This is a genomic window from Pedobacter hiemivivus, from assembly GCF_004331685.1.
Lineage (GTDB): Bacteria > Bacteroidota > Bacteroidia > Sphingobacteriales > Sphingobacteriaceae > Pedobacter > Pedobacter hiemivivus.
On the sequence record NZ_SJSM01000007.1, the window covers coordinates 1 to 57,671 of the forward strand.

Consider the following 57,671-nt stretch of genomic DNA (forward strand, 5'->3'; position numbering starts at 1 on the left):
TTTAAGAATTGTACGCAAAGAGATCTTGCTTTTACCAGATTAGCCTTATGGTACAATCATGTGGAAGATAGTGGAATTGAAGCTTTTAAAACCGTGGCAAGATCTATTCAAACACATCGCTTCTCCATCGTCAACTTCTTTGTCAACAGGAGTACAAATGCTTCTGCAGAATCGTTCAATGCTAAGGTGAAAGCTTTCAGAGCAACTTCCAGAGGGGTCAGAGATGTTAAATTTTTCCTATTCAGACTATCTAAAATCTATGCTTAAATTTCCTTCCCCCCAAGAATTCCGCTTGATCCATTCATACTGTGAATTTGGTGCGACTTATTGATCAGTTGCCTTTTTTTTCTTCTTATCTAACTTCTTCCGTTTCTTTTTTTCGTTGAATACCATTTGATCCCAAGTTTCCTGGATTTCGATTTCTCCCGGACAAAATGCTGCTTTTAATATCGCGGATGGGCTTAGCTCTTTATTGTTGATTACCGCTTTCCCTGCGAATGTTTTTTCAGAATAATATAAGCCCAAGGCAATTACACACAGCGCACCGGGAGTACCTTTAAAATTCAATTGTCGTACAGGAATTGTAAAGGGCTGGCCATTGAGTTCAATTTCAAAGGACTGTATTTTCTGACCTTCATACCTTTCATTATTCAGGTCAAATAGTGTTACGCTAAAAGCAACGGTGCAGTACTTGGCTTTTGTCGGAAATTTTAAATCTTTGGGAATCTGCATCTCTGGCAGATCTATGGTTACCTGTTGTTCAGTAAGGCTGACCATGGGTTGTGCAAACAAATAGTTTTTTACGGGCGATTCCCCGTTAAATTCAAAACCATTGAGACGACTAAAGTAGTCCTGACTGAAGTCGAAGACATTATCTTTACCGGTAGAAGCTTTCTGGAGGATCTGATTGCATTCGCCCGTAAACCGTGAGATCATTCCTCCGTCGTAGAAGCTTATAAGATCATGTGCACCAGCTCTTAGGTATGATGCCAATGTACTTGCCCGTCCAAAAACAAAAGCGGCATCAAATGTTGCTTGTGTCATGTCTATTTGCGCCTTTTTAGACTTGCCTTGTACAACTTGTTTTTTGCCTTGTTTTTTAAATATGACATCCCCGGCAGCTCCGCGGATGAATTTACCATCAAATATGGCCATAATTATAATGAGTTAAGAGAGTGATTATAAAAGGTTCTGGAACGGCTAGATATAACTGTATAGTAAATCTATATATTATTTATGTCAAATCCAAGTATTTATATAAAAAAAATGGAGTTAACATGGACTCACCATGGACTTACTATGGACTTACTATTTAATATAACCCTTAAATTGTCCATAAATCTCCATTGCGGAGAGCAGGGGAATGTAGATGAAATAGATATGTATTGGTGTGAAGGAGATGGGAATAAGGTGTGACGGAACCTTAATCTTGTGAAGAAGTATCTTATATGCCTTTGGAGCACTGAAGATCAGGCAATGTGCGGCATAATATTTTCAATTATTGGCTTTGAAATCAACAAAAAACCATATATTTGCGCCCTCGAAAGGGAGATTTGAGCGGTAGATTGGAAGTTGATCTTCCGCAGTAAACTTCCTCCGCAACACGGGGGATTTTTTGTATATAGATATTAATAATTATTGATTCAGAAAGATGAACATTACACAGGAAAAAATTAACGACTTAAACGCGGTTGTAAAAATTAAGATTGCGCCTGAAGATTATACTGAAAAGGTTGATAAAGCTATAAAAGAACAAGCTAAAAAAGCGACGCTTCCAGGTTTCCGTAAAGGAATGGTTCCTGCAGGTCACATCAAAAAGATGTACGGCAGAAGTATTCTTGTAGAAGAAATCAATAATTTGTTAAGTGAGACATTAAACAAACACCTTACAGACAATAAAGTAGAAATCCTTGGTCAGCCTTTACCTGTAATGGATGATTCTAAAGAATTTAAATGGGATAACACGGATGAGTTTGAATTTGATTATGAATTAGGACTTGCTCCGGCAATTGATGTAACGATCACTTCTAAAGATAAGTTTACTCAATATAACGTTAAAGCTGATGCTGAAACGCTTGCTGCACGTATCAAAAATATCCGCAGAAGCTATGGCAAAATGACAAACCCTGAAGTTTCGGCAGAAGATGACGTTCTTTATGCAGAATTAGTACAACTTTCGGCAGATGGTTCAGTTTTTGAAGGTGGAATTACACAAACAGGATCTATTCGTTTAGATCAGGTTGTAGATAAAAAGATTTTAAAATCTTTAATCGGTTTGAAAAAGGATGATGTTGTAGAACTTGATATTCAGAAAGCTTTTGATAAAAATGAGGTAATCATTGCCAAAATTTTAAACATCAGCGAAGAAGATGCTAAAGATTTACAATCTAAATTCCAGGTAACGGTTAAAAATGTAAACCGTTTAGAGGAAGCTGATTTGAACCAGGAGTTCTTTGATAAAATATTTGGTGAAGGTGTAGTGACTGACGAGGCTGGTTTTACCGCTAAAATCACTGAGGAAATTGAAAGTATGTTTAAACAGGATGCGGATCGCAAACTGCAAAACGACATCTACACTAAACTGATTGAAAGCGTAAATATTGAATTACCTGATGCATTTTTACGTAAGTGGTTAAAAGCTACTAACGAAAAATTAACTGAGGAGGAATTGGCTGAAGGTTATGATGATTTTGCTAAAAACCTGAAATGGACTTTGATCGAGAATAAATTGATTAAAGACAATAGCATCGAAATTAAATATGAAGATGTTTTCCAGACAGCTAAACAACGTTTAGATGCGCAGTTCAGAATGTATAGCCCAAGTCCAATGCCAGAAGATCAATTGGCACAGTATACGGCTACTTTCTTGAAAGAGAAAGACAATGCAAACCGTATTTTTGATGAGGTGAAAGCGCTTAAAGTTTTCGAATACATTCAATCAGTAGCTACTTTAGACCAAAAGGATATAGCTTATAATAAATTTATAGAGTTAAAATAAGCGCCGTTTTTGTACGGTAAAGTTTTAATTTTTAATAGAATAACGAATAAGGCGGCTTTATTTAAGGCCGCCTTATTTATATAAAAGGAAACTCAAATTTTACAATACCACAATAAATTACCAATTTAGTTTTATTAGTATTGATGAATAAAGAATTACAGGAGATAACAATTACAAATCATGAAGATAGATAAAGACGAATTTAGAAAATACGCAGTTAAACATCACCGCATTAATGGTTTAAATGTTGATCGTTTTATTGGTGCTACCAACAATTCACCAAAGAGCATGACTCCTTATATTATTGAGGAACGTCAGCTGAATGTTGCCCAAATGGACGTGTTTTCGCGTTTGATGATGGATCGTATCATCTTTTTAGGTGATGCCATTTATGATGGGAATGCAAATATTATTCAGGCACAATTGTTGTTTTTACAATCTACCGATAACAACAGAGATATCCAGATTTATATCAACTCACCTGGTGGTTCGGTATATGCAGGTTTAGGTATTTATGATACCATGCAGTATATCACACCTGATGTGGCTACAATCTGTACAGGTATGGCGGCATCTATGGGTGCAGTATTACTGGTTGCAGGTGCTAAAGGCAAACGTGCTGCATTGCCTCACTCACGCGTGATGATTCACCAACCTTCGGGTGGCGCGCAAGGTGTAGCTTCGGATATGGAGATCAACCTGAGAGAGATGCTTAAATTGAAAAAAGAGTTATACGATATTATTGCAAGCCACTCTGGACAATCGTATGAGTGGGTAGAAAAAGCTTCCGACCGTGATTACTGGATGAAAGCTGATGAAGCAAAAGGCTTCGGAATGATTGATGAAGTGCTAGGTGCTAGCAACAAAGACTAAAAGATGGCAAAACAAAGTAAAGAATCCCGTTGTTCTTTTTGTGGCTCAGGTAAGCAGGATACTTTAATGCTTATTGAAGGACTGGATGCATTTATCTGCGATAAATGTGTGACCCAGGCCAATCAGCTACTGGTACAAGAACTAGGGAGTAAAAAATCGAAACCTTTAGATACTTCGGTTACATTATTGAAACCACAGGAAATTAAGGCGCATATTGATCAATATGTTATTGGTCAGGATGATGCTAAAAAAGTACTTGCGGTAGCAGTGTATAATCACTATAAAAGGTTAGGTCAGAAGGTAGATAAAGCGGATGAAGTAGAAATTGAAAAGTCTAACATCATGCTTGTAGGGGAAACAGGTACCGGTAAAACCTTACTTGCTAAAACTATTGCTAAAATATTGCATGTGCCTTTTTGCATTTGCGATGCAACAGTACTTACTGAGGCTGGCTATGTTGGTGAAGATGTGGAGAGTATTCTTACCCGCTTATTGCAAGCTGCTGATTACGATGTGGCTTCTGCAGAGCGTGGAATTGTATACATTGATGAGGTAGATAAGGTTGCACGTAAAAGTGATAATCCTTCTATTACCCGTGATGTTTCAGGAGAAGGCGTGCAACAGGCCTTGTTGAAGATTTTAGAAGGTACTGTAGTGAATGTTCCACCTCAAGGTGGTCGTAAGCACCCAGATCAGAAAATGATCCCAGTAAACACCAATAATATCTTATTTATTTGCGGTGGTGCATTTGATGGTATTGAACGTAAAATTGCCAACAGATTGCGTACGCAGGCAGTAGGTTATAAGGTTAAAAAAGATGATGCCGAGCTTGATCTTAAAAACCTTTACAAATACATTACACCTCAGGATTTGAAATCATTTGGTTTAATCCCTGAGTTAATTGGTCGTGTACCTGTTTTAACTCACCTTAATCCCTTAGATAAACAAGCTTTGCGCAACATTCTTACTGAACCTAAGAACTCTTTGTTTCGTCAGTATGTTAAGTTGTTTGATCTGGAAAATGTGAAACTTTCATTTGATAATGATGTTTTAGATTTTATAGTTGATAAGGCTATGGAATATAAATTGGGCGCAAGGGGACTACGTTCTATTTGCGAAGCCATTATGTTGGATGCCATGTTTGATATCCCTTCGGATACGAGTGTCAAGGAATTGAACATTACACTCGATTATGCGGTGGAAAAATTTGAAAAGGCCGACTTTAAAAAGTTAAAAGCTGCTTAGAAATTTAAATCCCCGGTTTACCGGGGATTTTTTTTTATATTGTTATTTAGAAAGGAGAATATATGAACGAAGAAAAAGATGTAAAGAAAGAAGAGCTACCTTCGGAAAAGAAGAAAAGAGTAAAAGAGGTAGAGTCTCCAGTAAGGAAAGGTTTGAAATCCAAAGAAGAAATTGTAAGGAATTGGTTGCCCAGATATACTGGAAGACCCTTGGAGGAATTTGGCCAATACATATTGCTAACAAACTTTAGTAAATATGTGCAAATGTTTTCTGAATGGCATGATAATGCGTCAATAATGGGCATAGATAAGCCAATGCAGAGTGTAACAGCTAATGGGATCACTATTATAAATTTTGGAATGGGTAGTCCACTAGCCGCAACGATGATGGATCTACTTACCGCCATCCATCCTAAAGCGGTATTGTTTTTAGGTAAATGTGGTGGATTAAAGAAAAAGAACCAGCTAGGTGATCTGATTTTGCCAATAGCGGCTATAAGAGGCGAGGGGACGTCCAATGATTACTTACCAGCAGAAGTTCCGGCTTTACCTGCTTTTGCGCTACAGAAGGCTATTTCGACCACTATACGTGATCACTCAAGAGATTACTGGACGGGAACTTGTTATACCACTAACCGTAGGGTTTGGGAACACGATAAAAGCTTTAAGAAATACCTTAAAAGTTTAAGGGCAATGGCTGTGGATATGGAAACAGCAACTATTTTTACGACTGGCTTTGCGAATAAAATTCCAACAGGTGCATTGCTATTGGTTTCAGACCAACCGATGATTCCTGAAGGTGTAAAAACAACGGAAAGCGATAGTAATGTGACTTCGATTTATGTAGAAACACACCTTAAAATAGGTATCGATTCGTTAAAACAGTTAATTAATAATGGACTTACGGTTAAACACCTACATTTCTAATCGTCGTTCGGACTTTTAGGGTAATCAAACTGGAGAAGCTTACCGGTATGGTGGCTTACCAGTGCCCAATCGTCAACCTCAAATTCTATCAATACTGTACCACAGGTTGGGATGTTATAGATATCCGCATCACTTAGGTAATTGACCAAATCCGTGAACCCAGGATTGTGTCCAAAAACAGCGATATAGTCATGCTTATTGTTAAAGTTATTGATCACTTTCAATAAAGTTTTGACATTCGCTTCGTAAATTGAAGGATCCTCTTTTATTTGTTCTGTAGATTTTTTCCAGGCTTGAGCAAAATGTTTGGCCGTGGTAATGGCTCTTAATGCCGGACTACTGACTAGCTGTTGTGGGACAAGGTTTTTTTGAAGCAGCCTTGCAGCCATTTCTGGTGCATTTCTATGACCTCTAGGATTTAAAGGTCTGTCAAAGTCTGCAAGATGGGCATTTCCCCATTCCGATTTACCATGTCTAACTAATAGGAGTTGTTTCATACAAGGACAAAGATTATGAGTTTATGAAATTAACAACTATATCAGTGTTAATGTTTTTCATACATTTAAAATGACCTAAAGGACATTTTTCTAAACCAAATTTGGAACATGGTCGGCAGGAAAGGTCTTCACCAACAATTAACGATTCAGATATTTTGTAAGGATGAACGCCAAGAAGATCAGGGGTTGTTCCACCCCAAATAGAGGCTAGTGGTCTGTCAAATGCTTCAGAAATATGCGTAAGGCCAGTGTCAAAGCCGATTACTTTATACGCTTTGGAAACCAAAAATACAGATTGATCCAAATTGGTAATCCCACAGGTATCATACACTTTATCGCCTATGGCTTGCTTAATTATAGTCGCATTCTCTTTTACATCATTTCCTCCCAATAAAACGATAGGAAGGTTTATTCCCTTACATATTTCTATAATTTTATCATTAGGGAGCCGTTTGGTGAAATGAGTTGCTCCAATCACAAAAGCAACAAACTTTTGCTGATGCGTTTCGGGTAAAAAATCTGATAAATCATAAGCTTTAGATACATAATAATCTATAGGCTTGTTGTCATTTTTTACACCAAGAAACTTTACAGTTTTTAGATACCGATCAACCAGATGTTCTTTTGATATGAATCTATTCCATTTGAATTTTAAAGCTAGCCATTTGCTTATCCTATCCTTTTTGTAAGTAGAAGAGGGTAGACCTGTTGCTAATTTGATGATAGTTGTACGTAAGTTGTTGTGTAAGTCTATGATCAAGTCAAAGTTTTCGGCTTTGATATCTTTAATGGTATCCGATAGCTTTGGTTTAAGCGTATGAAGCTTAGTTAAGTAAGGATTGTTTTGATAAATATATTTAAAACCTGGTTTGGTAATAAAATGGATTTCGCAGTTTGGTAATTGCTCTTTCAGGCATCTAACTACAGGAGTAGTGTAAATGATGTCGCCCATAGAGCTAAATCTTATGACTAGAATCTTTTTAGGTGTTTCCAAATTGCTTAATCTCTCATTAAGTGTTTTTTATCTTTTCAATAATGCCGGTTGATGAATACCCAGGCAGGAAAGTAAGTACTTTAACTTCGCCTCCGATAGCCAGCGTTTCTTTTGCCCCAACAATGTTGTCTAAGTTATAATCTCCGCCTTTAACTAATACATCAGGTTTAAGTGCTGTAATCAGTTCAAGTGGCGTATCCTCATTAAATAGGACTACTGCATCAACAAAGAACATAGAAGCGATAAGCTGTGTGCGACTAAATTCATTGTTGATCGGTCTGTTTTCCCCTTTTAGTTTGCATACAGATTGGTCTGTATTCAAGCCAATGATTAAGATGTCTCCTAAATTGGCAGCATCACTAAGATAGGCAATATGACCAGGATGAATTATATCAAAACAGCCATTGGTAAATACTACCTTCTTTCCTTGAGCTTTCCAACTTTGAGTTTTGGCGACAAGATCATCTTTAGAAAAAATCTTTTGCGTTAATACCTGTTTTGTATCCTTGTTCATATTACTCGTATAAATTATCTACTGCGTTACACAGGATATGTCCGATAAGAATGTGCATTTCTTGTATTCTGGCAGTATTGTTTTCAGGAATTACAATGTTTAAATCGCAAAGATCATTCATCAAACCACCATCTCTACCCGATAAGCCAAGGGTTTTACAGCCCATTTCTTTTGCGGCCTTTAATGCGTTTAATATGTTTGCACTATTGCCACTGGTGGATATCGCAATAAATAAATCCTCCGGACGTGCTAAAGCTTCTATCTGGCGTTTAAATACCATATCATAGCCATAATCATTACTGATTGCAGTTAATGCCGAGGTATCAACTGTAAGTGCAATTGCTGGCAATGCTTTACGTTCTTTTACAAATCTCCCTGTCAATTCAGCAGCAATATGTTGTGCATCTGCGGCACTTCCTCCGTTTCCAGCGATTAAAACTTTTGCACCTGATAACAAGGTTTCGGTAAGCATTGTACAACCTTCTTCAATTTGAGGAACAAGGTTTGAAATGACTTTATCAATGGTTAGCCTATGATGATTTAATTCCTCTAATACCATGAATGTTAATTGGTTTTTAAAGATGCAATGATTTCTTCTATGTTAGTAGTTGCACTACCAATATGTTTTATAACAATGGATGCCGCATGATTAGCAACCGTTGCAGCTTCTTGAATGTCAAATCCTAATGCGAGACAATAAGCTAGTGTTGCAATTACAGTGTCTCCGGCACCAGTTACATCATAAACTTCTGTCGCTGCAACAGGCAAGATTTTGCAATCGTCTTTAGTGATGATTGCAATTCCAGCTTCTGAAAGCGTTACAATCAGATAAGTAGCTTTTGTAGCATTTAAAATAACGTGAGCTGCTTTAACTAAATCCTCGTTTGTGTTGATTCTTTCTGCTTTGGCAGCTTCGGTTAATTCTTTGCGGTTAGGTTTTATAAGGTAGGCCCCCTCGTACTTGCTATAATCAAGTCCTTTTGGATCTACTAAAGTTTTTTTGCCTATGCTATTGCAGTAGTTGATAATTTTTAAAGAAAGACTATGCGTAAGTAAGCCCTTATTGTAATCAGATAAAATAACAATGTCTGCTTTTTGAATGAAAGGGACTAAATATGTAAAAAAGGATGCCTCCAATTCAGAAGAGATACTGTGCACATCTTCTCTGTCAATTCTAACGATGTGATGATTGCCAACAATAACACGGGTTTTTACCGTAGTTACTCTACTTTCGTCTTTTATAATTAATTGACTATCAATTCCCTTTGTAATTAAAAGATCTTTTACATCTTCCGCAAAAGTATCATTGCCAACAACTCCTCCCAGATAAACTTTAGCCCCCAGATCAATTAGATTGCTGGCAACATTAGCTGCACCACCAATAATTTTTGATTCTTTATTTGTATGTACAATTGGAACCGGAGCTTCTGGTGATAATCTGCTAGCCGAACCAAATAGGTAATGGTCTAGCATGAGATCGCCTATAACTAATATATCCGGTACGGTATTGTTATGATGGGCATTATATAGTTTTTCTGTTAGCATGCGTAATTATTAAAGTCAAAGGTAAGCATAATGACTTTTATAATGATGAAATATTGTTTATTCGGCTTTCAAAATGGGCTGTTATTTCTGTTAGAGAATAGCTGTTTAAACACTGTTTTGCAGTTAAACCACCTTTCCTGCCGATAAGTACACCATAATGCATGTCATGAAATCCTTCTTTTCTATGCGCATCTGGATTGATGGAAAGCAGTACGCCTTTTTCAAGCGCATAGCGATGCCAACGCCAGTCGAGGTCTAGTCTTAGCGGATTAGCATTGATCTCTATAACGACATTGTTTGCTGCACAGGCATCAATTACTTTAGCATAATTGATCGGGTAACCTTTTCTGCTCAATAACAATCTGCCAGTAGGGTGTCCCAAGATGGTGGTATAGGGGTTTTCAATCGCTGTAATTAGCCTTGAAGTCGCCTTTTCTTCATCCATTCTTAAAATACTGTGGACAGAGGCAACTACAAAGTCGAAGGTTTTAAGTATATCGTTACTATAATCCAGTGAGCCATCATATAAGATGTCACTTTCTATGCCTTTAAAAATACGGAAAGGAGCAAGTTTAGCATTTAAGGCATCAATTTCCTGATGCTGCGCATAAATGCGTTGTTCATTTAGCCCATTGGCATAAAAAGCAGATTTAGAGTGATCGCACATGCCCAAGTATTCCAATTTAAGGGTTTCTTTACAATACACAGCCATTTCTTCCAGCGTATGTACACCATCGCTCCAGGTAGAGTGGTTATGTAAGGTTCCTTTCAAATCCTCATCCGTAATTAACAGCGGTAACTTGTTTTCTTTGGCCAGTAAAATTTCGTCAAGACCTTCTCTTAACTCCGATGCTACAAAAGCTAATCCGGCTTTTGTATAGATAGCTTGTTCATCCTCAAAGGGGCCTTCACCAGCAAGTGCTAATACTGCATTTACATGCTGTTCATTGCCTGTAAGTTTAAACCAATTGAGGTAGAAATAGGTTTTTTGAACAACAGTAAGTTTGATTTTTAACCCCAATTCGCTGTGGCTTAGATAAGTTCCATCGGCTTGCAGCTCAAATGCCATCGCCTTAAATGCAGTTATCTTTTCCTGTATTTCCTCGGGGCTGTTGGCCCCAATAACCAGTTCAAGTTCTTCAATGATTTCTACACAACGACGATAATCACCCGCTATGCCAAGTAAAGGATCGCCAGTAACGGTGTTTAACCAAACCGCAAGGTCTGCATATAGTTTATTAACCAAAGCTTCAACATGAGCGTACAGGAATTTGCCATGTGCAGCCATTTTAAACTCAATGATCTTTTTTATTTCTTCCTGGGTTTTCAATCCAAAACCTTTGGCTTCGATTAACCTGTTTTCGTTACAGGCATAATAAAGTTCACCAATGTTTTCAATGCCAAGATCTTTCCAGATCACCACAATCTTTTTTGGCCCAATGCCTTTAATTCCTAACATTTCAACAATGCCTTCCGGTGTTTCGGCAAGGATTGCCTGTAGTTCGGCCATTGATCCTGTTTCCAACAATTCCCATACCTTGGCCGATATACTTTTACCGAGCCCATCAATCTGGGCTATTTCCTCCAGGGTTTTACCTTGAATGGCATAAGGCAATTTGTCAACCTTAAAAGCAGCATTGGCTACTGATTTAATTTTAAAAGGATTCTCATTGTGGAGTTCCATCAATTGAGAAAGCAGGCGTAAGGTACGGGCAATGGTCTTGTTTTCCATGGGATGCTAAATTAATAAAAAGCCATCGCTTTTTTGAAACGATGGCCTATGTTTTATTATAGAAGCTTATTCTACTGAACTTTAAAGTCGAAAGGCATTCTGGCTTGTATTCCAGATCTGGATATTACTGATTTTATTTGCTCATAGATGGAGTAATTGGCACCAAGTTCTTGCTTAGCATAATAGGTTTTAACCTTGTCGGTAGTATTATCCATTAGTGATTTGAAAGGATCCAGCATTTCAGGATATTCAATAACGCTGTAATCTTTTATTTTAGCCTTTTTAGCTGCAGAAACGACTGCATCATTAAAGCTGCCAATTCTGTCGGCCAAACCAATCCTAACGGCATCAGTACCTACCCAAACTCTTCCACCCGCAATACTGTCTATGTATGCTTTTGATTTTTTACGGCCATTGGCTACACGGATGGTAAAGGCATCATACACACGGTTTACATCGTTTTGTATAATTAGACGTTCACCGGCAGTCATTGGGCGGTCCGTGCTCATGATGTCTGCATATTTACCAGTTTTAACACCATCAAAGGTTATCCCTAGTTTTTCATTATAAAATTTCTGAAGATTTGGGATCACACCAAATACACCAATAGAGCCTGTAATTGTATTGGGTTGTACAAAAATTGAATCGGCGGCGCAGCCAATATAATAACCACCAGAGGCGGCAACATCACCAAAAGAAGCGATTACCGGTTTCACCTTTTTTGTCAATACAATTTCTCTCCAAATCACATCAGATGCTAAGGCACTGCCACCTGGAGAGTTTACTCTTAACACAATAGCTTTAATGCTACTGTCTAAACGGGCCTTTCTGATCACTCTTGAAATGCGTTCAGAACCGATTTTTGTATCGGAGCCCTCGCCACCCATAATATCGCCGTTGGCATAAATTACAGCCACTTTATTTTTTGCAGATTTGTCCGGCTCATCCGTTACATTCCTGGCATACTCATTAATGGTAACCGTTTTAAGATCCTTTTTTTTATCCGTTCCACTAAGTGATTTTAGCTCGTCAATAATTTCATCTTTATATTTCAGACCGTCAATCATTTTAAACGCAATTGCATCAGCAGGCTGTTGGATCTTATAATCGTCTGCAATTTGATGCAATGTAGCAGCGCTGATGTTTCTACTTTGGGAAATACCCTCCAGAAAAGTTTCGTACAAACCATTTAGATAAGCGGTTACCTGTTCCCGGTTTTTATCACTCATTTTATCTGTAAAGAAAGGCTCAACAGCGCTTTTATAATTTCCAACTCTAACAATTTGGGCTTCAATCCCTAATTTATCAAGCGCGCCTTTAAAGAACATGGTTTCAGATTTCAAGCCTTTAAATTCCAATGCGCCTTCTGGATTTAAGTAAATTTTATCGGCTACCGAGGCAAGGTAATAGGCGCCCTGGGTATACACTTCGCTATAAGCGATGACTTTCTTTTTACTCTTTTTAAAATCAATCAATGCATTTCTGATTTCAAGCATGGTTGCAAAACCAGCATGTGGTGCACTTACATTAATGTAGACACATTTGATGTTGTCGTCTGTTTTTGCCTCTTTCAGGGCATGAATCACATCATTAAAGCCAATACTCTTGTCTTCTTCAGAACCTACAACAGGCAATTTAGAAAGCGGATCTTCGGAGGTACGCTCTGTGATGGCCTGATCCAAGTTGAGGAATAGCACTGAATTGCTGGCTACATTGACTTTATCTTCCTTTAGAGAAGACTTTACAACACCAACAATTAGTACGATAAAGAAGATTAAAAACAGTGCCATTGAAATAACAACTCCAACGACTGTTGCGAAAACATACTTGAAAAATTCTCTCATGTGATAGGTAAATAGTTAATTTGTAAAGATAAATAAAGGTTGATATGTTTGCCTTTTTAATTGGGCCTTTGTATGGAATTGGATAGTGAAATTGTTTATTTGTTACTGGGAAGTAATTTGGGAGATCGGAATACACTCATAAATGATGCATTGAGGGAAATTGAGCGGTATATAGGCGCCATTTCTCAAAAATCATCGATCTACGAAACTGCAGCCTGGGGCAATGAAGATCAGCCGGTTTTCTTAAATATTGCAGTAGCGGTCAAAACCATACTAAGTCCACTGGAGGTACTTGAAAAAGCCCTGGAAATCGAGGCCGAGCTTGGTAGAGTAAGACTTCAAAAATGGGGTTCAAGACTGATCGATATTGATGTTATTTTTTACGGAGACAGGATTGTGGATATGGGAGAGAAGCTACAAGTCCCTCACCCTCAAATGCAGTATAGGAAATTTGTATTGGAACCATTGGCCGAAATCGCTCCTAAATACATCCATCCTGTACTTAAGTTAAGTGTATCGGAAATATTAGAAAGATTAAGTGATAATTTGTCGGTAACAAAAATATAATTTCGTTAGTTTTGTCTATGATGATCGACTTACAAAAAAATAATGAACCACTGGATCTTTCCTATTTGAGAGATATGTCTGGTGATAGTGCGGAATTTATCATAGAAATGATAGATATGTTTAAAGTCCAAACACCATTGTATATGGCTGATTTAGGGAAGGCAATTGAAGATCAGGATTGGCCAAGGGTATCTAATTGTGCGCATAAAATAAAGCCAACATTTTCTTATGTAGGTCGTGAGGATGCCAAAGATCACATGCAAATGATGGAAAACAATGCTAGAGACCTTAAACACATAGCGGAATTACCAGCAGCGTTTCAGGAGATCAGCTCTTTTGTAGAACTATTGTATGCACAACTTGATGAGGCTAAAGTAGATCTTCAAAACCAACTTTAGCCATTTTAATATTTATTTATCCGTTGTACCTCTAAAATGAACAAGGGATAGACCGATATACAAAACAAGTATAAGTGGGACAGCTGCAAACTTTAAAAAAGGAATAAGCAATACCGATAAAATAAGGAATAAATATTTGATTTTATTCTGTTCCCAGCTTGTTGAATTGAATTTTAGGGAGAAAATCTTTATTTCACTAACCAATAACCAGCTTAACAATACGATAAGCCCAACTAATAATGGCGCTGAGCCAATTAATGCAGGATAATCTTTTTGTATAAATGGCAGCGATACAATAAATAAGGTATTCATGGGGGTGTTTAAGCCAATGAAGTCCTCTGTTTGCCTGGTGTCAATATTAAATTTAGCTAACCTTAGTGCAGAAAATACAGTGATGATAAATCCAAAATAAGGTAAGTACTCGGAAGTGTAGTCACTTTGTTTCAACAATTGAAACATCACTATACCCGGTAAAAAACCAAAGCTTACCACATCAGCCAAGGAATCCAGCTCCTTACCAATGGCCGATTTTACGTTCAGTAAACGGGCTACAAAGCCATCAAAAAAATCGAATATACCCGAAAGCAGCACAAAGTATGCAGCAATTTCAAGAGATCCGTTAAAGGCATAAACAATACCTATGCAACCCGAAAATAGGTTAGCACAGGTAATGGCATTAGGAATATGTTTTTTTAGCACAATTAGCTATTCATTGAAATTAAGAACTCTTCATTAGATTTTGTACCCTTTATCTGAGCCTGAACAAACTCCATCGCTTCCTGAGCATTCATGTCTGCCAAGTGGTTACGTAAGATCCATACACGTTGTAACGTGTCTCTGTCGTGCAATAGATCGTCTCTACGAGTACTTGATGCTGTAATGTCGATAGCAGGGAAGATACGTTTGTTAGATAATTTACGATCCAACTGAAGCTCCATGTTACCAGTACCTTTAAATTCTTCGAAGATTACCTCATCCATTTTAGAACCTGTATCCGTTAATGCAGTTGCAAGTATGGTTAATGAACCACCTCTTTCAATGTTACGTGCAGCACCGAAGAAACGCTTAGGTTTGTGTAATGCATTGGCATCAACACCACCCGATAAGATTTTTCCAGAAGCAGGAGCAGTTGTATTGTACGCTCTTGCCAACCTGGTAATAGAATCTAAAAGGATAACCACATCATGTCCACATTCAACCAAGCGTTTTGCTTTTTCAAGCACAATGTTGGCAATTTTAACGTGACGTTCCGCTGGCTCATCAAAAGTAGAGGCAATTACCTCAGCTCTTACACTTCTAGCCATATCAGTAACCTCTTCCGGACGCTCATCGATCAATAAAATGATCAGATAAACCTCTGGGTGATTTTTAGCAATTGCATTGGCAACCTCTTTTAGTAAATTGGTTTTACCAGTTTTAGGCTGTGCTACAATTAGACCACGCTGACCTTTACCAATTGGGGTAAATAAGTCGATGATACGAGTCGAATAGTTATTTGTTTCGGTAAACAGGTTTAATCTTTCAGTCGGAAACAATGGCGTCAAATAATCAAACGGTACACGATCCCTTACATCAGCAGGTAACCGTCCGTTGATCGTTTCCACCCTAACCAATGGGAAGTATTTTTCACCTTCTTTGGGTGGACGGATACTACCTTTTACGGTATCACCTGTTTTTAAACCAAATAATTTTATCTGAGATTGTGATACATAGATATCATCTGGTGAAGAAAGGTAGTTGTAATCTGCAGATCTTAAAAAGCCATATCCATCAGGCATAATTTCTAATACACCTTCGTTAGTGATGGTGTTGTCGAAATCAAGGTTGGAGTAGCTGTTTTCGTTTTGTTTCTGCTGACCACCAGTATTACCTTGATTTTTAGGCCTGTTTTCTTGTGGTCTTTGTTTCTTATTATGGTCTGCATTTAAATTTGCAGGCGCATTGGTTTTAATCTCAGTTGGAGCCGCTGCTGCTGTGTTAACTTCTCCTGATGGAGCAGTTGCTGTTTCTACTGGAGATTCAGCAGGAGCTTGAAAAGGCCTGTCTTGTTTGTAACCTTCACGGGCAGCAGGTTGTGGATCAAATAACGAAGCCCTGTTAAAAGGTCTTTGTGTTTTTTCTTCCGTCTCCTTCGGTGATAAACGAACCCTTTTTCTTGCAGGCTTGTCACCTTGAGCATCTTTTTCATTTTGCTCAGCGGTCTCTATAGGGGTAACGTTTTCAACGTTCTCAATATTTTCAACAGTCTCCACGTTAACTGCGGGACTAGCTTTTGCTACATGTTCTTTTACCTGGCGTTCCTTTTTTACGGGTGCTGCAGCTGGCGTGTTTTCAACAGGCGCAGGAGAGGCATCTTGTGGAGCGGTTTCTTTAGCCGGACTATTCTTTGGGGCAGTATCTTTTACCGCCTTAGTTTTTGCTGGCTTTGCAGGTGCTGCTTTAGGAGCAGACTCGGCCTCTGCTTGTTGTTCTGTTATCTGGGCAATAATTTCAACAAGTTCAGCCTTACGCAATTCATCAGCATTTAGAATGCCTTGAGTTTTTGCTATCTCACGCAATTCTGCGGTGAGTTTTTCATTTAATTCTGTTTTATTAAACATTATATGGATGTGGAGAAATTTTTTAAGTAGTAATTTTCATAAGTATTTAAGTTCATCATTAATGAAACGATCAGGTGTTATTTCTTATTATTTTTTTGATTGGTAACACATGAAGGGATCAGTTGAACAACGCAGAAAATGCAAGTATAAAAGGTGTTATTGAACAAAATTTTAAGGGATTTTCTGGGATGATCAGATAAACTTTAGGGAATTATGTTGCAATTGTATGTATTTGAAATCTAATCTCCAAGAAAAAGTTGAAAATCTTTGTAATATTTTCAATTAAAAGTTTTGAAAAGGAGTCTAAAACCTCCCGAAAATTGACATCTTTGTATCCAAAATTTACCCCCAGATGAATAAGAAGCAACTATTTGAACAAATTAAAACCAAGAAATCTTTTTTATGTGTAGGCCTTGATCCAGTAATGGAGAATATCCCAAAACACTTGTTAAAATACGATAATCCGGTATTAGAGTTCAATAAACAAATTATTGATGCAACCAAAGATTTGTGCGTTGCCTATAAACCCAATACTGCTTTTTATGAATCTATGGGATTGAAAGGTTGGGAGACTTTAATCAGAACATGGGAATATATTGATAAAGATATCTTTACCATTGCCGATGCAAAAAGAGGTGATATAGGAAATACTTCGGCCATGTATGCCGATGCTTTCTTTAACCTGGAAAAATCAGGGATGAGCTTTGACTCCATTACAGTTGCCCCATATATGGGTAAAGATTCGGTGGGCCCATTTTTAAATTATACTGATAAATGGGTTATCCTTTTGGCTTTAACTTCCAATGCCGGACATAGTGATTTTCAATTGCACCATACGCCCGAAGGCAAGCTGTATGAAGAAGTGATCCGGATTTCTTCGCAATGGGCAAATAGCGAGCAACTGATGTATGTTGTTGGCGCGACCAGAGGAGCAGAGTTTGAAAACATCAGAAGATTGGCACCGGATAACTTTTTACTGGTACCAGGTGTTGGCGCACAAGGTGGAAGTCTGGCTGATGTTTGTCAGTACGGATTAAATAGTGAATGCGGATTACTTGTAAACTCTGCACGTGGCATCATCTACGCAAGTAATGGCGAAGATTTTGCGGAAAGAGCGAGAGAAGAAGCTTTAAAATTACAACAAGAAATGGCGCAGATTCTGGAGTCTGCAGGTTTAGTATGACCAAAAAAATAGATTTAAAGCTAATTCTCGCTTTAGCTGGAGTGGCTTTAATATGGGGTACTACTTATTTGGGTATCCGTATTGCTGTTCATACCATCCCCCCTTGGTTTGTTGCGGCGATCAGACAAACCATTGCTTCTGTTATCCTTTTGTTGATTCTGCTTCGTAAAAAAGAATTGACATGGAAGGGCTGGCCACATGCAAGGCGACAAATGTTGTTATCCTCATTAATGATTGTAATCGCAAATGGTATGACGACCGTTGCTGAGCAAACCATTCCTAGTGGACTTACATCCCTCTTAAATGCATTAACAACATTATTCGTATTTATTACCTGTGTAGCGATAGGTTTGCAAAAACCTTCCTTGAAAGGATTTTTAGGCGTGATCATCGGATTTCTGGGCGTAGCTTTTATATTCCGGAGTGGTTTAGGTGCATTGCTTGATCCTAACTATAAAACGGGGATCATGTTTTTGTGTTTCGCTATAACGGGTTGGACTATCGGTACCGTTTATATTAAAAAGAACAATCAACCATCAGATAATATTTTACTGGATCTTTTTTACCAATTTGTTTTTTCAGCAGTAGCTCAGTTTGTATTGGCGTTTATGTTTTCCGACAGTAGGGATGTTTCTCTATGGAGCATAAACAGTATGTTAGCCGTTACGTATTTAGCCATATTTGGCTCGGTTATGGCGTTTTTCTGCTACCATTATGCCTTAAAAAAAGTTAGTGCTACAGAAGTTTCCATGTTAACCTATTTCAACACCGTGATTGCCTTATTTCTTGGCTGGTTAATTTTGAATGAAATTATTACCATTGATATTTTAATTGCTACCGTATTGATTATCATCGGGGTTTTTATCACAAATTATAAAAGTAAAAAAGAATCATTGTAATTTGTGGATGAACTGACGCATTTGCGTTAAATTCTCGGAGATGGATTTTTCTGAACATTTTTTACACTTTATATGGCAGTTCAGACTGCTTAATTCGGCTAAGCTTTATTGTGAAGACGGGGAGGAACTACAGGTATTACATCCTGGCAGCTTAAATAAACACGCCGGCCCTGATTTTAGCGGGGCTAAACTAGTTATTGATGGCATTAAATGGGTTGGTGATGTAGAGATTCACCTCAAATCATCCGATTGGCTTGCGCATGGTCATCAAAACGATCAAGCTTACAATTCAGTCGTTCTTCATGTGGTTTACCAGCACGACAGTCCAATTTATCGGACAAATGGTAGTCTGGTGCCTGTGCTGGTGCTCAAGAATCTGTTTTCCGACCATTTACTCAGTAATTACACTGAACTCATCGCTCATGTAAACCCTTTTCCATGTCAAAAGCATATTGCTGATGTTGATCGGCTCATTGTAGATACATTTCTATCCAGAATAATGATAGAACGATTTGAACAAAAATCGGAAGAGGTATTTCAGAAACTCAGTAATAACCGCGGAGACTGGGAGCAGACATTTTACTATTTTCTGGCCAGAAACTTTGGTTTTAAAGTCAACGCAGTTCCATTTGAATTAATGGCTGATGCTTTACCATGGCCTATTTTTTCTAAACATAAAGACAATGCTTTGCAAATAACCGCACTGATATTTGGGCAGGCAGGATTGCTGGAACAACCATTTCTGGATGTCTATCCAACACAACTACAAAATGAATATCTTTTTTTGAAGAAAAAATATGGCTTAATCCCCGTTGATCCAGTTTTGTGGAAGTTTTTACGAATGCGGCCGCAGAATTTTCCTACGGTTAGACTGGCGCAGTTTGCAGCATTAATCCTAAAGACTAATCATTTATTTTCAAAAATATTAGAAGCAGGATCTGTGAAAGAAGTCCGTTTACTTTTTAACCATCTGCCCGTAAATGAATATTGGAAAACGCATTATCATTTTAATAAAAGTACCCGACAGGTCGTTGTTCAGCCAGGGACCCAGTCCATTGATAACATTATTATCAATACGATTTGCTTGTTTTTGTTCTCCTACGGGAAGTATACAGATCAACCAGAGTTGATGGATAGGGCCTTAGACTTTCTGGAAAATATCCCGGCAGAAAGGAATGCTATTGTAAATCAGTATGTAAGCGCTGGACTTAAGGTCGATCGTGCTTTTACCTCACAGGCTATACTTCAATTAAATAAATGCTATTGCAGTCAGAAAAAATGCCTAAATTGTGCTATAGGAATTAAAATCTTAAAGAAATAACATGTTCCAGCGGATCATTACTTTTTTTGAAAAACAGAGTTTTGGGGTATGTACCTATCTCGCCGAGCGGCTAAATATGTCCATCAGTAAGATCAGGTTGTTTTTTATTTACTCTTCTTTTTTGGCTGTAGGCTTTCCGATTGTGTTTTATATACTTGCTGCATTAGTGCTAGATGTACGGCATTATATTAAAAAAATCAGGATTCGCATCTGGGATGTTTAGTTAAACTTTCAGGATTTCAGCGATTTCATTAAAGCCTTTTTCCAGTGCCAGATCAGCTGGTAATTTGCCACCTTCCATTCTTATATCTACTTCTGCTTCGTGTTCAAGTAGCAATATGATCAAGTCTACATTACCTAATTGTGCGGCAGCATGAAGTGGTGTAAAACCTGCTTGTTGTGTTACATTTACATTTGCGCCAGCATTGATCAGCATCTTCGTAATGCTGATATTTCCAGAAGCTACGGCAGAGTGAATAGGGAAAACATTGTAACCATTATTGGCTGGAATGTTTACATCAGCACCTCTGGATATCAATAATTTAGTGATTTCTTCATTACCAAAATAAGTAGCGAGTCCCAGAGCCGTAAAACCATCTTTAGAAAAAGCATTTACCGTGGCAGGATTACGTTCTGTGATGAATGCAGTTTCTTCCAGCTTGCCCAAAGCACAGGCTTCGAACAGGTTAATTTGGTTAGCGAAATTAGCGATTAAGGCAGCAATTTCAGGCTTTTTGTAATAGCAGGCTAATAAAATAGGAGATATACCATGACTGGTCTCTTTAGTGGCAAGGGCAGGGGTTGCGGTCAAAAGATCAAAAATACCCTGTCTACTTCCCGTTTCGATTAATGTCTCTAAATCCGTCATTTCTAATGTTAAATTTCGGCTAAAAATGCTTAATTAATTTAATATAGGCAAATTGGGGCTAGATGTAAATAAAAAGTTTTTTCAGCAATGTTTATAATAACTTAGCACATACAACTATATGTTTTATATTTGTTAATTATTAAAATCAGCAATTAAAGATGTCGGTAAGGGGAAACCAGTTTAAGTCCAATTCATTTAAAAATGAGCCTGCGGAGAAGCAAAGCTCAAGACCATCCGCTACCAAACCGTTTAAAGAAAGAATAGAGATTTTGCCTCGTTTTAATTTTCAAGACGGTAGGTTGTTTAAAATTATCGGACTGGTATTCTTAATCTTGTCCCTCTATTTTCTTATAGCCTTTACGTCTTATTTGTTTACCTGGCAGGAAGATTATAGCTATGTAATAGACGCAAATGGAGGTTGGAGCAATCTTTTTAAAACATACGAAGAACTACAGCAGGTCAATATACCACCAGTTGTACAAAACTGGCTGGGTAAAATAGGCGCGTTATTGTCGCACCAGTTTATTTACGAATGGTTTGGACTAGCGTCTTTTCTATTTGTATTTGTGTTTTTTGTGATCGGTTACCGCCTGTTGTTTAAGGTTAAAATCTTTTCTATCGAAAAAACATTAGGATATAGCCTGTTCTTTTTGCTATTCCTATCCTTAACCTTCGGTTTTGGACATGCTTTTGTTTCCAATACACCTCATTTTATTGAAGGTGAGTTTGGTTATTGGACCAATAAATTATTGGCCGCACAAATTGGTGTTGCCGGAGTAGGGGGGCTTATTGCTTTTTTAGGCTTAAGTGTATTGATCATTGCCTATAATATTGACTTTAAAATTCCAGAGCGTAAGAAGAAGGAAGAAGCTATTATACCTGATGTGCCTGAGGATTTTGAACTGGAAAGTGAAGTCCGTTCGGAGCCTGTTGAGTTTAATGTGAATGACAGGTATGCGGGGCAGCCTAAACGAGAACAAAATATCGTGCTTACGCCATCCAGATTTGAAGAGCAGGAGGAAGAAGAGATCGTTCCACCAGTATTTACTCCAGCGGTAAATGTGATGGCGGCGCCGATAGCATTGAGTCCAACAATAGATACTACACCTATATTGGAAACTAACCCGATATTGGAAACTACTAAAGCCGAGCCTGAGCTAACCATAGAGAAAACAGAAGAGGAGAAAAAATCTGATGAACTGATAGAACAATTCGGTAATTACGATCCGACATTAGACTTATCCAGTTATAAATATCCGCACCTTGATTTGTTGGAAAATCATGGTTCTAACAAAATCTCCGTAAATTCTGAAGAGCTGGAGGCTAATAAGAATAAGATTGTTGAAACCCTTAATCACTACAATATAGAGATTGATAAGATTAAGGCAACCATTGGTCCAACAGTAACGCTTTATGAGATTATACCAGCTCCTGGTGTACGTATATCTAAAATCAAAAACCTGGAAGATGATATCGCGCTAAGTTTGGCAGCTTTGGGTATCCGTATCATTGCACCTATGCCTGGCAAGGGTACCATTGGTATCGAGGTGCCTAATATGCATCCCGAAATGGTTTCTATGCGTAGCATTCTGGCAACAGAAAAGTTCCAGCAAACAACGATGGACCTTCCTATTGCTTTAGGTAAAACCATTTCAAATGAGGTGTATATCGGTGATTTATCAAAAATGCCCCATTTATTGGTGGCAGGAGCAACGGGGCAAGGTAAGTCAGTTGGTATCAACTCTATTTTAGTATCCTTGCTGTACAAGAAACACCCTTCGCAATTGAAGTTTGTATTGGTGGATCCTAAAAAGGTAGAGCTAACCTTATTTAATAAAATAGAGCGTCACTTCCTGGCCAAGCTTCCTGGTGAGGCCGATGCCATTATTACAGATACTAAAAAAGTAATCAATACTTTAAATTCATTGTGTATCGAAATGGATCAGCGTTATGATCTGTTAAAAGATGCACAAGTAAGGAATTTAAAGGAATACAATGAAAAGTTCATCAAGCGCAAACTGAACCCGAACAATTCGCATAGGTTCTTGCCATACATTGTTTTGATTGTGGATGAGTTCGCCGATTTGATGATGACGGCAGGTAAAGAGGTCGAAACACCAATCGCTCGTTTAGCACAGTTGGCTCGTGCGGTAGGTATCCACTTGGTTTTAGCTACGCAACGGCCTTCGGTAAATATCATTACGGGGACAATTAAGGCCAATTTCCCAGCCAGATTAGCCTTTAGGGTGTTGTCTAAAATCGATTCAAGGACAATTCTGGATAGCGGTGGTGCCGATCAGCTGATTGGTCGTGGGGATATGCTCTTGTCTACTGGTAACGATCTGATCAGGTTGCAGTGTGCTTTCGTCGATACCCCTGAAGTAGACCGGATTTCTGAGTTTATTGGAAACCAAAGAGGATATCCTGAAGCCTACCAGTTGCCTGAGTATATTGATGAAGCAGCTGAAAATGCTAAAATGGACTTTGATGCATCTGATAGAGATTCGATGTTTGAAGAAGCTGCGCGGTTAATCGTAATGCATCAGCAGGGTTCTACCTCATTAATCCAAAGAAAATTAAAATTGGGTTACAATAGAGCTGGCCGGATCATTGATCAATTGGAAGCTGCCGGTGTGGTAGGTCCATTTGAAGGTAGTAAGGCCAGAGAGGTATTGATACCTGATGATTATGCATTGGAACAGTTTTTGGACAACCTAGGCAAAAACTAATACTTAACAGAAAAAGGATGAAGAAAATTGTGTTGTTGCTAATCGTGACACTGGGATATATACATGTAGTAAATGCACAAACGGATGCGAAGGCTAAAGCTATATTGAATGACGTAAGTAAAAAATACCGTTCTTATGATGTTGTTAAAGCAGATTTTAGCCTGATTATAGACAATCAGCAAGCGAATGCTAAAGACACTCAGCAAGGTACTTTATATGTAAAGGCGAATAGCAATAAGTATAAGGTGAGCATGACTACGCAGGAGATGATTAGTGATGGGAAAACACTTTGGACGTATCTAAAAGAAGAAAAAGAAGTTCAGGTAACGAATGCGAATAGTGATGATGCCCTTAACCCGGCAAAAATATTCACCATTTATGAAAAGGGCTTTAAATATCTATATACTGGTGATAAAAAGGTAGGTACAAAAATCTACCAGATGATCGACCTGACCCCGACAGATGTTAACAAATCTTACTTTAAAATACGTTTAACCATTGATAAGGCTGCCAGGCAAATCGCCAGCGCACTTATTTTGGAGAAGAATGGAAACAAGTATACTTATACTGTGAAGTCTTTTGTGGCTAACGCGAAAGTACCTGAATCAACTTTTACCTTTGATGCCAAGAAATATCCAGGTGTAGAGGTTGTAGACTTAAGGTAATTTATTTAAGTTTGATTACATGCTTGCAACAAATATATTTTGAAGGTTACATTTTTAGGTACGGGCACATCGCAGGGGATCCCTGTTATTACCTGCAATTGTGCAGTTTGCCGCTCCACAGATCATAGGGATAAACGATTAAGGGTTTCGATATTGTTAGAAACCGGGGATAAGACCATCGTGATCGATAGTGGCCCTGATTTCAGGTATCAGATGCTTCGTGCGGGTGTAAAAGACCTTGATGCGATATTGTTTACACATGAGCATAAAGATCACGTAGCGGGCCTCGATGACATTCGTCCTTTCAATTATCTGCTAAAAAAGAATATTGACATTTATGCAACTGAACGGGTACAGCACGCTTTAAAAAAGGAGTTCTCTTATATTTTTGCTGAGGCTCATTATCCAGGCTTGCCACAAATAGACTTGCATACCATAACGGATGAGGTGTTTAATGTAGGTAATTCTACTATAGTACCACTTCCTATTATGCATTATAAGCTACCTATCCTAGGGTTTAGGATAGGCGATTTCACTTATATTACTGATGCAAAAACCATTGCTGATGAAACGTTAGAAAAAATAAAAGGTAGTCGCGTACTTGTTGTTAATGCTTTGCAGCACGAACAACATATTTCACATTTTACTTTAAATGAGGCTATTGAGTTTTCAGGAAAGGTGGGAGCGGAGACTACTTATTTTACGCATATTAGTCACAATTTAGGGCTTCATGCCGTTGTGGAAAAAGATTTACCTGCAAATATAAAATTAGCCTATGATGGGTTGACGATATTATCTGAATAAATCTATATTTGCAGAACAAATACTCAGGTGGCGAAATTGGTAGACGCACCAGCTTGAGGGGCTGGCGCTGGCAACGGCGTGGGAGTTCGAATCTCCTCTTGAGTACAGGTAATTATCCAATATTGGATAAATTGTCAAGATAGTGCAAATGAAACATACAAAAAGGGCCGCAAAATATATTTTAAGGCCTTTTTGTATGTTTCTCAATGACTAAATTTAATTGATTGCCTTTAGCTGACCCGTAAATTCAACTTTAGAACTAATAATTTAGACTTCACTCCTTTAGCAGGAAAAATGCCCTTCAAATACCAAGAACCAGGATTTCGTTGTCTATTGGTCTCCATAATAATTAGTTCTAATCTTGTCCTAAATAGTGATCCAATATTGGAATGTTAGATTTTCGATACTAGGAGTTAAGGTTCATTCGTGAATATAGTCAGCATTGTTTGAATATTATTTCTGTTAGGAAATCCGGTAAATAACCCCTGCAAAATCATCTGAAACCAACATTGATCTATTTTTAAGCAACAACACATCTACAGGGCGACTCCAAAACTCCTGCGTAGCCTCATCCAGCCAGCCACTGGCGAACGTCTCACACCAACTGTGGGTCTTTGAGTTTGCCGCTGTGAAAATACGGTAGCCAAGATACATACTAGCTTTATGTGTTTTATTCAACTCACAAAACGGAACATCATCTCCCATCTGATCCCTATCATTATCGCTAAACCATACCTCCTTTGTGATAGCATGCCAGGTAAAACCGACTGTAATGGAGGACACTGCTTGCAAAGGTTTCATATCCAGTTCCGTCATCATTTATTCTGAAAATTGCAGCATGTCTGTCGTCTGGCATACTGATGTTAAACGTGGCACCAATAGGTATAGTTTACCATCTGTGCCAAATTTAATGTAATTCCAATGAGGAGGCCATTCGGTAGGGAACTTATCAAAGATCAACTCACCTTTAATAGGATTTTTCAATTTTTATCGATGTCAGAAAACGGATCGCAGGATAAAAGTTGGGAAGAATTGCTTTTGGCGAAATACCCAGTCTAATCTTCATCCTCCAGTTGAAAAATTTCTCAACTGGTTTTTCAAATATCCTCGACAATTTTAAAGCAAGGACCGTGGAAGGAACATATTTTCCGGCCTCAAATGAATTAATTGTCTGCCTGGATACTGAATTAGAACTGCTAGAGCCTGTCAAATGTGTTCGGTATTTATTAGCTTTTTAATATATATCAAAAGCATGAGATAGTCAGAGCCTTGTTCAAAGACAATCTCGCTAAGGCCGAAAAAATCCAGCGCGGACGCAATAAAAATAAGTCAACGGCGTATTAATATACAGGAGCGTTAATTTAGGTGACAGGGAATTGTCGGTATGACTGTTCCCCGTTTTTATTTTCTGCTTTTTTAGAGACTACGGTCTTTAAACGGAACTTTTGAGGAAAGGTTTGGGATGCTGTTTTGTCGAGCATTGATTTGTGCTTATAAACAAAAAAAGGTAAATCAGTTCTTCCCTGTTTTTTACTTTCAGTAATGCAAATAATCCCAGTAGAATAGTGAGAATTCCTAATTTGACAGCAATTACTGCCCCAGCCAATCCATTCCCAGTTCTCCCTGGACCTGAACGCTGATATTACCAGTGTTATTAAAAAGGTATCAACTTAACGGGTATTAATAATACATTTATCTGAAGTTTCCTGCAGGTCATGACTAAGAAGATATTTTAATTAAACCTGATTTAGAAATATTACCATTTCAAATAAAGCATTCCGTAAAACGATTCCTGCACCTCCTTGTTAAGCATGGAATACTGTGACGAGCACTCTGCTTTGGTTAAAATGCCTTCGTGCGGGCCCAAGTAAAATAATATAAATGCACTGACCGGCAGGTTTTTATAGGTAAAAATAAACTCTTTAGTTTTATCCAGGATTAGTGATTTAACCTCTACCGGAGACTGACCATTTCCTGATATGATTAGACCTGCTGGCTGTTTGTAATAGGTAATGAGCAGCGGCAAAATCGATTTGAAAAAGCTGAGATGTAACTTTTGGTTAGGTGATCCCTCGCTCACAACATCTGAAAGGAGCCTTTGAAGCTTGATTTTTTCTTTTTTGATCAACATGTCCTCGGCCTTTCCGGAAATGTTGAGATCGTTGTTATCAATCCATAATGTGAACATCATTTTTCTGGCTTCCAAGCCAATAGAATATATTTTGGGTTCAAAAACACCGGTATGAAATTCAAACACGTCATCTGTAACAACACAGGAATCTTTGATGCTTGTGCCTTTTCCGGCACCAAAATCATACAGGTAAATTTTGTCAATACCGGCTTTGCTCAGGCCAGTTATCCGGCCTTTGATCATACTTTGTGAATAACTATTAGTTCCTGCCAAAATTAAGTAGAGCAAGAGGAATAACTGCAGGATAAATTTTTTCAAATCTTTACAGAAAAATAATATATTTTCCATTTTAAGGCCGGTCCCTGTGCTTATACGCTTTAACATATATTTATTGGATTTGTTTTGGTTGTTAAAATTGTCATTGTTAATATCATCTGGTTATCAGAGTAAGCCGATTAAATTGAAATAACATCATATGATTCTAATTCAATCACCACCAGATTTGCTTCCCGTTTTGGTATGTGAAAATACGTTCCTCACTGCCACCACTAAGGCATTTAAGCCAGAACAGCGCTCCGGCAGGAACTTCATGGTAAATTAGGTCATAGTCTTTGGCTGTTTGTGAACCAAGAGAAATCCAGGATTTATCCCAGTAAAAAAGTTCGTACTCGTTACCGGGCATGATACAGTTTGTGTCATTGCGGGGACAAAATCTAATTTCATTTACCACGCTTTCATTCCCTTCTCCCAGGTCAAGACCGATCCATCCGTCTTTATTTTCGGCATTTTCGTAATATGAATCCATGTTATTGTCAAATGCTTTCTCTATCTCATGTCCAACCGTTCCCTTCCTACCTATCAGCTCACCTTCTAGCAGAACTGTATCAGCGTTTTTTTTCTCGTAAAATTGTACTTCTGCAATGTTGTCCGCCTCCCAGCCGCCGCCGGCCACCGCCTGGTATCTCAGGTAACGAAATGGGCGGGTATTTTTTAAGCGGACAGTATTCATATAAAAAGGGTAGCCCTCAATCTGATAAAGAAGTACGGCATCTTTAAAATCAGGGAAATTTGAGGCTTGGAACGTGCCTCCTTTTAATATTTCTGTATGATACGCGGTATAGGAATGTAAAGGCGCCTTACGCCATAACTTAACGTCTTGTTTGGTTAAACTTTTTTTAAGGTGATGGATACGATTCACGCTGTCAATATAAAAAGGATTACTGATGACTTTATGTTTCCCATTTAAATAAGTGGTAGGAACATAAACGACATTTCTTCCTATCTTCTTAAAATGGAAAACATTGTTTTCATTTGCGGAAACAGCGACCGGAAACCAGCCGTTACGGTTAAAGATACAAAGATGCACCGCTTTATGCCTTGTGGATCCAGGTTTTAGTTTTAAGGTGATACTGGCATGTTTCAGGTATTCTTCTGTGACGTCTTTGATGTTTTTTGAATGAAATTCTGGCGCTATGAATTGAGCTGGTACCGCCCGATGTAAGGCCTGCATTTCCGCAGACTCCGAGTAGGTGAACCTGTATACTTTCGGGATGGTCTTGACATGCTGAATGTACATGCCCTCTGGGAATTCCGCTTCTGTAAATTTATGTCTTGAATCCATGAATTCCGTGGAGAAGTCCACTATGCCCCAGGTGTTTTCCTCAGAGTTTTTGTTGGTGATCAATTGGTTAGGTTTGCGGTGGTCAATGAGTTTGACCATAAAATGGCGGCTATTTGTATTCCCCCAATTGGGAATATAATCTAGAGCTACAGGTATTCCGGCTGCGCGCATCGCTGTTGCAGAAATAAAAGATGTCGTTTCACAACCTCCGATTCTGCCCTTTAAAATATCACTGATGCTTTGTGTAAATGGATAATATTTATTGAAGTATGTGGTAAAACCAGTTTCAGTGTTCAACTGCCAGGACATATGATCAAATACTGATTTTAAATCATGGGTATTGGGTGCTCCGTAGGCGATATTCGTATATTCCTCATAGAATTTTGGCCGCCAGTATTGCAGTTGTTCATCCCTTATGCGGTATGGTAAAATGTACTCGCAAAAATCATTAAACGATACATAATTTGCCCAGGGAGCCTTTTTCCATGCCTTAAATGCGTATTCAATATTGCCGGTCAGGTAGGAAGCAGAAATGATCTCCAGATCTTTAACTTTCTCAACCTTACCGGGATGTGGCCATCCCAGGCGTTTAACCATGGAGTCTCCGATAGTCATCTTGTCCTGGTTTGACAGTTGGAAATTCGTATAAGATGAGCTGTCAATTAATGAAAAAACATTGGCGTATTTTTTAATCTCAGCTCCTGTGTATCCATAATGGTCCCGCATGTTCGTTAATAAAAATAATGCCGCCTTTCTTTTTAAGCTGTCTTCAGGATTTGAATAAAACCTGAATACTTTTTCTATTTCTGGTCTGTTGGCACCAGCTTCGTTTAATGAATCATCGGACAAACCATTGTCCTTTTCATTTCTGCAGGAATACATGGCACATAAAAAAAATAAAGTTATGATATGTTTAAGCTTCACGATCAGTCTTTTTTCAATAAATATAATTGTGCTCCGTAAAATCCATTTTTGGCTGGGGGTCCGTACCATCCCTCGAATGAATGACCCTTATCGGAAGTGTATCTTAAAATACTTGGTCGGCCTAAAAATCCTTTCTTTGTTTCAAAAGAAGAATTTTGCCTATGGCCGTTTTATAAAAGTGATTATAATTGACGTATTTATCGATGGACAATTAGCTCTAATTGATAGATAATATCATCAAAATCCGTAAAGAGAATATCGTATCAGAGCCTTTATATCAAGCATCCTTTTTAAAAGGAAATGATCTCTAATGGTTTGCCGTCAAATTGGGGAGGAACGAAAAAGTGGCCATTTTTTCCATGTTTAATCCAAGTAAATTAAGGACTGGACAAAGAATTGAAAGCCGCTCAAGTTAATATTTCCTGGTTAAAATGTTATTAAGAGTAATATGCAGAATATGCATATTACTCTTAATTATCTCCGCTAACTAAGTATGCCAAAATTCTGCTGAAATTAGTTTGAAGTTTAACCATGGAAAACAATATTGGAATTATTTAGCATAATAAAGGGCTGTCACAGATTGGCAGAGGCAATTAGATACTTTCAAAATTCCCTTAGGATACATGCAAATTTTTTAGTTCTAGACTCGGAGATCTCTGGGCTGACAAAAACTAATGCGGTACATCATATGGCAATAGTTTATATAAAACGTTTGCTCTTCAAGTCTTCAATTATTGGCTCCATAATCATGCAGAGATAATTAATTTGCATATTTCCAATATCCTAAATCCCTATTTAGAATAATATTCAATTGTTCTTTCTACTATTCTATTTCCCTCTTTTTGAACTGTTGCTTTTTTTGCAACAGTTCCTTCTTGCTTCAATTCTTCTTCCTTGTATATGTTATTTAGATGCCTGGAAATCGTTGATTTGTTTTTGTAAAATAGATCTGAAATCTGATTTAAAGTTAGCCATACAGTCTCATCTTGGAGCTTTACATTTATTGCTGTTTGGCCATTTGACGATTGATAAATAATAATTTGATTTTCGGTCATAAATAATAAACTTATTGCTAACGTATGTATAAATTATGAAAGGTAGGTAATCCTCTTATCCAATATTGGATCACGCATATATAAATTCCACGGTAACCGTTTATATAAAACCTTTGCTTTTCAAGTCCTGAATTATTGGGTCTAGGATCATGCAGAAGCGTTCTAGATGTTCAAAGTAATCTTCCTTTACGGTACAGTTCAAAGTATTCATGCTAATGGTATAAACCGTACTTAGAACATTTCAAAGTACGGTTTTTTTGTGTCAAATCGGCCTTAAAAGCTATCTCAGCCTTGTTCAAAGTATTCCTGCTAAAGGCTTTTATGATTACGGGGGACTAGCAGATTTAGTTAGAACAAAAATTTATCCAATTCGCTCCCGATATTCCTTTGGCGTTACGCCAAGCAATTTTTTCACATAGCGGGTAAAGAACGAACGGCTTGAAAAATCCATTTCATCGGCTATTTCGGAAATATTAAGGTTCTTATTTTGCAATAGTATGATAATGCGCTCTTTTGCGTTACGCTGTATCCATTCAGATGCGGTTATTGCGGTATTGACCTTGCAAATGTAATTAAGGTATTTAGGTGTAATATTCAGCTTATCACTGTAAAACCCTACTTCCCGCTGTGTCATGCAATGTTCCTGCACCAATTGTATAAACTGTTCGTATAGGGTTCCGCTTTGCAGACTTCGTTTTCTTCTGTCGAGCTCGTCCTCAAAAATGTGCCACATTTCCAAAAGAAAAATTTGCATCTGGAGTTTTAGCGCTTCCTCATAAAATCTGTGGCCAGTTTCCTGCGACATTTCGTACAGCAACTTAAAATTTTTTAGGATTTTCTCTTTGTCTTTCTTATCCGGATGCAAGATTGGATATTCTTTGGAATGTATAATGCTGTCGATGCTCGCCGTGGCACTCGGCAAACTTGCGGTAAGCAGATCGCTGTCGACAAACAAAATCGTGGCCTTGAAAGTCTTTGAAAAAAACAGGTCCGAAACATTGATGCCCGCCAGCCAAAAGATAAACTCGCCTCTTTTACTCTGATATTGCCGGCCATTAAAGACAAATTTCAAGCTTCCACTTTGACAATAGATATGTGTATGGAAGCGGATATTAAAATCTTCCGGAAATTGACTTGCTGATACCGTTTTGCAGAGCATAACTTTTTGATTTACTGCCATATTAGGTAAAAATAGAACAAATAGTCAATAATAGGTAATATTTGACATTACTTGCGAAATAAATGTAACAAAGCACCTTTGAAATACATTTACCTTTGTTCCTATAAAAATTATGGGAAGGAACACAGAAGATATTTTCGAGAGGTTACGCAATGGGGAAACTGTTTTACCGAACGACCCTGAAGCATATAGAATGCGTGAGGAATCGTTTGCCACCAAGAAACTTTTGAACCAAATGAACAACACAGCAGACCCTGATGAAATAAGAAATTTATTGGGCCAGATAACAGGTTCGGAAATTGATGAAAGTGTTGCGGTTTTTACACCTCTGCACATCAACTACGGAAAGCATACAAAAATCGGCAAAAATGTATTCATCAATTTTGATTGTGTGTTTTTGGATCTGGGCGGAATTACCATCGGGGACAATGTGTTCATCGCTCCGAAAGTGAGTCTACTATCCGAAGGACATCCAACATCTATCAAAGACCGACATTCATTAATCCCAAAAGCTATCCACATCAAAAAAAATGCCTGGATTGGCGCGAATGCAACAATCCTTCCGGGCGTAACAATAGGAGAAAATTCTATTGTGGCGGCGGGAGCGGTCGTTTCCAAAGATGTTGCCGACAATACAATCGTAGGTGGAATTCCTGCAAAATTCATCAAAAACATTTAAACATGAAAAAATCAATTCTTATTGCGCTGACTGCAGTCCTTTGTTATAGTACCGCGGGTGCACAATCAACATCAAATCCGGTAGAGATAAAAGAAATATCAGCAAAAGACTATACCACTTTCAAGGTGAGTGACAAGGTTACCTTGTACGCTGTAAAATTCAAAAACCAGTATAACCTGCAAGTGGCCGGACACCTTTTCGTGCCCAAGAACCTGGACAGGAAAACAAAAAATGCAGCCATAGTTGTTGGCCACCCGATGGGCGCGGTAAAGGAACAGAGCGCCGATGTTTATGCTTCTAATATGGCAGACAGGGGCTTCATCACCCTAGCTATTGACCTTTCTTTTTGGGGCGAAAGTCAGGGTGAACCCCGCAATGTAGTGCTTCCAGATATGTATGCCGAAGATTTCAGTGCTGCTGTAGATTTCCTTGGCACGCGGGAGTTTGTAGACAGGGAGCGCATCGGCGTGCTCGGTGTATGTGGAAGTGGAAGTTTTGTCATCAGTGCGGCCAAGATAGATCCAAGGATGAAAGCCATCGCAACAGTCAGCATGTACGATATGGGTTCGGCCAGCCGCAATGCGCTGAACCATTCGCAGACCCTTGAACAGAGGAAAAAAAAACAGGCTGAAGCCGCCGAGCAACGGTATGCTGAATTTTTGGGAGGTGAAACAAAGTATACAGGTGGAACTACCCACCAGCTGGATGAGAACACCCATCCCATACAGCGTGAATTTTATGAATTCTATCGCACACCAAGGGGAGAGTATACGCCAAAAGGCGGATCGCCGAAAACCACCACGCACCCAACGTTGAGCAGCAATACCAAGTTCAATAACTTTTATCCGTTCAACGATATAGAAACCATTTCTCCCCGCCCTATGCTGTTCATCACCGGGGACAGGGCTCACTCCAGGGAATTTAGCGAGGACGCCTATAAACGTGCAAGCGAGCCAAAAGAACTAGTCATCGTTCCAAATGCCGGCCATGTTGACCTATACGACAAAACCGACCTGATCCCATTCGATAGGCTGGAAGCTTTTTTTACCAAACATCTTAAAGAAACAAATAGTGAAAACATAAAATCAAAAACCGATGAAAACATTATCAATAACCGCAGTAGCTGCCCTATTGCTGCTCAGTATCAGCTGTAGCGCCCAGAATAGCAGCAAGGCAGATCAGAACAAACTGAACTTTATTTTCCCGAAAGGTGAGCTCGGCCCCGCTAAAAATTTCACCGGCAAGGCCTGGAACATCAGCCTTGTTGAAAATGATTCCGTCTACAACACCATTGTCGGCAACGTCTTTTTTGAGCCTGGGGCGAGAAGCAACTGGCACATACATCCCTCAGGCCAGATACTGATCATTACCGATGGTACAGGCTACCATCAGATTAAGGGACAACCGAGACAGACTCTCAAAAAGGGCGATATCGTAAAATGCCCGCCTAATGTAGAACACTGGCATGGAGCAAGTCCCGAGGCCGGCATGCTACAGCAATACATTTTGCCAAAGACAGAAAAGGGCATTGTAACCTGGCTGCAGAAGGTAACCGACGAAGAATATCTCGGTAGTAAATAAATAACTTCTAAAATGAATAACATGAAGCCTCTACTAATAACCTTTATCATGATTTTTTCCTTGTCTTTAAGTATGTCAAGCTGTGGCAAAAATAATGAGCTGGGAACAACACCAGAGAATGCGAATAATACGAACGGGAACACGACTAATCCAGCGGGAAGTAAAATGAAGATTACAATAGGCGCTGTTGTGTTTACAGCTACACTAAGCAACAATGCCACAGGAAATGCCTTTAAAGCGAGATTGCCACTTACTCTAAATATGACCGAGCTGAACAGCAATGAAAAATATTTCGATTTTCAGACCGCATTGCCGTCTAATGCAGCCAACCCCGGAACAATCCAAACGGGAGACCTCTTGCTGTACGGTTCCAATACGTTAGTGCTTTTCTATAAAACATTTTCAACGTCATATCGTTACACGAGTATCGCACGGATCGATAATCCTTCCGGTCTTACCGCTGCGCTGGGAAACGAAAACGTAACGGTAGAGTTTGAACTGGAGTAGAGATGAAGCTTGAAAAGAGATTCTAGCCTTAATAATTAATTTTCACATTTGCCAAATTTTTTGTTCTATTATAATCTGGTCAAGGTACCTTAATCGAAAATCACCTTGATTTTTGGTGTATGATTAAATGAATTTTTTTCTCTCCAAATCATCAATTATAGGCTCTATAAGCAATAAGAAGCGATTTAAATGTTCAAAGTATTCCTGCTGATCGGTACTGTTCTAAGTATGCATGCTTAGGGTATAAACCGTACTTTGAACATTTCAAAGTACGGTTTTTTATATCAAATCGGCCTTGTATGCTATCTCAGCCTTGTTCAAAGTATTCCTGCTCAGGGCTTTTACAATTACGGGGGATTAGCAGATTATGTTTGAACTCTTTTGACCCGAAGATATATTGTGGAGAATATTGCATTTAGCATTGTTCATTAATTGCTTGAGAGCCACTAATTTCCTTTCATATAACATTCGTGGCCCAGTCAAAAGTCACCATAGTTGTTTGAGTGAAGCAGCTTTTAAGTATTCCAATATGCAAACTGGTTGGTATTACTGCCGATATCATGGGTGATGAAACAATTTACCATCTTTTCTTCTTATTAGATAAGCGTTCACAACTTGTGGAATGATTCCTTTATTAAATCCCAACTAATATGAAAATCACTGGAAAGAAAATCGCAGTAAAGGATCTGGACAGATTGATAGTGATTGGCACTTCGGCGGGAGGGCTTGAGGCACTAAAGGAATTTGTTGAACATCTCCCAATTGATTTTCCGGCACCGATTTTAGTAGTGATGCACATCTCGGCAGATGCTACGGGAAACATATTGATAGACACATTAAATACAGTTGGCAAGCTGACATGCCTTCACGCAACTGATGGGATGCAGGCCAAATCTGCGCATATTTATTTTGCACCGCCTGATCATCATATGCTGATTGATTCTAGTGGAAAGTTAATGGTAACAAAAGGGGCTCAAGAAAACCGCTACCGACCCGGGATCGATCCGCTTTTTCGGTCGGCGGCGGTCGCTTATGGCAATAGGGCAATTGGAATTGTACTAACTGGCTATTTGGATGATGGAACTGCTGGACTAATGGCAATTGATAGGTGTGGTGGGATTTGTATTGTACAGGATCCCTCTGATGCGGAATATCCAGATATGCCAAACAACGCACTTGGTCAAGTGAGGGCAGATTTCAAAATCCCCATTTCCCAGATGGGGGTGACCCTAACAAGGATCCTTTTAGATAAGCTCCCAAAAGAAGTGAAGATTCCAAAGGATATTGTTCGAGAGTCTGAGATTGCTGAAAGGGTATTGAGTGACCTTCCTTCAGTAAACGCATTAGGTGATCAGGTACCATTCAACTGCCCTGGGTGCGGCGGAGTGCTCTGGCAAATTAGTGAAGGACCCTTACTTCGGTTTCGGTGCCATACTGGACATTCCTATACGGCAAAGGCGTTAATTTCCGAACAGACCAAAAAGATTGAGGAAACGATGTGGACGGCGCTTCGCATGTTTGAGGAACGTCGGAATCTTCTGACTACGTTCTCAAAAAGCCAGAGTGGTGCTTCGGCGAAATCTTCGATGGAAAGAGCAGAAGCCTCACAGGTGCATATCGATAGGATCAGAAAAATATTGAAGTCGGATAACAATGGTAAATTGGGAAATATGCCAGATTAGGATTTTAAGACATCAAATCTAAAGCCGCGTTATTTATGTCAATCGTAATTAATGAATTAGCTTATCTCTTGGTAAAAAGTAAGTATGTTACCATATAGGTCAATTGTATTAGTCCCTATGACCCCATTGCTGATTGGTAACTTCTGGGTGCTCCTTGTGCAAAACCTGTTGTGAACTGAATTCTCTGTAAAGTTCATCGATGCCTTCTACCTCGATGCGGCAACTTGCCGTTCCAACGAGAAAGGTTTCAGAGCCCCTCCAAATAGGCTTTAGGAAAAGTATAATGCTTCTAAATTTCCAATACTGCATCCGATTCCAGCCTTAATAATTAACTTTCATATTTGCCAAATTTTTTGTTCTATTATAATCTGGTCAAGGTGTCTAAATCAAAACTGCCTTGATTTTTGATGCTTGATTAAATGAATTTTTTTCTTTCCAAATCCTCGATAATGGGCTCAATAAGCAATAAGAAGCGATTTAAATGTTCAAAGTATTCCTGCTGATCGGTACACATTTTAACACTAGTTAGTATGGTGTTAAAACTTCTTAGGAAAATTATTAAAGGGGTTGCAGGTTAATATCTGCAACCTTTTTAGTTTGGATCAGGTCTGGTCTATTATATCACAGATGTTTGTTCCTCATCGATTGTTTTCTTTAAATTTGAAGTATGACCAATTATATTGAAGAAATCAGAGGTATATTAGCTTCAGCTAGACAAAATGCTTACACTGCTGTGAACACAGCAATGGTGGAGGCATATTGGCTGATTGGAAAACGTATTGTTGAGCAGGAACAGCATGGTGAAGAAAGAGCTGTTTATGGAGAAGGTATTTTGAAAGAACTTTCTAAAGCATTGACAACTGAATTTGGGAAAGGTTTTTCTTATTCTAATTTGCGTAACTTTCGCCAATTTTATCTCACCTACCGCGATAGTGAGATTTGCTACACACTGTGTAGCAAATTGACATGGAGCCATAACCGGTTAATTATGAGGGTTGAAAATGAGGCTGCACGGGGATTTTATTTAAGCGAAGCGGCTGAAGAGAACTGGAGTGTTCGAACCCTGGAGCGGAACATTAACACCTTCTATTATCATAGGCTTCTATCTTCGAATGATAAAACTATAAATCAAAAAGATAGTAAGGTATTACAGAAACAGAGACCTGAAGACTTTATTAAAGATCCATATATTTTTGAATTTCTAAATATTCAGCAACCTGCGACTGCAAATGAGTCTGAAATTGAAACAGCATTAATTGAAAATTTGCAGCAGTTTTTATTGGAGCTTGGAAAAGGCTTCTCCTTTGTTGGCAGACAGTTTAGGATAAGTACGGAGATAGATCATTTTTTTATTGATCTGGTCTTTTATAATTATTTACTTAAATGTTTCGTTTTGATTGATCTAAAAGCTGGGAAACTTACTCATCAGCATGTTGGTCAAATGGACATGTACAGACGAATGTTTGACGATCTAAAGAAACCAGAAGGTGATAATCCAACAATAGGTATTATCCTTTGCACGGAAAAAAGTGAAACTGTAGTGAAATATTCTGTGATTAATGATAATCCCAGACTCTTCGCTACTAAATACATGCCTTTTTTACCTACAGAAGAGGAGCTTATAGCAGAAATTGAACGTGAGAAAGTAAAACTCAATCTATTTAATAGTTAATCTAGCATTAGCTTTGTTTTTCGATTGGAGCATCAGAAAATTCTTTATATAACGTGAAAGGGCGTTAATCAATAGTTTAAATTAGAGGAATTGTTTAATAGGTAAGCTGCAATTATGACACGACAAACATTTAAAACAAATTACTTAAAAACAATTGATTGGCTTAACGGCGATATTGTAGATTGGGTTTCTGCAGGGCAGCTATATTCTTCTGATGGGCAACAAAGACAAATTGCAAAGTATCATTATGCTTTTGGTTTCGACGCTTCAATTACTTCTCAGAATGGGCAATATGCTTTTATTTATAAACGTCTAGGAACAAAAGGCATTTTATTGAAAGATGGCGAAATAATACGGGAGATTAATCGCACCCATTATAATGCAGAGACCTATGAATTTCCGGCGGCATTTGTAACTGTTGACAATGAGACTTACTTAGTTCATTGCCCAATTGATTATTGTCGACTTGACTTTGAAAATGTAGAAACAGGTGAAGTTGTTTCAAATATTCCAGGAAGAAATCCATCAGATATTTTTCACTCAAGACTTTCAATTAGTCCGGATAACAAGTATTTAATGGTATGCGGTTGGGCATGGCATCCCGTTGATACAGTTGAATTATTTGAGATAGAAGAATGTTTAAAAAATCCACAGCTATTGGACAAAAGTTTTTTATATCCAAACTTTGGGACTGAAATAAATTCAGCTAGCTTTATAGACAACGATAGCATACTTATTGCTTCAACAGATGAAGAGCCTTTCGATGATGAAGTGCCGCCACTTTTACCACAAAAGCATCTTGCAATTTGGAACTTTATTAAAAATGAAATTACATCACCAATAAAAGTCAAAGGGGAATTTGGAAATTTATTCGCAATAAATGAAAGACAAGCCTGGGATATGTTTAAGTTTCCGAAAATCATAAACATTCAAACAGGTGAAATAGAAAGTAAATTAGAAGAAATTGATTCTGGACTTCAAACATCTTCAATTATTTATGGAGATATTGAAAAATCACCTCAGATTTGCTTTAACAGAGAGACGTCTCAAATTGCAGTTCGAGTAAATAGTACGACTATTGAAGTGCTTAGTCCAACGTAATATCGTCGATTACACAGCCCGAAGAATAAAGATTTTTTACAAATTGTTGCAGAATAAACGTCAAGGAATAGTTTATTATCATTTACTTTCGTATTGTAAATAGTTTTGGGATTTATGAACATCCCGGATTTTCTTCATGTCCTCAATGAAGCAGTTCGTTAAATAAGAATTTAGGAGTACATCCAACCTATCCAATATTGGATAAGTTTTCCGAAAATAATCGTATTGGAAATTTAAAAAGGCCTTCAGGGATCTCTGAAGGCCTTTTTAATGCAGGCAATTAAGCAGCGTTATGTTACTAATCGAAATATACACTTAACCTTCGCAAAATTACCAGAAATTATATCCAAAATGTAATCCCGGCTGCCCGAAGAAGAATTTTGACCATCTATCGTCAACCTGTTTAAACGAATCAGGCATTGTTGATTGATAGGGACGATGAGTCATTGCTATTGAAGGTTGAAAAAAAAGCCTATCCTTGAAAAGTTTAATATGATAACCAATGGAATAAGTGTTAAAGATTTGAAAGCCATTGTCAATCTTATTACCGTTATCATTTACAAAGCTTTGCCAAGCAGGCATCACGTCAACTTGAGCAAAAAGATGCTTCCATAAAAACCTTTGATAATTAAGTGAAACTCCGTGTTCACGAATATAACCTGGAAACCCTTCTCCTTCTGCTTCAAATGATTTTCCATAAGGAATGCCAATTGGCCAGGCATATTTCCAAGTTTTAAATTCAATTGAAATTACATCCTTTCCTGTAATGCGATAACCTAAGTTCAGATAAACCATACCAGGCGGATTATTGTCAGCTACTACATTAGCTATCATAAATAAGGTACTGCCTATAAAATACTTTCTATAAGTACTGTCTTGTTTGGAATATTGAGCTTTAACTTGTATAGTGCTTGCCATCATTAAAATCAAGGCGAACCATAAAATTTTCTTTTGCATATCAATACATTAGTTGTTAAACGATAATGCAAAGGTAGATTGGCGAGATGCCATAACTCGTTCACTTAAGTTAAGAAATGAACCTTACCCTGTATTTTTCTCTATAATCCTTGCTTTTAACCTGCTTAATGATTGTGGTTTTATGAAATAAATTTTTGACGGCAATTAATATGTCATCAAGAAATATTAAATTGACACCTGTATCGCCTAAATATTAAAAAAATGCAATTGACTAATGATAAAATGGATCAAATCCTGTTAAATTTTTTAGCGAGATATGTAATCCTGTCTGAAGAGGAGCAAAATGTTATTATAGATTTAGCCATTTTTAAAAGTTTTAAGAAAGGAACAATTTTATTGAAAGAGGGTCAACTCTCAAAGGATGCCTATTTTGTGCTTCAAGGATGCATCAGGTGCTATTATATGGTTGATACGGAAGAAAAGACTACTGCTTTTTATACCGAGTCTGAAACTCTTAACCCTCCAGGCGTATTAAACCATACCCCATCTGAATATTATGTTGATTGTCTTGAGGACTCTATTTTGATTGTAGCTAGTTCAGAAACAGATGAAGAACTTTTTGCAAAATACCCTATCTTAGAAAAACTGTGTCGTCTTGTTTCCGAAGATTTACACTCAAAAAGTCAAATAGCATTTGATAATTTTAAGATTTCTACACCAGAACAACGCTATTTGAATTTGCTAGAAATAAGGCCGGATTTGGCTCAAAGAATCCCTCAATACTATTTAGCGAGTTATTTGGGTATCACTCCGCAATCTTTAAGTAGAATGAGAAAGAGGCTGGTTAGAAAAGCCTCTTAAATTTACGACACCAAATCGCTTCTTAACTTAAGGTAACGAGTTTAGGCTTTTATCATTTTTATGTTTGCATAGAACTATTAAAAATGATAAAAATGAAAATTGCTAACATCCTTATCCTGGTATTTTTTACGACCACAACATTGTTCGCCCAAGAGAATGGGGCCTTTAAAAAAGGAAATAAATTACTCAATATCGGTATTGGCGTAAACTCCTCTTATGACGGAGGCATACCTGTCGGTCTTTCTTATGAACAGGGGATCACAGGTAGCATCAGCATTGGTGCAAATGCAGATTATCTCTCAAATGAATACCTGTCCCTCAAATTTACAGCCATTTACTTTGGCGTAAGAGCCTCTTATCATGTTAATCAATTATTAAAAATTAACAGTGACAAGATAGATTTATATGGAGGGCCAACCCTTGGCTACAGAAGTTTTTCCTGGGAAGACAATGGTAAAGACCTGGGCGATAGTTACGGAAGCGGACTGTTTCTGGGCGCATACGTTGGGGGCAAATACTTCTTCCGCAATAACCTTGGCGCATTCACTGAGCTTGGCGCTATAGGCAGTACCAATGCCAGAATTGGAATAGCACTTAAATTTTAATTAAAAACATACCTTATGAAAAAGTCAATTTTTACACTACTAATGGTAGTCACAGTTTTTGTTTCCTGCAAGAAGAATTCAGATAAAAAGCCTGATAACAACTCGCGCACAGTTCGTTATGAGATCACAGGAGCTTTTTCGGGACCAACACTGATGGTGTCATATACGACTGCTACAGGTGGTACGGCAAATGATCCGGTCGCATCGCTTCCATGGACAAAAGAAATTACTTACGCTACAAATGTAGCTGCAGCCATTGTTGCAATATCAGGAAATGGAGGAGTAGCTGGTCAAAAAGTAACAATTGTGGTCAAGAGAGGAGGCAGTCAGGTAGGAGCACAAATTGATGCCGTGGCTGATGCCTCAGGAAGTTTCTCTAAATCTGCTCCGGCTATAGTTTTTTAAAGTCATCTTATCCAATGTTGGATTAGCCATGAATAAGAATCATTGTTTGTTGAATGCCAAAAGCATTTGAATTGTTTCAAAATTGATTAGTTACTTAAATGCAAATTTTCTTGTTCTATATTCTAATGTTAACCGTGGTGAGCTCGTTAGCATTTATGATGCAAACTTCCAATTTTATATAAACCCTTTACTTTTCAAGTCTTGAATAATTGGATCCAGAATCATGCAGAAGCGTTCCAGATGTTCAAAGTAATCTTCCTTTACGGTACAAGCCTTCTTTGCATTAGCAGAGGAGGCTTTCTTTTTTATGTTTTAATCCGCTGAAGCTACTATTTGCTCGTTATAGATCATCTTATGGATATGGTAACTTACTCCTTCGTGAAACATTATTTTATGTAACTCAGGTAATAATTTGAAGCCAACCGACTCGTAACACCTAATTGCTATATGATTCTTTTCCCAGGTAAAAAGCTCAATGGTATCCGTATTGTAAAGTCGCTTGCACTCTCCCAATAGTAATTTAATAAAGTATCTTCCCAATCCCTGACTTCGAAGTGATGGTTCGCCAACAAGAATCCGGGCCAGCCTCGGATACCCACTTTCTTGGGGAATGATCTCTCCAAAAGCAAAAGGCGATCCATCAATCGTATAGCCAATATAGAGATGACGATCCGGATACATGGTTTGGTAATCAACTATTTTTTGTTCCCTGAGTGGAAACGTAAAGTCTGTGCCTGAGAATTGAAGTAAAAGCTCTGCATCAGTTACCCAAGATTCTAGTAATCTAAAGTCCGAACTATCGTATGGTTTAATCATGTTATGCCAAATCGGTATTTAAGGGCGCTTACACCTCGTGCGCTACCCTTGCAAACTTATTCCTATACTCAATTGGCGTAAGTCCTGTAATCTTCTTAAATGTATCTCTAAATGCTTTTGTATCCGTATAGCCTACATCAAACATTATTTCCGTTATATTTTTTCTAGAAGCTTCAAAAAACTTTTTTGCAGCTTCAATTCTCACTCTTTGTAAATACTCCAAGGATGTATTGTTAGTCGCCGCTTTAAATCTTCTTTCAAATGTTCTACGACCTTTATTAATTAAACTTGCTAACGTTTCTATGGTTATTCTATCTTCATAGTGTTTCTCAATATGATCCTGTACTTTTTGAATTTCGGGATCACCATGGTTTCTTTGACCTTTGAACATCGCGAATTGGGATTGGCTATCTCTCCCAATGTCCAAAGCAAAATATTTTGAAATCATTACAGCTGTTTCTCTATCGGCGTATTTTTCAATCAGGTATAATATTAAATTCCATAAACTGCTTGCCCCGCCACTGCTGTAAATATTATCGTGTTCTGTTATTATAGCTCCATCTTCTACTTCCACCTCTGGATATCTTTCTCTAAAATCATCAATATGAGCCCAATGGGTGGAACATTTTTTGCCATTGAGTAAACCTGTCTCGGCTAAAAGAAAAGCACCAATACATAAGCTGGCAAGACTTGAACCATTTTGATATAGCTTTTTAAAATAGGGTATTGCTTCTGCATTGGCCAGTATTCCTTTGGTGGTATCGCCAAAGGTAGGGGGGATAATCAATAAGTCTGTTTCAGTAACATCCTTGAGTAACCTATTGGTTTTAACGGTGTATTCTCCATTGTTTGCCGGTACATACTCGTTTAAACCCACGTATTCTACTTCAAAAATGGGTTTTTTACCAAATGTGGTTAAAAACTCATTGGCAGTATTAAAGCTTCTAAAGGGAGGTGTAACTGCTTCAATTACCCCATACTCAGGTACAAAGATTGAAATTCGCATATCAATTATAAGATTAAGGTACTAAGCTACGAAAATACTTTTGTCATGATTCACCCCTAAAGTTGTCATTTTTACAACAGACTTGATTTTATATCCTGGTGTAACTTTGAATAGTAAACTTAATAAACAAAAACAATGGCAGAAGTAACAAGAATTACGGTAGAAGCAGCAACACATGTTCCCGTAGCAAAAAACAGGAAGAAGAATAAAGTAATCTTTTGGGTAGCAACAGGTATCATAGTACTTTGGGAGGGTATAATGCCGCTTGGAACCATGTTATTTGCTCCAGATTATCTGAATGCTGGTACAAAACCTTTGGGCTATCCAGATTATTTTGCCTATACACTTGTCATCTGTAAAGTACTTGGCGTTTTTGCCATTTCTTACCCTACAATACCAGCTAAGCTAAAGGAGTGGGCCTATGCAGGGCTTACATTTAATTTAATCTTTGCCCTCATCAGTCATGCCTGTGTAGATAAGAACATTAGTTTTATGCTATTGCCACTGGTGGTATTGGGTATCCTTGCTCTTTCTTACCGATATAACAATAAAATTCAGCGTAATGGGGGTGTTCATAACATTTTCGGGGAATTGTAAAAAAGCGTTAAGCTTTTACCAAACCTGTTTTGGGGGACTATTGCAATTTGAGACTTTCGAAAAAGAAGTGCCTGGTTACACTGAAATGCCAGTTGTTCGTGGATCGCTAGTTTCTGACAGGGTAATTATTCACGGTTCGGATCTGGTGCACAACGAAGGAAGAAAACTTGGTAATTATATTTCTATTTTCTTGCACTGTAAAAGTACCTTTGATAGAAAAGAGCTTATTGAAAAACTGGAATTTGATCATCATAATTTTTCTCTAAATAATTATGATGATCAAAAACTAATTGAAGTCACTGATGCTTTTGATGTGAGGTGGATACTTGGCATTTAGTGCTTGCTAAGAGTTATACAACGGGCTTTGAAGCATTCAAGGCGTCGGGAGCCTTTTCTTCAACTGTTGTCTCTATAAGAGTGGATTTATCGATCTTTATTTCTTTTGAAAGTTTTTTTGCTAGTTGCTTTGACCCCTTTTCGATTTCTTTCGTTAGTTTTTTGGAATCCTGCCCCAGTTTACCTGTAATGGAAGTAAGCTCGTTGATCAGGTCTGATTTTATGGTATTTTTAATTGATTTTTGGGCTGATTTAACCAGCTTTTTTAATTTTTGTTTTTTCATAATTTTGAAATTGTCGCTAAGTTAAGTCATGAAATAGTTAATTTAATATTATGTTTATGTTAAGTCGGTAGATTGTAATTAACATGAACAACAAAAGGATAAAAAAGAAAGCAAATGCTTAATGTCCAGTTCATAATCCGTCCATACTTTTGTGTCAGATTATGAAAGAATTATCTGATATGGATTTAATTGCGCTTCTCCACGTAGATGATCATCAGGCTTTTGCAGAACTGACGCGGAGGTACTGGCAGGATCTTTTTAGGCATGTTTGTGTGAAAATCAAAAACACAGAAGAAGCAAAGGATATCATTCAGGAGATCTTTTTGGGTGTCTGGAAAAATCGTGCTCAAATCCGTTGTGATGATCAGGGCCGCTTGTCTTCTTACTTGTACAAGTCAGCTAAGTATGCGTCGATAAATTATTTCACCAGGCCGGGCGTCGCCATCAGGGCTGTGGAGGTATTCGAAGAGATGTTGGCCTATCCGGCTGCTGCAAAGTCTGATGAAGGACTGTTGATCAAGGAATTGCATAGCGTAGTAGATGCTGAATTAAATGAACTCCCAGATCGCCTGCAACTACCATACCGACTGAGCAGGGAACAACATTTATCAATAAGAGAAATCGCGCTCCGCTTGTCGGTTTCCGAACAGACTGTCAAGAACAACATAACGGATGTCCTCAACCGGATCAGGTTCCGACTGGGGAAATACAACTCCGATCCTAACATTATTTTCATCATCGCATCGCTCTCGGTACTGAGTAGTTATGAATTGATGTTTTGATAACATTCTCTTAAAGTACTACTAGTGCTCTTTTGTGATGTGTAGTGTAGGATGTTAGAAAATAAAAGAGAGAAAGAACTCAAAGAAATCCTTAAAAGGTATATTAGTCATCAGGCTTCTCCTACTGAAGTGGAAGCCGTCGATCATTGGTACGATCTGCTCGACGTATCGGAAGCGAAAATTCAGTCCCTGAGCCAAAGCAAACAACCAAAAATAAAATCATTGTACATTTGGACATCGGCTGCATGCATTTGCTTAATGACAGCTTTTGCCGCCTGGTTTTATGTCGGGCCTGGTGTAACTCCCCCTTTAGATATGCTCATCAGTACGGCTGCTACAGAACGTAAAGAAGTGACATTGACAGATGGAACTGTCGTGATGCTAAATACCGGGACGGAACTGCTGGTTTCCGGAAACTTCGGGAAAGAGGAGCGAGGGGTGATGCTTAAAGGAGAAGCTTACTTCAAAGTGGCTAAAAACCCTCATAAGCCTTTCGTCATTCAATCCGGACAGCTTAGCACCAGGGTGCTTGGAACTGCATTCAATATTAGTGCCTATCCCGACAGGGAAAGGATTAAGATATCAGTGCTCACAGGTGTGGTAAGGGTATCGCAGGTGAAAGGTAAATCAGAGACGATCCTGGCTGACCAGATGAGTGCCAATCAGACGATCAGCTTTTTCAGAAAGACAGGGAAATTTGAAATGAATAGTGAAGATGCATTATTGATCACTTCCTGGAAAGACAATAAGTTATATATCGACAATGCGTCGATAGCTGACATTGCGGAGCAACTTAAAGGTTTCTATCACCTGGAAGTAAAAGACCTGAGTCTGGCAAGTCGCAAAGATAGGTACACCATTCGTTTCAATAGAGAATCTATGAAGGCGGTACTGGAAATATTGACACAACTTACCAAAAGGGAGTTTGAATATGACAACAAGCAAATCACCATTAAATAAAACGCTATGTAAAAGATAGGATATGAAAAAACCGGATATGCGTCAACATCCCGGTTTCAGACGGAGCCCTGTAGCAGCGCTCCGGTATTTCAATGAATTCGTAAAACATTAAAAACAAATCAAATATGCAAAATTTTTACCCGGGTTGCAAATACCCGCTATGGTCATTATTTAATCTAAAAATGAAGTTAACGATAGCCCTTCTCTTTTTTTCTAACTTGCTCATCTATGCTGGTCCCATCTCGGGACAATCGATGCATGAAGTAAAGATCAGCCTGTTTGCCAAGGAAATGCCGATTCAGGAAGTAATTAGCTTGATTGAAAAACAAAGTCATTTTGTTATTGGCTACAAAAACATGGAAGCCATGCAGCATAGAAATATTACCATCGATGTAAAAGGAAAATCCATCGCAGCGATCTTGAATGAGTTGATGGCACCGGCAAGTATTGAAATCAAACAAATCAGCGATAAATACATCATCATTAATCCCAAGAGGAACCTGGTACCGACTGTTATATCTGGAGTGATAAAGGATAAAAGAACTGGTAAGACCATTCCTGGTGTCAGCATCAAGGTAAAGGGTACTATGATTGGTACTCAAACTGATATTGATGGTGTTTACAGTCTTTCTGTTAAAGAAGACAGACAACGTTTTACCCTGGTGGTTTCCTACATCGGCTACAAGTCGCAGGAATTTAACTTCGAGCGTTCTGTAGCCAATATGAATCAGAATGTACAAATGGAAGAAGATCGCCTGGGGCTGGATGAGGTGGTCGTAACTGGTCAGGGTATTGATGTGAGCAAACGCCGTCTTTCGACCAATGTGGTCAGTATTAGTGGTGCAGATATTGAAAAAACGCCAGGCAGTCGCATCGATCAGCTGCTGCAGTCGAAATTGCCAAATGCTCAGATCAGGCTCACCGGCGGACAGGCAGGTTCTACCTCTATCATACGCGCACGTGGTGTGGTCTCCGCATTCATGAATTCTACCCCGGTAGTATATGTGGATGGGGTTCGTATGGATAACTTGAATACGCCATCAACATTGGGAGGTGGTGCTGCTTCTGGTGCAGGGGTAAGTGCATTGGCAGATATCCCGATGGACAACATCGAGAAGATTGAATATATTAACGGTGGCGCGGCCACTACTTTATATGGTTCGGATGCAGCCAACGGGGTGATCCAGATCATTACCAAAAAAGGTGGTTCAGAACGCACAGCAATCACTGTAAATGTTGAAGTAGGGCCAGAAGCTTCTACGAATGATTTCTTGCATTTCAAAAGAACGAAGTATATGCTTTTTGAAAGCGGCATGTTTCAAAAATACAATGTTGGTATCAACGGTAGTAAAGGTGGTTTGGGATATAGTTTTACTGGTGGTTACCTAAACAGCTCTGGCGTGCAGATCATGGACCAGAACGCGAATAGGCGAATCGACATGCGCTCCGGATTTAGAGCTAATATTGGCGATAAGGTAACTTACGAAAGCAGTTTTACGTTCGTCAACAATAGTTTCAAAAGAAGCAGAAATGGTAATCAAGGTGGATATACAGGTCTTTGGTTCCTGGAAAGCGGCGCTTCAAAAATTAGTGGTCCGCTTAAAAAACCGATGATCGATGACTTAAGTGAGGCAGATTTCCAAACATTGAAAGCTTATGTGAGGGAAGCCGAACGTTTGCAGGATAATGAGATTGTGGTGAACCGTTTTCAGACTTCTCAAACATTCAATTACCGTCCTGTGGAAAGCTTAATGATCAAGGCAGTAGGGGGTATCGACTATCGCACTACCAGAAATAAGGTAATTACAACCAATCAATACATCACGCACACCACGGGCAATCCGAGCACAGCTGGTGGAAGCATCAGTAATGCCGATAGAAAATACTGGGGTCTGACGCTGGAGCTGAACGGGCAACACAAAGCTGAACTGGGTGATTTCTCTTTCGTTACGACTTTCGGCGGACAACTTTTCCGAAATGAGGACCGTCAGGTAGCTTACAATGGTACTAATGTAAGAGATGGTATGCGCGACATTAGTAAGGTTGGCGCAACTACTTCCAATGAGGTGCTGACTGAAGTTGTCAATTACGGACTTTACGTTCAGGAGAATTTGGGTTTCAAAAACAAGTTTTTTATTGATCTTGGTTTAAGGGGCGATGGAAATACCGCTTTCGGTAAAGAAGTAGGTGTGCAATATTATCCTAAAGTTGGTTTCGCTTACATCCCTACTGCCGAGCCTGGCTTTAAGGATGCGCTTCCTTTCATTTCATCAGCGAAGCTGAGAGGTAGTTATGGTTTGGCTGGAAATTTCCCTCCGCCCTTCAGAAATGAAAGACTTATAGATTTCGCAAGTTACCTGGGCGCATTAGGCGCTTCTTTGGGTACACCTAAAGTGGATTTGAAACCGGAGAAAACGGCTACCCTGGAGCTTGGTCTGGACCTCGGTTTATTAGAGGATCGACTGGTATTGAGCGCGGGAATTTACCATAGTATTACCAAAGATGCCTTGTTCACTGTGCCTGCCACACCTTCTACAGGTGAGATTGCCACCATCAGAAACGTAGGTGAAATACTAAACAGAGGTGTAGAGTTAAGCATGAACGCTACTCCTGTAAAGACCAAAGACCTCTCTCTTTCCGTAAATGTATCGGTAAATACTGCTTATAACAGGGTCTTGAATTCCATGGGTAGTCCACCTTTCAATTTGAACGGCTTCAGCGAACGTACCATCCAGACGGTAGTGCAGGAAGGCTTCCCTGTAGGATTCATCCGTGCTGGTACTGGTACCTTTGGTGCAGACGGTGTGATGGATTCAACTACACCGCTGCAATTTTTGGGCAGTACCATTCCTGATCTATACGGTAGCATGGGCCTTAACTTCCAATTTAAAGATTTCAATTTCTTTGCCAATGCCGATTATCAATCGGGTGCATACGCAAGCAACTGGGATAAGCAGTTCCGATTTAATTATGGTGCTGGCAACGAAGGAATACCTCAGGGAGAGATCGATAAAAATGGAAGGGCCAACTGGCTCAACTTTACCAATATGTTCGTAGAGAAAACAGATTTCATTAAAGTGCGGACCATCGGTGCCAGCTATCTTTTCCTTGGTCCTAAATTGGGCAAAACCATCAAAAACCTAACGCTTGGTTTCAGTGTAACTAACCCGCTAAATTTCGCTACTTCTTCTTTCGATCCGGAGAATACCACCAGTGGGAGTGCACAGGGACAAGGTAGAGCAACTACAGGTGGGGTCTCTTATGCAACTTACTCTGCTCCACGTCAATTTTTAGGTTCTGTTAAAGTTAATTTCTAATGTTCATTAAGATGAAAAAATATATGTTTTATCCTGCATTGGCCCTGGTGCTGATGCTGGGCAGTTGTGAGTTGGTCGAAGTTGAAAACCCAAATGTTAAGGAAGATAGCTTCATTGGTTCAGGTAATTCAGCAGTTGAATGGACGGATGGCATGCGCCGCCAAATGAGTTTGATGGTGGCCTCAAACACGGAATTTACTGAACTGGTGTCCGATAATTATTTCAACAACTACACGGCAAGTAGTAAGGTATTCGATATCCCTCAAATCAATTTCTTTGACCAGGATGTTGCCAATATCCAGGCAGGGATTCACCGTACCATGGAGATGTGCGATTACGGACTTACCAAAGTATTGCCTGCCGATGCTGGATCTAAACCACTGCAGCGCGCTGAACTGCTGATGTACAAGGCTTACACACACCTGCTGGCTGCGGAGCTTTTTGTAGGAATGCCTGCGACAGTCTTAGGTGAAGTGCTTTCCCCGCAAGTACACCGTAATACTGCGATTACTTTATTAAATGATGCGCAGCCCTTGTTTACAGAAGCCAATGATCGCCTGGTGTGTGCACTGCTCCGCGCCCGGGCTTATTATGGCTTGGGAAATGCAGCTCAGGCCCGCACTGAAGCAAACACTGCCATCCAGAATCCGCTTTTGCTCAGACAAGTATTGTATGGTACAACGAATGGACCAGGTAATGGTTTCCAGGCCAATATCTTCACAACAAGCGGTGCAAATCCTTTTGCACCACTTCCCAGACTCGATTTCCTGGATCCTAAGTACTTCAATACCAACCAAACTGCAGCGCTGGACCAAAAACCCATCGCGATCGCCAAAGCTGAAGAAGCTTACCTGATCATCGCTGAGGCAATGGTGTCTTCAAATGATTTGAGCGGCGCCAGGACTACCTTAAAAAATATGCTGACAGAATGCGTTTCCAAAAGGGCAACGACCAGTCTGAGCGATAAAGCGGAGACCCGCAACGGGGGCAATAAGGTGTATCCGGTAACTGCTATGAAAGTGAAATTTGATGCTGCATCTGCTGAGAAAGATGGATACATCCTCAACAGACAAACCGGCAATATCACTGCTTATCAGGTTTCTGGTACTAAAGTCATCGCTGCGGAGATTGATGCAGCAAATACACAGGATGAAATGCTGTATCTGGTATACTTGCTTAGACAAGAGGTCTTTATGGCAGAAGGTCGCCGGATGACAGACCTCGGTATCCGCTTCCCCGTATCTGAGCGCGAGCGACTGGGCAATAGCAACGTGAAACCTGAACACACGCAAGCAATCATGCCGTCCTTTATCCCTAAAAACCGTGAAATGGACGATTTCGAAATCAATGCTGCGACAGGTGTGGTGACCATAAAGCACGACATGAACAAAGTACTGGTACAGCACAAAACGGCCGCTGGTATCATGCCATTTATCAATTAAATACGTTCTTTATGAAAAGTTTAATATTAATTGCATTAGCCACCGTTTTCAGCACGGGGCTATATGCTCAGGATAAAGTGAAAGGCTTCGTTTACCACGATGCCAATAACAATGGAAAGAAAGATGCGAAGGAAACTGGCATCGCCAAGGTTGCGGTAAGCAATGGCGTACAGGTAACACTTACGGATGAAAAAGGCCGCTACGAATTGCCTATTGGAAATGACAACGGTATTTTTGTTATCAAACCGAGCGGCTACCGCATTCCCCTCAATGCGGATAACCTGCCTAAGTTTTATTACCTGCACAAACCGATGGGCTCTCCGTCTACACTGGAGTTTAAGGGAGTGTCGCCGACGGGCCCGCTTCCTAAATCGGTAGACTTTGGCTTGCTGCCACAAAAAGAGGCAGATGATTATACAGCTTTGATTTTTGGTGACCCTCAGGCTTATACGGCAAGGGAGATGGAGTTCTTCGAAAAAGGGATCATTGCGGAGGTTGCAGGTATTAAGGACGTGGCCTTTGGTTTAAGTTTGGGAGATTTGGTAGGTAACGACCTTAACTTGCACCAGCCTTACATCAAAGCAATCAAAAAAGTGGGATTGCCTTGGTACAACCTGATCGGGAATCATGATATGAATTTTGATGTAAAAGTTGATTCTTTATCGGATGAAACTTATGAAGCAAATTTCGGTCCGGCCAATTATGCCTTCAATTATGGTAAGGTACATTACATCATACTTGACGATGTTCTGTATCCGAATCCTCGTATCGGAAAGGGTTATTTGGGTGGTTTCCGTAAGGACCAACTGGATTTTGTGGAGAATGATCTGAAGTTAGTAGGTAAAGATCAGCTGATAGTACTTGCTTTTCACATTCCCCTGGAGCACCAGAACGGAAATGTATTTCGTCCGGAGGATCGTCAGCGCTTATTTGATCTGTTAAAGGATTATCCTAATACACTTTCGTTATCGGCGCACATGCATACACAGTCGCAGATTTTTTACGGAAAAAAAGAGGGCTGGAGTCAGGAAAAGCCACATCATGAGTACAATGCGGGTACAACTTCCGGCGATTGGTACTCTGGTCAGCTTAATGAGCAAGGAGTTCCTGCTGCAACTATGCGAGATGGTACACCTAAAGGGTATGCATTTATTCATTTCAAAGGCAATCAGTATGTGATTGATTATAAAGTGGCAGGCAAAGATAAATCTTACCAGATCGAAGTTTTTCATCCAAAAGTAGTAGGTCAGGGCAAAAGTACCAGAGCAGGTATTTACGCCAATTTCTTTATGGGCTATCGTACCGATTTGGTAGAATGCCGTATAGGTAATGGTAAATGGGAGAAGATGAGTCCCGCAAATGCTGCAGATCCTGCCTACCTGGCTGAATTGCACCCCTGGGATACTTCAGAGGAGTTACTAGCGGGAAGAAGACCAACCAATGCAACGGATAGTCCACATTTGTGGAGAATGTCAATTGCGACTGATCTGCCGATTGGTACGCATGTTATAGAAGTGCGTGCAACGGATCGTTATGGTCGTACACATACGCAGAAAAGTATTTACAGAATTGAAAAAGCTAAAGAATTGTAATGAAAACTAATTTTATAAAAAGATTGCTGTTGCTCAATATGATCGTATTGACTATGCCTGCATTTTCTCAAACTTCCAAACATGTGATCCTGATCAGTATCGATGGCTTCAGACCAGATTTTTACCTGGATAAAAGCTGGCCTGCACCAAATTTGCAGTCTATGATGAGAAATGGAGCCCATTCGAAAGGAGTGAGAGGTATTTTTCCAAGTGTAACTTATCCTTCACATACTACACTGATCACTGGTGCTTTTCCTGCACATCATGGCATCACTTACAATACCATGCCGAATGATAAACTTGTGTACGAATGGACGACTGATAGCCGCAAGATCAAATCGGAAACGCTATGGCAGGCGGTCAGAAAAGCAGGTATGAAATCTGCATCTATTTCCTGGCCGATTTCCGTTGGTGCTGAAATTGATTATAACTTGCCGGAGATCTGGTCAGCCACAAATATGTCAGACAGAAAATCAGCAATCGCTGAGTTTGCAACTCCGAAGGGGTTCTTCTCAGAGATAGAGGAGTATGCAATCGGCAAGGCAGAGGTCAATGACCTGAATCTGCAGTATCTGACCATGGACGAGAACAGCAGCCGTATGGCGGCTTACATCATCCGCAAATACAAGCCTGAGTTTTTGAGTATTCACATTGTTGGTGTTGACGGTGCACAGCATAAAGAGGGGCGTTCTGGTGAAGGGGTTTTTAAAGCCCTGGCTTCTGCGGATCATGCGGTAGCAAATATCTTGGATGCATTGATCAAGGCCGGTATTAAGGACAGCACTACAGTGATCGTTACTGGAGACCACGGTTTCGTGGATATCAATAAGGTACTTGCTCCGAATGTCTGGCTGAAAGAATTGGGCATTGACAGTAAGGTTGATACACAGGAACCAGTAGCTAAGTTTCAGGCTGCAGGAGGTGCCGCATTTTTCCACCTGAAAGATAAGAATGATGTGAAACTTCTGGCCAAAGTGCGTAAAAAACTGACTGAACTCCCTGATGGGTATAAATCCCTTTTCCGTATCGTGGAGCGTGCCGAATTGAATAAATTCGGGGCTGATCCGCATGCGAGTTTCGCATTGGCTCCGGTAAAAGGAGTGTATATTCAGGACAAGGATTCGGGACCTGTACTCGGACCTACTAAGGGTGGTGCACATGGTTATTTTCCCGATATTCCCGAAATTCAAACTGGTTTTATTGCTATTGGCCCTGGTATTGAGAAAGGATTGCTGATTGAAGGAATTGGCCTGGAAGATGTAGCGCCGACTGCTGCAGCACTTTTGGGCATCAAATTTAATGCACCTGATGGCAAGGCGATAAAGGCATTAACTACGCCCGCTAGATAATCCTCAGGTTTCATTATCAGGAGCGAATGCGATAGGCGTTCAGTGGCTGACGAATATGGGCGCAAGGTATTGCCGTTATAAAGTAGGGATTGGGAGCGGAAAACGTCTTTCCGCTCCCATATCTTATTTCTTTTTCTAACTACTTTTTCTCAGTTTCAAGTTTCTTTTCGTGTTCGGTTCTTGGAGTGCTCGCACTGTTTGGCTCACCTTTACCTTTAGTAATCAGGTTAAATAAACTTTGCTGTACATACTGAGTCCATGCATTTACACAGATATCGTAACACTCGTATTCAGGAACTAAACCCTGGTGAGTAACGCGAATTTGGGTTTTATTATCTTTTTTCTCAATTTCAAAAATAACCTTTGTGCCTATCCATTCACTTTTGTCTTCCGTGAATTTAAAATAGTTGTCCAACACAAGCCAGACCACTTTTTTTTCAGGAATAACTTCAATTAATCTCATTTTGCAACGATGGACATCCTGATAGTGATAATCAAATTCATCATTGAGTTTTTCGGTGTGGCCTTCAATTTCTTCTGACCACCATCCGCGAACGTTATTGATGGCATCGAATGCTGCTTTCGGGCTTTGGTCTACTAATATTGTAGTCGTAAAATCTGGTGTATTCATGTTGATTGTTATTACGTGATTCTAAAGTTTTTCTATATCAAAGCTATGGAGTTATTTGCCAAGTAATCAGGTGTGAAATGGACTTTTAGTCGGGTTGATTTGGACAGAAATATCAAGTATCTTTATGTGAAAATTACCACCATGCAAGTCACAATAGTTGTTCCAAAAGGAGAGGTTAATCTGAGCAGTATAACCGGTTCGTTCGAAATCTTGACTCGTGCCAATATCATATGGCAAAAGATGGGACACAAACCCATGATGGAAGTTTCCATAGCTGGTTTTGTGCCCGAAATGAAATTGGATGCCGGCTTCTTTTCGGTTTATCCTATAAATATCAATGATCTGGATAGAACCGACCTGATCATCATACCCTCCGTTTCTTATGATAATGAGTTAATTAAGGAGAACGAAGCACTGATCAACTGGATAGGGGAACAACATAGCCGCGGAACTGAAATAGCTTCGATGTGCTCCGGTGTGTTCCTGCTGGCTGCTACTGGTTTGCTAGATGGAAGAAATTGTTCCACACATTGGAATATGTCAGGCGATTTTAAGCGATTGTTCCCAAACATCAATCTTCAAATCGATAAACTGATTACTGCCGAAAAGGGGATATATACCAATGGTGGTGGATATTCATTTTTAAACCTGATGCTTTTCCTGGTAGAAAAATACTTTGACCGGGAGATCGCCATTATCTGCTCAAAGATTTTTCAGATTGATATTGAAAGAACATCACAATCGCCCTTCCACATTTTTAAAACACAGAAGAACCATGGTGATGAATTGATTTGCAAAGCCCAAACCTATATCGAGGAAAATTTAAGTGGAAAAATCTCTTTCGAAGACCTGGCTTCAAAGCTTGCGATCAGCAGAAGGAGTTTTGACAGGCGTTTTATTAAGGCTGTAGGTAATACCCCTGTCGGATACTTGCAGCGGGTAAAAGTGGAAGTTGCGAAAAGTACTTTAGAAAAAGGTAAAAAAAGCATTTATGAGGTCATGAATGACGTTGGTTATTCAGATGATAAAGCATTTAGGGAAGTCTTTAAAAAAATAACGGGTTTGTCCCCGCTGGATTACAAAGCGAGGTACATTAAGGAACCCGTTATTGTTATTTAAAATCTTCTTTCATCCAGCTTACCTTTTGCTCACTACTATGTTCTTGTCCGATGATGTGGGAATAGAGTGCTGGTCTTCTTGCTTTAATATATCTATAGCCACCTGCCAGGGAAAGTTTATCTGCAGAAAGCTCAGAGATGACGATCTCGTTATCCAGAGAACGGCATTCGGATAGGATTTCACCGAAGGGGTCCAAAATCATAGAACAACCATTCTTGAGCTGATCATCATCCATTCCTATTGGATTGGAGAAAATGGCGTAAATGGCATTGTCATAAGCCCTTGCTGGCAACCACCTCATTAACCATTCCCTACCTTTAGGTCCATCAAATTCCCTGCGTAGTGGTTCTGGGGCATTATGCCTGTTTATCCAAAGTTCGGGATCTACAAAACCTGCCCTTGGTCTGGTAGAAGGCGTACACATGGTTACATGTGGCATAAAAATAGCCTGTGCGCCTAACAATGTTGTTGCCCTAACATTTTCGATAATATTGTTGTCATAGCAGATCAGTATACCACATTTCCATCCATATAAATCAAAAATAGTATACTGTTTTCCAGGGAGAAGGTGTGGATTAATAAAGGGATGAAGTTTCCTGTGTTTTGCCAAAAGACCGTTCTTATCTACACAAACATAGGCCTTGTAAAGGTTGTCATTTACGTCTTTTTCAAAAAGACCAGCTAGTATGGCAATGTTATGAGCTTTGGCAATCTCTTGGAGGTTATATATACTTGGTCCTTCGGGAATGTATTCGGCAATATCGAGCAGTTGTTCTTTAGATAGCTTTCTTGCAAAAGTATATCCTGTAATAGAACATTCATGGAAAGCGATCGCATTTGCCCCCATCTTGGCCGCTCTGGCGGAAAGTTCGTTGATAACATCGAGGTTATATGCTTTATCGCCACTTTTGTTTTCGAACTGGGCGGTTGCTACAATTAAATTTTTCATATGGTAAGGAATATTTTAATATGTCAAATCTACCAACCATAAAAAAGACTTCCTTGTATAAAACCGACAATTTATCTATACGGGAAGTAGGTTGATAGAAAGCTTGCCCTTTATCGATAAGTATTGGGAAGGAGCAAGACCTGTTTTCTGTTTAAAACGAGTATTAAGGTGTGCCTGATCATAGTATCCGCATTCATAGCCAAGTTGACCTAAGTTCTTTTCCCCACCATATTTTTGGAGACGTTTGAGAAAGTTTTGTAGCTTTACAGTTTCGGCAAAAGCTTTGGGAGAGATGCCAACATATGCACTGAACTTGCGTTCCAGTTGCCGTTCGGATATGCCAAATATATGGGTAAGCTGTTCAATA

58 protein-coding genes, 1 tRNA gene and 1 pseudogene (1 of these 60 running past the window's edge) are annotated in these 57,671 nt (G+C 39.1%); 35 read left to right on the forward strand and 25 right to left on the reverse strand.

Annotated elements, in window-relative coordinates; genetic code table 11:
- On the forward strand, window positions 1–267 hold a 267-nt coding region (locus EZ444_RS13090), incomplete at its 5' end, for a transposase (protein ID WP_165503563.1).
- 57 nt (window positions 268–324) lie between these two features.
- On the opposite strand, the gene EZ444_RS13095 is transcribed toward EZ444_RS13090, so the two are convergent.
- Window positions 325–1,155: a hypothetical protein gene (locus EZ444_RS13095; RefSeq protein WP_131609518.1), complete on the reverse strand. Its 831-nt coding sequence runs from the start codon at window positions 1,153–1,155 to the stop codon at window positions 325–327.
- A gap of 111 nt (window positions 1,156–1,266) precedes the next feature.
- Between EZ444_RS13095 and EZ444_RS27220 the strand changes: the two genes are divergently transcribed.
- From EZ444_RS27220 to EZ444_RS13115, 5 genes are all read left to right on the forward strand, one after another.
- Entirely contained in the window at window positions 1,267–1,416 is a 150-nt protein-coding gene (locus tag EZ444_RS27220; protein WP_165503607.1) for a hypothetical protein, read from the forward strand.
- 235 nt (window positions 1,417–1,651) lie between these two features.
- Window positions 1,652–2,998 (forward strand): trigger factor, encoded by a 1,347-nt coding sequence (gene tig, locus EZ444_RS13100; RefSeq protein ID WP_131609519.1) that lies wholly within the window; start codon window positions 1,652–1,654, stop codon window positions 2,996–2,998.
- Between the two features lie 180 nt (window positions 2,999–3,178).
- Window positions 3,179–3,871 (forward strand): ATP-dependent Clp endopeptidase proteolytic subunit ClpP, encoded by a 693-nt coding sequence (gene clpP / locus EZ444_RS13105; protein ID WP_131609521.1) that lies wholly within the window; start codon window positions 3,179–3,181, stop codon window positions 3,869–3,871.
- A gap of 3 nt (window positions 3,872–3,874) precedes the next feature.
- The gene (gene clpX, locus EZ444_RS13110; RefSeq protein ID WP_131609523.1) at window positions 3,875–5,116 is read left to right on the forward strand and encodes an ATP-dependent Clp protease ATP-binding subunit ClpX; all 1,242 of its coding nucleotides are present in this window, start codon (window positions 3,875–3,877) and stop codon (window positions 5,114–5,116) included.
- A gap of 62 nt (window positions 5,117–5,178) precedes the next feature.
- Window positions 5,179–6,042: an AMP nucleosidase gene (locus tag EZ444_RS13115; RefSeq protein ID WP_169472196.1), complete on the forward strand. Its 864-nt coding sequence runs from the start codon at window positions 5,179–5,181 to the stop codon at window positions 6,040–6,042.
- Here the strand turns inward: EZ444_RS13115 and EZ444_RS13120 are convergent.
- The 7 genes from EZ444_RS13120 to sppA form a co-directional block, all read right to left on the reverse strand.
- On the reverse strand, window positions 6,039–6,539 hold the full coding sequence (locus tag EZ444_RS13120; protein ID WP_131609524.1) for a SixA phosphatase family protein: 501 nt from the start codon (window positions 6,537–6,539) through the stop codon (window positions 6,039–6,041). The genes EZ444_RS13115 and EZ444_RS13120 overlap by 4 nt on opposite strands.
- A gap of 13 nt (window positions 6,540–6,552) precedes the next feature.
- Window positions 6,553–7,491, reverse strand: coding sequence for a glycosyltransferase family 9 protein (locus EZ444_RS13125; RefSeq protein ID WP_225874723.1), 939 nt, complete (start codon window positions 7,489–7,491; stop codon window positions 6,553–6,555).
- A gap of 58 nt (window positions 7,492–7,549) precedes the next feature.
- On the reverse strand, window positions 7,550–8,047 hold the full coding sequence (rfaE2, locus tag EZ444_RS13130; RefSeq protein WP_131609527.1) for a D-glycero-beta-D-manno-heptose 1-phosphate adenylyltransferase: 498 nt from the start codon (window positions 8,045–8,047) through the stop codon (window positions 7,550–7,552).
- A 1-nt stretch (window position 8,048) separates the two neighbouring features.
- Window positions 8,049–8,606, reverse strand: coding sequence for a D-sedoheptulose 7-phosphate isomerase (gmhA, locus tag EZ444_RS13135; protein ID WP_131609529.1), 558 nt, complete (start codon window positions 8,604–8,606; stop codon window positions 8,049–8,051).
- Window positions 8,607–8,611: 5 nt separating this feature from the next.
- Complete coding sequence (gene rfaE1 / locus EZ444_RS13140) at window positions 8,612–9,592, reverse strand: D-glycero-beta-D-manno-heptose-7-phosphate kinase (RefSeq protein WP_131609531.1); 981 nt, start codon at window positions 9,590–9,592, stop codon at window positions 8,612–8,614.
- A 37-nt stretch (window positions 9,593–9,629) separates the two neighbouring features.
- Complete coding sequence (locus EZ444_RS13145) at window positions 9,630–11,324, reverse strand: DNA polymerase/3'-5' exonuclease PolX (RefSeq protein WP_131609533.1); 1,695 nt, start codon at window positions 11,322–11,324, stop codon at window positions 9,630–9,632.
- A 71-nt stretch (window positions 11,325–11,395) separates the two neighbouring features.
- Window positions 11,396–13,168 carry a signal peptide peptidase SppA gene (sppA, locus tag EZ444_RS13150; RefSeq protein ID WP_131609536.1) on the reverse strand — a complete coding sequence of 591 codons (1,773 nt, stop codon included), beginning with the start codon at window positions 13,166–13,168 and terminating at the stop codon, window positions 11,396–11,398.
- A 72-nt stretch (window positions 13,169–13,240) separates the two neighbouring features.
- Between sppA and folK the strand changes: the two genes are divergently transcribed.
- Both folK and EZ444_RS13160 read left to right on the forward strand, forming a co-directional pair.
- Window positions 13,241–13,735 (forward strand): 2-amino-4-hydroxy-6-hydroxymethyldihydropteridine diphosphokinase, encoded by a 495-nt coding sequence (folK, locus tag EZ444_RS13155; protein ID WP_131609538.1) that lies wholly within the window; start codon window positions 13,241–13,243, stop codon window positions 13,733–13,735.
- Between the two features lie 17 nt (window positions 13,736–13,752).
- Complete coding sequence (locus tag EZ444_RS13160) at window positions 13,753–14,133, forward strand: Hpt domain-containing protein (RefSeq protein ID WP_131609540.1); 381 nt, start codon at window positions 13,753–13,755, stop codon at window positions 14,131–14,133.
- A gap of 12 nt (window positions 14,134–14,145) precedes the next feature.
- On the opposite strand, the gene pssA is transcribed toward EZ444_RS13160, so the two are convergent.
- Both pssA and rho read right to left on the reverse strand, forming a co-directional pair.
- Entirely contained in the window at window positions 14,146–14,832 is a 687-nt protein-coding gene (pssA, locus tag EZ444_RS13165; RefSeq protein ID WP_131609542.1) for a CDP-diacylglycerol--serine O-phosphatidyltransferase, read from the reverse strand.
- A 2-nt stretch (window positions 14,833–14,834) separates the two neighbouring features.
- Complete coding sequence (gene rho / locus EZ444_RS13170; RefSeq protein ID WP_131609544.1) at window positions 14,835–16,733, reverse strand: transcription termination factor Rho; 1,899 nt, start codon at window positions 16,731–16,733, stop codon at window positions 14,835–14,837.
- A 352-nt stretch (window positions 16,734–17,085) separates the two neighbouring features.
- Between rho and pyrF the strand changes: the two genes are divergently transcribed.
- The 4 genes from pyrF to EZ444_RS13190 are packed head-to-tail and all read left to right on the forward strand — an operon-like array spanning window position 17,086 to window position 20,359.
- On the forward strand, window positions 17,086–17,916 hold the full coding sequence (pyrF, locus tag EZ444_RS13175) for an orotidine-5'-phosphate decarboxylase (RefSeq protein WP_131609546.1): 831 nt from the start codon (window positions 17,086–17,088) through the stop codon (window positions 17,914–17,916).
- A complete protein-coding gene (locus EZ444_RS13180; protein WP_131609548.1) occupies window positions 17,913–18,815 on the forward strand; it encodes a DMT family transporter in 903 nt (300 codons plus the stop codon). The genes pyrF and EZ444_RS13180 overlap by 4 nt, the downstream gene beginning before the upstream one ends.
- 40 nt (window positions 18,816–18,855) lie before the next feature.
- On the forward strand, window positions 18,856–20,136 hold the full coding sequence (locus tag EZ444_RS13185) for a DUF2851 family protein (protein WP_131609550.1): 1,281 nt from the start codon (window positions 18,856–18,858) through the stop codon (window positions 20,134–20,136).
- A 1-nt stretch (window position 20,137) separates the two neighbouring features.
- Window positions 20,138–20,359 carry a PspC domain-containing protein gene (locus EZ444_RS13190; protein ID WP_131609552.1) on the forward strand — a complete coding sequence of 74 codons (222 nt, stop codon included), beginning with the start codon at window positions 20,138–20,140 and terminating at the stop codon, window positions 20,357–20,359.
- Here the strand turns inward: EZ444_RS13190 and EZ444_RS13195 are convergent, their stop codons facing one another.
- On the reverse strand, window positions 20,360–21,004 hold the full coding sequence (locus EZ444_RS13195) for an ankyrin repeat domain-containing protein (protein ID WP_131609554.1): 645 nt from the start codon (window positions 21,002–21,004) through the stop codon (window positions 20,360–20,362).
- A gap of 158 nt (window positions 21,005–21,162) precedes the next feature.
- Between EZ444_RS13195 and EZ444_RS13200 the strand changes: the two genes are divergently transcribed.
- From EZ444_RS13200 to EZ444_RS13215, 4 genes are all read left to right on the forward strand, one after another.
- Entirely contained in the window at window positions 21,163–23,733 is a 2,571-nt protein-coding gene (locus EZ444_RS13200) for an FtsK/SpoIIIE family DNA translocase (RefSeq protein ID WP_131609556.1), read from the forward strand.
- Between the two features lie 17 nt (window positions 23,734–23,750).
- On the forward strand, window positions 23,751–24,398 hold the full coding sequence (locus EZ444_RS13205) for a LolA family protein (protein ID WP_131609558.1): 648 nt from the start codon (window positions 23,751–23,753) through the stop codon (window positions 24,396–24,398).
- Between the two features lie 39 nt (window positions 24,399–24,437).
- Window positions 24,438–25,202 carry an MBL fold metallo-hydrolase gene (locus tag EZ444_RS13210; RefSeq protein WP_131609560.1) on the forward strand — a complete coding sequence of 255 codons (765 nt, stop codon included), beginning with the start codon at window positions 24,438–24,440 and terminating at the stop codon, window positions 25,200–25,202.
- A gap of 21 nt (window positions 25,203–25,223) precedes the next feature.
- Window positions 25,224–25,307: transfer RNA gene (locus EZ444_RS13215), tRNA-Leu, on the forward strand.
- A gap of 357 nt (window positions 25,308–25,664) precedes the next feature.
- On the opposite strand, the gene EZ444_RS13220 is transcribed toward EZ444_RS13215, so the two are convergent.
- The 7 genes and pseudogenes from EZ444_RS13220 to EZ444_RS13245 form a co-directional block, all read right to left on the reverse strand.
- Complete coding sequence (locus EZ444_RS13220) at window positions 25,665–26,021, reverse strand: hypothetical protein (protein WP_131609562.1); 357 nt, start codon at window positions 26,019–26,021, stop codon at window positions 25,665–25,667.
- Window positions 26,022–26,186 (reverse strand): hypothetical protein, encoded by a 165-nt coding sequence (locus EZ444_RS27225; RefSeq protein ID WP_165503608.1) that lies wholly within the window; start codon window positions 26,184–26,186, stop codon window positions 26,022–26,024.
- 448 nt (window positions 26,187–26,634) lie between these two features.
- Window positions 26,635–26,823: pseudogene (locus tag EZ444_RS27875) on the reverse strand (hypothetical protein); the annotation flags it as partial.
- A 135-nt stretch (window positions 26,824–26,958) separates the two neighbouring features.
- Entirely contained in the window at window positions 26,959–27,681 is a 723-nt protein-coding gene (locus EZ444_RS13230; protein WP_169472197.1) for a DUF4369 domain-containing protein, read from the reverse strand.
- Window positions 27,682–27,823: 142 nt separating this feature from the next.
- Complete coding sequence (locus tag EZ444_RS13235; protein ID WP_131609566.1) at window positions 27,824–29,836, reverse strand: hypothetical protein; 2,013 nt, start codon at window positions 29,834–29,836, stop codon at window positions 27,824–27,826.
- Between the two features lie 833 nt (window positions 29,837–30,669).
- Window positions 30,670–30,933 (reverse strand): hypothetical protein, encoded by a 264-nt coding sequence (locus EZ444_RS13240; protein WP_131609568.1) that lies wholly within the window; start codon window positions 30,931–30,933, stop codon window positions 30,670–30,672.
- A 361-nt stretch (window positions 30,934–31,294) separates the two neighbouring features.
- Complete coding sequence (locus EZ444_RS13245) at window positions 31,295–32,113, reverse strand: helix-turn-helix domain-containing protein (protein WP_131609570.1); 819 nt, start codon at window positions 32,111–32,113, stop codon at window positions 31,295–31,297.
- A 112-nt stretch (window positions 32,114–32,225) separates the two neighbouring features.
- Between EZ444_RS13245 and EZ444_RS13250 the strand changes: the two genes are divergently transcribed.
- From EZ444_RS13250 to EZ444_RS13285, 7 genes are all read left to right on the forward strand, one after another.
- A complete protein-coding gene (locus EZ444_RS13250; protein ID WP_131609572.1) occupies window positions 32,226–32,792 on the forward strand; it encodes a sugar O-acetyltransferase in 567 nt (188 codons plus the stop codon).
- 2 nt (window positions 32,793–32,794) lie between these two features.
- Window positions 32,795–33,946 carry an alpha/beta hydrolase gene (locus tag EZ444_RS13255; protein ID WP_131609574.1) on the forward strand — a complete coding sequence of 384 codons (1,152 nt, stop codon included), beginning with the start codon at window positions 32,795–32,797 and terminating at the stop codon, window positions 33,944–33,946.
- Complete coding sequence (locus EZ444_RS13260) at window positions 33,888–34,373, forward strand: cupin domain-containing protein (protein ID WP_131609576.1); 486 nt, start codon at window positions 33,888–33,890, stop codon at window positions 34,371–34,373. Before EZ444_RS13255 ends, EZ444_RS13260 begins: the two co-directional genes overlap by 59 nt.
- A 21-nt stretch (window positions 34,374–34,394) precedes the next feature.
- A complete protein-coding gene (locus EZ444_RS13265; RefSeq protein ID WP_225874725.1) occupies window positions 34,395–34,880 on the forward strand; it encodes a cyclophilin-like fold protein in 486 nt (161 codons plus the stop codon).
- A 650-nt stretch (window positions 34,881–35,530) separates the two neighbouring features.
- Window positions 35,531–36,562, forward strand: a complete 1,032-nt coding sequence (locus tag EZ444_RS13270) for a chemotaxis protein CheB (RefSeq protein WP_131609578.1) — start codon at window positions 35,531–35,533, stop codon at window positions 36,560–36,562.
- 667 nt (window positions 36,563–37,229) lie between these two features.
- Window positions 37,230–38,234 (forward strand): PDDEXK nuclease domain-containing protein, encoded by a 1,005-nt coding sequence (locus tag EZ444_RS13280; RefSeq protein WP_131609582.1) that lies wholly within the window; start codon window positions 37,230–37,232, stop codon window positions 38,232–38,234.
- A gap of 114 nt (window positions 38,235–38,348) precedes the next feature.
- The gene (locus EZ444_RS13285) at window positions 38,349–39,335 is read left to right on the forward strand and encodes a hypothetical protein (RefSeq protein ID WP_131609584.1); all 987 of its coding nucleotides are present in this window, start codon (window positions 38,349–38,351) and stop codon (window positions 39,333–39,335) included.
- A 330-nt stretch (window positions 39,336–39,665) separates the two neighbouring features.
- Here the strand turns inward: EZ444_RS13285 and EZ444_RS13290 are convergent, their stop codons facing one another.
- Window positions 39,666–40,292, reverse strand: a complete 627-nt coding sequence (locus EZ444_RS13290) for a hypothetical protein (RefSeq protein WP_131609586.1) — start codon at window positions 40,290–40,292, stop codon at window positions 39,666–39,668.
- Between the two features lie 222 nt (window positions 40,293–40,514).
- Between EZ444_RS13290 and EZ444_RS13295 the strand changes: the two genes are divergently transcribed.
- The 3 genes from EZ444_RS13295 to EZ444_RS13305 all read left to right on the forward strand — a co-directional run bounded on the left by EZ444_RS13295 (window position 40,515) and on the right by EZ444_RS13305 (window position 42,124).
- Entirely contained in the window at window positions 40,515–41,114 is a 600-nt protein-coding gene (locus EZ444_RS13295) for a Crp/Fnr family transcriptional regulator (protein ID WP_205945267.1), read from the forward strand.
- 92 nt (window positions 41,115–41,206) lie between these two features.
- On the forward strand, window positions 41,207–41,719 hold the full coding sequence (locus EZ444_RS13300) for a hypothetical protein (protein ID WP_131609588.1): 513 nt from the start codon (window positions 41,207–41,209) through the stop codon (window positions 41,717–41,719).
- Window positions 41,720–41,734: 15 nt separating this feature from the next.
- Complete coding sequence (locus tag EZ444_RS13305) at window positions 41,735–42,124, forward strand: MmpS family transport accessory protein (protein ID WP_131609590.1); 390 nt, start codon at window positions 41,735–41,737, stop codon at window positions 42,122–42,124.
- Window positions 42,125–42,436: 312 nt separating this feature from the next.
- Here EZ444_RS13305 and EZ444_RS13310 read toward each other — a convergent pair whose 3' ends face one another.
- Together EZ444_RS13310 and EZ444_RS13315 are read right to left on the reverse strand one after the other, a co-directional pair.
- Window positions 42,437–42,940: a GNAT family N-acetyltransferase gene (locus EZ444_RS13310; protein ID WP_131609592.1), complete on the reverse strand. Its 504-nt coding sequence runs from the start codon at window positions 42,938–42,940 to the stop codon at window positions 42,437–42,439.
- A gap of 28 nt (window positions 42,941–42,968) precedes the next feature.
- The gene (locus tag EZ444_RS13315; RefSeq protein ID WP_131609594.1) at window positions 42,969–43,946 is read right to left on the reverse strand and encodes a GlxA family transcriptional regulator; all 978 of its coding nucleotides are present in this window, start codon (window positions 43,944–43,946) and stop codon (window positions 42,969–42,971) included.
- A gap of 135 nt (window positions 43,947–44,081) precedes the next feature.
- On the opposite strand from EZ444_RS13315, the gene EZ444_RS13320 reads away from it, so the two are divergent.
- Entirely contained in the window at window positions 44,082–44,543 is a 462-nt protein-coding gene (locus EZ444_RS13320; RefSeq protein WP_131609596.1) for a DoxX family protein, read from the forward strand.
- A complete protein-coding gene (locus tag EZ444_RS13325; RefSeq protein ID WP_131609598.1) occupies window positions 44,509–44,880 on the forward strand; it encodes a VOC family protein in 372 nt (123 codons plus the stop codon). The genes EZ444_RS13320 and EZ444_RS13325 overlap by 35 nt, the downstream gene beginning before the upstream one ends.
- 13 nt (window positions 44,881–44,893) lie before the next feature.
- On the opposite strand, the gene EZ444_RS13330 is transcribed toward EZ444_RS13325, so the two are convergent.
- Window positions 44,894–45,163 (reverse strand): hypothetical protein, encoded by a 270-nt coding sequence (locus EZ444_RS13330; protein ID WP_131609600.1) that lies wholly within the window; start codon window positions 45,161–45,163, stop codon window positions 44,894–44,896.
- 161 nt (window positions 45,164–45,324) lie between these two features.
- On the opposite strand from EZ444_RS13330, the gene EZ444_RS13335 reads away from it, so the two are divergent.
- The 6 genes from EZ444_RS13335 (at window position 45,325) to EZ444_RS13360 (ending at window position 54,605) form a co-directional block, all read left to right on the forward strand.
- Entirely contained in the window at window positions 45,325–45,945 is a 621-nt protein-coding gene (locus tag EZ444_RS13335) for an RNA polymerase sigma factor (RefSeq protein WP_131609602.1), read from the forward strand.
- Between the two features lie 51 nt (window positions 45,946–45,996).
- Window positions 45,997–46,905 (forward strand): FecR family protein, encoded by a 909-nt coding sequence (locus EZ444_RS13340; RefSeq protein WP_131609604.1) that lies wholly within the window; start codon window positions 45,997–45,999, stop codon window positions 46,903–46,905.
- 182 nt (window positions 46,906–47,087) lie between these two features.
- Entirely contained in the window at window positions 47,088–50,222 is a 3,135-nt protein-coding gene (locus EZ444_RS13345; RefSeq protein ID WP_225874726.1) for a TonB-dependent receptor domain-containing protein, read from the forward strand.
- 11 nt (window positions 50,223–50,233) lie between these two features.
- The gene (locus tag EZ444_RS13350) at window positions 50,234–51,664 is read left to right on the forward strand and encodes a RagB/SusD family nutrient uptake outer membrane protein (protein ID WP_131609608.1); all 1,431 of its coding nucleotides are present in this window, start codon (window positions 50,234–50,236) and stop codon (window positions 51,662–51,664) included.
- A gap of 11 nt (window positions 51,665–51,675) precedes the next feature.
- Entirely contained in the window at window positions 51,676–53,256 is a 1,581-nt protein-coding gene (locus EZ444_RS13355) for a calcineurin-like phosphoesterase C-terminal domain-containing protein (protein ID WP_131609610.1), read from the forward strand.
- On the forward strand, window positions 53,256–54,605 hold the full coding sequence (locus tag EZ444_RS13360; protein WP_131609612.1) for an alkaline phosphatase family protein: 1,350 nt from the start codon (window positions 53,256–53,258) through the stop codon (window positions 54,603–54,605). The genes EZ444_RS13355 and EZ444_RS13360 overlap by 1 nt, the downstream gene beginning before the upstream one ends.
- Window positions 54,606–54,744: 139 nt before the next feature.
- On the opposite strand, the gene EZ444_RS13365 is transcribed toward EZ444_RS13360, so the two are convergent.
- Complete coding sequence (locus tag EZ444_RS13365; protein ID WP_131609614.1) at window positions 54,745–55,236, reverse strand: SRPBCC domain-containing protein; 492 nt, start codon at window positions 55,234–55,236, stop codon at window positions 54,745–54,747.
- Between the two features lie 72 nt (window positions 55,237–55,308).
- Between EZ444_RS13365 and EZ444_RS13370 the strand changes: the two genes are divergently transcribed.
- Complete coding sequence (locus tag EZ444_RS13370; protein WP_225874727.1) at window positions 55,309–56,355, forward strand: GlxA family transcriptional regulator; 1,047 nt, start codon at window positions 55,309–55,311, stop codon at window positions 56,353–56,355.
- Here EZ444_RS13370 and EZ444_RS13375 read toward each other — a convergent pair.
- Window positions 56,348–57,304 (reverse strand): nitrilase family protein, encoded by a 957-nt coding sequence (locus EZ444_RS13375; protein WP_131609616.1) that lies wholly within the window; start codon window positions 57,302–57,304, stop codon window positions 56,348–56,350. The two genes, EZ444_RS13370 and EZ444_RS13375, sit on opposite strands and share 8 nt — an antisense overlap.
- A gap of 75 nt (window positions 57,305–57,379) precedes the next feature.
- On the reverse strand, window positions 57,380–57,671 hold the final stretch of the coding sequence (locus EZ444_RS13380) for a helix-turn-helix transcriptional regulator (protein ID WP_131609618.1). 497 nt of this gene lie beyond the right edge of the window; only the last 292 of its 789 coding nucleotides appear in the window; its start codon lies off the right edge, out of view; the stop codon is at window positions 57,380–57,382.

What these genes read in the sequence shown, in the direction of transcription:
- EZ444_RS13185 (WP_131609550.1), top strand. Translation starts at nt 18,856, where the DNA reads ATGGATTTTTCTGAACATTTTTTACACTTTATATGGCAGTTCAGACTG.
- EZ444_RS13315 (WP_131609594.1), bottom strand. Translation starts at nt 43,946, where the DNA reads ATGCGAATTTCAATCTTTGTACCTGAGTATGGGGTAATTGAAGCAGTT.
- EZ444_RS13260 (WP_131609576.1), top strand. Translation starts at nt 33,888, where the DNA reads ATGAAAACATTATCAATAACCGCAGTAGCTGCCCTATTGCTGCTCAGT.
- EZ444_RS13125 (WP_225874723.1), bottom strand. Translation starts at nt 7,491, where the DNA reads ATGGGCGACATCATTTACACTACTCCTGTAGTTAGATGCCTGAAAGAG.
- EZ444_RS13115 (WP_169472196.1), top strand. Translation starts at nt 5,179, where the DNA reads ATGAACGAAGAAAAAGATGTAAAGAAAGAAGAGCTACCTTCGGAAAAG.
- rfaE1 (WP_131609531.1), bottom strand. Translation starts at nt 9,592, where the DNA reads ATGCTAACAGAAAAACTATATAATGCCCATCATAACAATACCGTACCG.
- clpX (WP_131609523.1), top strand. Translation starts at nt 3,875, where the DNA reads ATGGCAAAACAAAGTAAAGAATCCCGTTGTTCTTTTTGTGGCTCAGGT.
- EZ444_RS13255 (WP_131609574.1), top strand. Translation starts at nt 32,795, where the DNA reads ATGAAAAAATCAATTCTTATTGCGCTGACTGCAGTCCTTTGTTATAGT.
- EZ444_RS13240 (WP_131609568.1), bottom strand. Translation starts at nt 30,933, where the DNA reads ATGACCGAAAATCAAATTATTATTTATCAATCGTCAAATGGCCAAACA.
- EZ444_RS13345 (WP_225874726.1), top strand. Translation starts at nt 47,088, where the DNA reads ATGAAGTTAACGATAGCCCTTCTCTTTTTTTCTAACTTGCTCATCTAT.
- EZ444_RS13190 (WP_131609552.1), top strand. Translation starts at nt 20,138, where the DNA reads ATGTTCCAGCGGATCATTACTTTTTTTGAAAAACAGAGTTTTGGGGTA.
- EZ444_RS13095 (WP_131609518.1), bottom strand. Translation starts at nt 1,155, where the DNA reads ATGGCCATATTTGATGGTAAATTCATCCGCGGAGCTGCCGGGGATGTC.
- EZ444_RS13325 (WP_131609598.1), top strand. Translation starts at nt 44,509, where the DNA reads ATGGGGGTGTTCATAACATTTTCGGGGAATTGTAAAAAAGCGTTAAGC.
- EZ444_RS13180 (WP_131609548.1), top strand. Translation starts at nt 17,913, where the DNA reads ATGACCAAAAAAATAGATTTAAAGCTAATTCTCGCTTTAGCTGGAGTG.
- tig (WP_131609519.1), top strand. Translation starts at nt 1,652, where the DNA reads ATGAACATTACACAGGAAAAAATTAACGACTTAAACGCGGTTGTAAAA.
- EZ444_RS13350 (WP_131609608.1), top strand. Translation starts at nt 50,234, where the DNA reads ATGAAAAAATATATGTTTTATCCTGCATTGGCCCTGGTGCTGATGCTG.
- EZ444_RS13280 (WP_131609582.1), top strand. Translation starts at nt 37,230, where the DNA reads ATGACCAATTATATTGAAGAAATCAGAGGTATATTAGCTTCAGCTAGA.
- pyrF (WP_131609546.1), top strand. Translation starts at nt 17,086, where the DNA reads ATGAATAAGAAGCAACTATTTGAACAAATTAAAACCAAGAAATCTTTT.
- gmhA (WP_131609529.1), bottom strand. Translation starts at nt 8,606, where the DNA reads ATGGTATTAGAGGAATTAAATCATCATAGGCTAACCATTGATAAAGTC.
- EZ444_RS13160 (WP_131609540.1), top strand. Translation starts at nt 13,753, where the DNA reads ATGATGATCGACTTACAAAAAAATAATGAACCACTGGATCTTTCCTAT.
- EZ444_RS13145 (WP_131609533.1), bottom strand. Translation starts at nt 11,324, where the DNA reads ATGGAAAACAAGACCATTGCCCGTACCTTACGCCTGCTTTCTCAATTG.
- EZ444_RS13205 (WP_131609558.1), top strand. Translation starts at nt 23,751, where the DNA reads ATGAAGAAAATTGTGTTGTTGCTAATCGTGACACTGGGATATATACAT.
- EZ444_RS13375 (WP_131609616.1), bottom strand. Translation starts at nt 57,304, where the DNA reads ATGAAAAATTTAATTGTAGCAACCGCCCAGTTCGAAAACAAAAGTGGC.
- EZ444_RS13220 (WP_131609562.1), bottom strand. Translation starts at nt 26,021, where the DNA reads ATGATGACGGAACTGGATATGAAACCTTTGCAAGCAGTGTCCTCCATT.
- EZ444_RS13235 (WP_131609566.1), bottom strand. Translation starts at nt 29,836, where the DNA reads ATGTATTCCTGCAGAAATGAAAAGGACAATGGTTTGTCCGATGATTCA.
- folK (WP_131609538.1), top strand. Translation starts at nt 13,241, where the DNA reads ATGGAATTGGATAGTGAAATTGTTTATTTGTTACTGGGAAGTAATTTG.
- EZ444_RS27220 (WP_165503607.1), top strand. Translation starts at nt 1,267, where the DNA reads ATGGAGTTAACATGGACTCACCATGGACTTACTATGGACTTACTATTT.
- EZ444_RS13265 (WP_225874725.1), top strand. Translation starts at nt 34,395, where the DNA reads ATGAAGCCTCTACTAATAACCTTTATCATGATTTTTTCCTTGTCTTTA.
- EZ444_RS13355 (WP_131609610.1), top strand. Translation starts at nt 51,676, where the DNA reads ATGAAAAGTTTAATATTAATTGCATTAGCCACCGTTTTCAGCACGGGG.
- EZ444_RS13310 (WP_131609592.1), bottom strand. Translation starts at nt 42,940, where the DNA reads ATGATTAAACCATACGATAGTTCGGACTTTAGATTACTAGAATCTTGG.
- EZ444_RS13335 (WP_131609602.1), top strand. Translation starts at nt 45,325, where the DNA reads ATGAAAGAATTATCTGATATGGATTTAATTGCGCTTCTCCACGTAGAT.
- EZ444_RS13320 (WP_131609596.1), top strand. Translation starts at nt 44,082, where the DNA reads ATGGCAGAAGTAACAAGAATTACGGTAGAAGCAGCAACACATGTTCCC.
- EZ444_RS13285 (WP_131609584.1), top strand. Translation starts at nt 38,349, where the DNA reads ATGACACGACAAACATTTAAAACAAATTACTTAAAAACAATTGATTGG.
- rfaE2 (WP_131609527.1), bottom strand. Translation starts at nt 8,047, where the DNA reads ATGAACAAGGATACAAAACAGGTATTAACGCAAAAGATTTTTTCTAAA.
- sppA (WP_131609536.1), bottom strand. Translation starts at nt 13,168, where the DNA reads ATGAGAGAATTTTTCAAGTATGTTTTCGCAACAGTCGTTGGAGTTGTT.
- EZ444_RS13340 (WP_131609604.1), top strand. Translation starts at nt 45,997, where the DNA reads ATGTTAGAAAATAAAAGAGAGAAAGAACTCAAAGAAATCCTTAAAAGG.
- EZ444_RS13365 (WP_131609614.1), bottom strand. Translation starts at nt 55,236, where the DNA reads ATGAATACACCAGATTTTACGACTACAATATTAGTAGACCAAAGCCCG.
- EZ444_RS13270 (WP_131609578.1), top strand. Translation starts at nt 35,531, where the DNA reads ATGAAAATCACTGGAAAGAAAATCGCAGTAAAGGATCTGGACAGATTG.
- EZ444_RS13230 (WP_169472197.1), bottom strand. Translation starts at nt 27,681, where the DNA reads ATGGAAAATATATTATTTTTCTGTAAAGATTTGAAAAAATTTATCCTG.
- EZ444_RS13300 (WP_131609588.1), top strand. Translation starts at nt 41,207, where the DNA reads ATGAAAATTGCTAACATCCTTATCCTGGTATTTTTTACGACCACAACA.
- EZ444_RS13305 (WP_131609590.1), top strand. Translation starts at nt 41,735, where the DNA reads ATGAAAAAGTCAATTTTTACACTACTAATGGTAGTCACAGTTTTTGTT.
- EZ444_RS13245 (WP_131609570.1), bottom strand. Translation starts at nt 32,113, where the DNA reads ATGGCAGTAAATCAAAAAGTTATGCTCTGCAAAACGGTATCAGCAAGT.
- EZ444_RS13290 (WP_131609586.1), bottom strand. Translation starts at nt 40,292, where the DNA reads ATGCAAAAGAAAATTTTATGGTTCGCCTTGATTTTAATGATGGCAAGC.
- EZ444_RS13250 (WP_131609572.1), top strand. Translation starts at nt 32,226, where the DNA reads ATGGGAAGGAACACAGAAGATATTTTCGAGAGGTTACGCAATGGGGAA.
- EZ444_RS13360 (WP_131609612.1), top strand. Translation starts at nt 53,256, where the DNA reads ATGAAAACTAATTTTATAAAAAGATTGCTGTTGCTCAATATGATCGTA.
- EZ444_RS13295 (WP_205945267.1), top strand. Translation starts at nt 40,515, where the DNA reads ATGCAATTGACTAATGATAAAATGGATCAAATCCTGTTAAATTTTTTA.
- rho (WP_131609544.1), bottom strand. Translation starts at nt 16,733, where the DNA reads ATGTTTAATAAAACAGAATTAAATGAAAAACTCACCGCAGAATTGCGT.
- EZ444_RS13330 (WP_131609600.1), bottom strand. Translation starts at nt 45,163, where the DNA reads ATGAAAAAACAAAAATTAAAAAAGCTGGTTAAATCAGCCCAAAAATCA.
- EZ444_RS13120 (WP_131609524.1), bottom strand. Translation starts at nt 6,539, where the DNA reads ATGAAACAACTCCTATTAGTTAGACATGGTAAATCGGAATGGGGAAAT.
- EZ444_RS13195 (WP_131609554.1), bottom strand. Translation starts at nt 21,004, where the DNA reads ATGACGGATTTAGAGACATTAATCGAAACGGGAAGTAGACAGGGTATT.
- EZ444_RS13200 (WP_131609556.1), top strand. Translation starts at nt 21,163, where the DNA reads ATGTCGGTAAGGGGAAACCAGTTTAAGTCCAATTCATTTAAAAATGAG.
- clpP (WP_131609521.1), top strand. Translation starts at nt 3,179, where the DNA reads ATGAAGATAGATAAAGACGAATTTAGAAAATACGCAGTTAAACATCAC.